The following is a 57671-nucleotide window of genomic DNA, read 5'->3' on the forward strand; positions in this document are numbered from 1 at the left end:
GGCCGCGCTTGAGGCGTGCGCGCGTGGTCTTGTGGGGGGGGTGGGGGGCGGGGGGGGGGAGGGGGGGGGGGGGGGGGGGGGGGGGGCGGGGGGGGGGCCCCCCCCCCCGCTCCTGTGCCGGCCGCCGCGCGCCTCCCCGCGATCAGCCGTCCGTCAGCCTCTCGTCAGTACCCATGACGCATAGTGGTCAAGGAAGTTGACCATGACGAACAGACAGGACGACCGCAGATGAGCAACCCGTTCGACGATCCTGAAGGCACCTTCCACGTGCTGGTCAACGACGAGAACCAGCACAGCCTGTGGCCGTCCTTCGCCGAGGTCCCCGCGGGCTGGCGCACGGTGCTCGGCGACGCCTCGCGCGAGGACGCCGTGCGCTACGTGGAGGAGAACTGGACCGACCTGCGCCCGCTGAGCCTCGTCGAGCACGGGGCCTGATCCCGGTGGCTCACGCACCGGCGGCGATCGAGGCCGAGGGCCTCCGCAAGAACTACAAGGACCAGGAGGTCCTCAAGGGGATCGACCTCCACGTCCCCGCGGGCACCGTGCTCGGGCTCCTCGGCCCGAACGGCGCCGGCAAGACGACGACCGTCCGCATCCTCAGCACGCTGCTGCGGCTCGACGGCGGCCGGGCCACGGTGTGCGGCTTCGACGTCTCGAAGGACCCGAGGGAGGTGCGCCGGAGGATCGGTCTCTCGGGCCAGTACGCCGCCGTGGACGAGGAACTGTCCGGGCGCGAGAACCTGGTCCTGCTCGGCCGGCTGCTCCACCTGGGCACCGCCGCCGCCCGCGCCAGGGCCGAGGAGATGCTCTCCCGCTTCCACCTGAGCGACGCGGGCGACAAGCCGCTGCGGGAGTACTCGGGCGGCATGCGGCGCAGGCTGGACCTGGCGAGCACCCTGGTGGGCAGCCCGGAGGTCATCTTCCTCGACGAGCCGACGACCGGTCTCGACCCGAAGAGCCGGCTGGACCTGTGGGCCGTCGTACGGGAGCTCGTGGCGGAGGGCGTCACGGTCCTGCTGACCACGCAGTACCTGGAGGAGGCCGACGAGCTCGCCGACCGCATCGCGGTGATCGACAAGGGGGCGGTGGTCGCCGAGGGCTCCGCCGACGAACTCAAGCGCAGGGTGGGCGAGGAGCGGCTGGAGATCACCTTCGCCGATCCCGCGGACGTCCCCGCCGCGCTGACGGCGCTGAGCGGCGTACTGGTGGGAGAGCTGACCCGGGACGACCACAAGGGGGTGCTCGGCATCCAGTTGCAGGACGGGCTGGCGGGCATCGCCCGCGCCGCGGACGCGCTGCACCGGGCGGGCATCCCGGTGTCCGACTTCGCCCAGCGGCGGCCGTCACTGGACGAGGTGTTCCTGACGCTGACCGACCACCAGGCGGCTTAGCGGCATGCGGGAGCGGGCGGGAGTCGCGTGCCTGGTGCTGTGGGCGCCCGCGCTCGACCGGGCCGAGTTCCGCGGGCTGATGTCCGCCGAGGAGCGGGCCCGGTACGAGCGGTTCGCGGAGCCCGCCGACCGGGCGCGGTTCGCCTCGGCGCGGGCCCTGGTCCGGACGGCGATGGGCCGCGCCACGGGCGTGGCCCCGGACCTCGTACGGTTCGACCGGCGGTGCCGGCACTGCGCGGGGCCGCACGGGAAGCCGCGGGTCCCCGGCGCGGCCGTGAGGTTCTCGATCTCCCACTCCGGCGGGCGCGTCGCCCTGGCCCTCGCCGCGGACGCCGAGCCGGGGGTCGACGTGGAACGGATCTGCGACCGCCCGGTCGGACGGCTGGCGTCGCGCGTGCTGTCCGCCGGGGAACTGCGCGACCTGGAGGCGGTGCCGCCCGGGGACCGGTCGGCGGCCTACCACACCTATTGGACGCGCAAGGAGGCGATCCTCAAGGCCGTGGGCCTGGGGCTCTCGTCCTCCCTGCGCGGCATCACCGTGTCGGCGCCGGACCGGCCGGCGCGACTGACGCGGTGGGAGGCCGACTTCGTCCCGCCGTCCATCGCCATGTCCGATCTGCGGCCGGGCCCCGGGTACACGGCGGCCCTCGCCGTCGAGACCCGCGGGCCCATCGACCTGACCGAGTGCCACCTCGACGACCCGATGGACGCCCCGTGACGGCTCCGGCGGTCACCGGTCGGCGAAGACCATCCCCGCGTCGATCGCCGGGTCCTGCATGAGGATGGCTTCCTGGATCCGCCGCATCTTCTTGCGCGGTTCCAGGCCCAGTTCGGTGTTCAGCCAGGCACGGACCCGCTGGAAGACGGCCAGCGCGTCGCCCTGGCGGCCCACCCGGTAGAGGGCGAGCATCAGCAGCTCCGACATCCGCTCCCGCTCGGGGTGCTCGCAGGCCAGCTGCTCCAGCGCGCTGACGACGGCCGCCTCCCGGCCGATGCTCAGCCTGGCCTCGTAGAGGTCCTCCAGGGCGCCCAGCCTGCGTCCGGCGAGCCGGTTCGCGTAGGCGACGCACCTGAGTCCGCCCTCGACGTCGGCGAGGGCCTGGCCGCGCCAGAGGCGGAGCGCCTCGTCGAGGAGCCGGGCCGCCTCGTGCGGCGATTCGTGGAGCAGGGCGGAGCCGTGGGTGGCCAGGTCGTCGAAGCGGTGCGCGTCGACGGCGGACGGCGGAAGGTCGAGGAGGTACCCGTTCGCCGAGGTCCGCACCAGGAGGTTCCCCGGTATGCCCGTCATGCCCTCCAGGGAGGTCCGCAGCCGGCGCATGTTGGCCTGGAGCGCGTTCTTCGGGTTCTTGGAGTCCTGATCGGTGGAAAGCTCCTCCATCAGCAGGTCGACCGACACGACCTCGCCGGGAGCGAATGCCAGGACCGCCAGCAGGGTTCGCACGCGATTCGCCCCGAGGCTACGCGGGTGATTCCCCACCGTAACCTGCGTCGCCCCGAGCAGTTCCACCGAAAATCGCACATCTACCGGCTGGTAAGATTTCACTAGTCCCCGTCCCAAAAGCTTCGATCACTAAATGGTCGACCTTCATTCCATTTCCGGAACGTCCGCCTGGGGCGGGCATCGGCTGGAATCCGAGGGAGCCAAGGGAGGGGTGGACACTGTTTGAGGCGCACGAAACCACATGGTCGAGCACAAGAAGTCCCCCCGGACACTTCGTTATTTCGGCGCGGCTGACGGTTTCATCGTGACTGGCCGGTCACGATATGTCCGTTCACGCCGCAAACCTCAATTCCCCCGGCTGCGAACCTAACACGCCCCCCGCGCGCGGGGCTTCCCGTGAATGCGCGAAAGCACGCGATTTTGCTGGATTTTGATGCCCCGTCGGCCGAAAAACGCCGTAGGTGCGGGCGCCCGTCGCCGGGCGGGCCCGACGGGGCCGGGGGGCACCCGGGTCGCGCACCCCCCGGAGCCGTCACAGCAGGTCGAGCCGCTGGCCGACGCCGAGGTCCAGCGCCGTGCGGTGGACCGCGTCGATCAGCCCGACGTCCAGGATCGACATGCCGAAGGGGTTGCTCACCACGTAGCCGCTCGTCGGCCGGATGGCCGGAACCTGGCCGAGCAGAACCTGGCCCAGTGTCCCCTCGACGGACCGGCCGGCCCCGCGCGCGGGCGCGCCCTCCGTGCCCGGCCGGGTCACCTTCCGCTCCTGCAGCAGGCTGCCCAGGATCCGGCGCGGGTTCTCCTCGATCAGGTCGAGGTCGTCCCCGTAGACGGCCTGCGCCCCGAGGAAGACCCCCTCGGTCAGGTCGCCGAGGGAGACGTGCGCGACGAAGCTCCCCGGCTCGAACAGGTCGGCGCGCAGGTACGGTTCGCTGCTCGTGGTCAGCGTCACGGTGACCGGCGTGGCCCTGATGGCCTCGGCGGCCGTGGCCGCGACGGTCACCTTCAGCTGCGGGTGCTTCTCGCCCGCCCAGGCGGCCAGCTCCGCCGCCCGCTGCTCGGACAGGTCGAAGACGACCACCGTGCGCACGTCCGGAAAGGCGCCCACCAGCAGGTCCAGGTGCGCACGGGCCAGGGCGCCCGTACCGATGAGCGTGATGCCGTCCCAGCGCTCCGGACCGAGCACGCGCAGGCTGACCATCGTGTACGCGGCGGTGCGGACGGCGCTCAGGTAACCGGCCTCCGCTATCAGTCGGGGCCGCGCCGTCTCCGGGTCGAAGACGAAGCTGAGCCCGCCGGCGCGCTCGATGCCCTTGGAGGGGTTGTTCACCGCGGCGTTGATGAGCTTCATGCCGTACACCGGGCCGTCCTCCCGGTGCAGGGCGCCCAGCATCGCGATGGCGCGGCTGTAGGCGCCGTCGCCGTTGGTCCAGGGCAGGTAGCCCTCGGCCGGGATCTCGGTGCGCCCGGCGGCCTGGATGCGCAGGACGTCCGCGGCGACCTCGACCGGGTCCAGCTTGTCCAGGCAGGCGAGTACGGCGGGCCGGTTGAGAAAGAGCAGGCTCTCCTGGGACATGAGATTTCCTCACCTCTGGGAATCGGGATGCGCTCCGGCGCCATGACGGGGCTGCGGCGGAGGGCCGGCCGTTCGGCGACCGGCCGACGTGCGCCCGCCTGTGAAGGACCAGCCCCGGAATCGCGGAGTACACACGGACCCGGGCTGCGTCATGCGGTGAGCTGTCGCAGAGTAGCCGACCGACTTCCGTTTCCAGTAGGGGAGTTCGCATGAATTTCACAGGGCGCCGACCGCCGGCTCCCGCGGCGAAACCGTCGGGTCCCGGCCGCTCGAATCACGTCAGCGCTCGGTCAGCAGCATGTCAATTCGGCCCACTAGCTTGATCAGCGTCCCCCGGAGCGTACGGCTCGGGGGATCAGGTGTGCATGGGCCCGGTCGGGACGACGGTGGTACGCAATCGCGCGCTCCGTGCCGACCTGTTCTTCGACGACTGCGCTGAGAGGAGCCGGCCAGCCGTGACCTCACTGACCGAAGTATCCGCCCATTGGCCCACTCAGGTCTCCATCACGAGCCGCCAGGAGGCACTGGGCCTGACGGACACCGAACTCCGCCGCTACGGCAGGGGTTTCGGCCTGTCGGAGATCTGCTGGGACGACACGGAGTCCGAGACGGAGAGCCTGCTGGCCGCGGTCCACAAACTGTCCCTCCTGCGGGGCCAGGAGGACCGGGTCCGCTACGTGCTCCGGCCCCGCACGCAGCGCTTCACGTCCCCCTACCCCCTGAGCCCCCTGCACGAAGTGCGGCGCGAGGCCGGTCTGCGCCACGCCAAGACCTTCGCGCTGACCGAACAGGCCTGTGCCTCGGGGCTGCTCGCCGTCGACGTGGCGGGCATGCTGCTGGCCGAGGAGGAGGACCCCGACGCGCTGGCCCTGGTCCTGGTCGGCGAGAAGGCCCACGGCGAGATCTCGCAGGTCCTCGGGGGCATGGGCATCACCGGCGAGGGCACCGCGGCGGTGCTGGTCTCCGCACGCGGCACCAAGGACCGGGTCCTGGGCTTCGCCACCAGGACCGTATCGGTGGGCGCCCCCGGGCTGGTCATGCCCGACGAGGCCTTCGTCCGCTTCCGGGAGATGTACGCCGACGTCCTCATGGAGGTCGTCGGCAGCGCCCTGGAACAGGCGTCCCTGACGGCCGACGACATCAGCCTGGTGCTCCCCCACAACGTCAACCGGATCGCCTGGGTGAGGCTCAGCGACCGGCTGGGGGTCCCGGTGGAGCGCATGTTCCTGGACAACATCCCGCAGACGGGGCACTGCTTCGGGGCGGACCCCTTCATCAACTACGCGACCGCGACCGCACTCGGGCGGATCAATCCGGGCGACCGCTACCTCATGGTCTCGGTCGGACTCGGGGCGAGCTTCGCCGCGATGGTCGTGGAGCACTGACGTGAACCCACAGCGAGAGAGGCCTGCGGTGACTGGCAGGGAATTCAACCAGCGGCTGAAGACAGCGGTGGCCGGCGGTCCGTCGGGCTCCCTGGTCTTCCTGGGCAACTTCGAGGTCGAGGAGCAGTGGGCGCGCGGCGAGACCGGGCTGCCCCGGGTCTCCTCCGCGGGCAACACGGCCGTGGTCAACCGCATGGACGAGTTCGCGCTGCTGCTCGGCGACGTCGACGACCACGTCGTCCTGAAGACCGAACCCGACCCGGGCTACCTGGCCTACCTCCGGGAGCTGGGCCTCGGCCTCCCCACCGTCCACGTGGTGCGCGGTCAGATCCCCGGCAACACCGTCACCCAGGACGCGCTGGGCGACTCCGGACTGCTGGCCGTCCTCGGCGAGCTCGGCGCGCAGGGCGCCCTGCTGTCCCCGCACGGCGTCTCGGAGTGGGAGGAGGACCTCGCCGGCAAGGCGGGCATCGCCCTGGCCGCGCCCTCCGCCGAACTGTGCAAGGCGGTCAACAGCAAGGTCTACAGCCGTCGCGCCGCCGACGCGCTGGGATTGCGCCAGCCGCGCGGCTGGGCCTGCGAGACCCTCGGCGAACTGCGCACCGCCGTCGCCGCCGCGGCCGGACTGCTCGACGCGGGCGCCACCATCCTCGTCAAGGAGGCCTTCGGCGTCTCCGGCAAGGGCATCGCCGAGATCGAGAGCACCCGGCGCCTGGAGCGGATGGAGCGGATGGTCGCGAACTCCGTGCAGAAATCGGGCGCCGAGGGGATCGCCTTCGTCCTGGAGGAGAAGGTCGCCAAGGTCACCGACCTGAACTACCAGTTCACCATCGCCCGCGACGGTTCCGTCCGCCTGGACTTCGTCAAGGAGGCCATCACGGAGGGCGGCGTCCACAAGGGCCACCGCTTCCCGCCGCGCCTGACGGCCGGGCAGCACGAGGTGATCGAGCGGACCGCGGCGCTCCTCGGCCGCCGGCTCGCGGACGACGGCTTCTTCGGCGTGGTCGGGGTGGACGCCATGCTCGACCCCGACGGCGGGGTGTACCCGGTGATCGAGATCAACGCCCGCAACAACATGTCGACGTACCAGGCCCGCCTCCAGGAGCAGCTGCTCGGCGAGGGCCAGCAGGCCCTGGCGCGTCACTACCCGCTGGTGCTCGACCGGCCGCTGCCCTTCGACACCCTGCGGCAGGTGCTCGGCGACCTCCTGCTGGACCGCCCCGGCGGCAGCGGGCTGGTCGTCAACAACTACGCCACCGTCAACGCCGGCGCGGGATCCGGCAGCCCGTTCAGCGGCCGGCTCTACGGCCTGATCACGGGCGATTCGGCAGAGGAGCTCGCCGCGCTGGACGCGGCCGTTACGGAGCGGCTCGGACCCGGCGGGGCGCTCGACGCCTCCCGCGTCCGGGACACCGCCCGGTCCCAGTGGAAAGGTCAGTCATGACAGTCGAGCCAACCGAGTTCCGGGTCCAGGGACTCGGGATCACCGCACTCGCCGCCGAGTTCGGCACGCCCCTGTACGTCTACGACGGCGCCGCCCTGACCTCACGGATCACCGCCCTGCGGGACCTGATGCACCCCCGCCTGGAGTTCTTCTACTCGCTCAAGGCCAACCCCAACGTCTCGGTGTGCGCCCTGCTCCACGCGCACGGCGCCCGCGCCGAGGTCTCCTCGATGGCCGAGCTGCTCACCGCCCGCAAGGCCGGCGTACAGCCCCGCGACATCATGTTCCTCGGCCCGGGCAAGAGCCGCGCCGAGCTGCGGGAGTGCCTCACACAGGGGATCTACACGATCATCTGCGAGTCGCTCCCCGAGCTGGACCTGATCGAGGAGCTCGCCGCGGAGCTCGGCCTGGTCGCCCCGGTGGCGCTGCGCGTCAACCCCAGCTTCGCGGTCAAGGGTTCCGGCCTCACCATGGGGGGCAAGCCCCGCCAGTTCGGTATCGACGAGGCGCAGCTGCTCGCCGCGGGCCCCCTCGGCAAGGAGTTCGAGCACGTCCGGCTCATGGGCGTCCAGGCGTACATGGGCACGCGCATCCTCAGCGAGGACGCGATCGTGGAGAACACCCGCCGCATCCTCGAACTGGCCGAACGCATCGCGGCCCACCACGCCTTCGACCTCGACATGGTCGACGTCGGCGGGGGCCTGGGCGTCTCCTACTTCGAGGGCGAGCGCGACCTGGAGCTCGGGGTGCTGGCGCAGGCCGTCAACCCCGTGCTGGAGACCTTCGCGCAGAGCCACCCGCAGACCCGGCTGATCATGGAGCTGGGCCGGTACCTGGTGGCCGAGAGCGGCACGTACGTGACGCGCGTGCGCTACACGAAGACCTCGCTCGGCGAGAACTTCGCCGTCGCCGACGGCGGCACCAACCACCACATGGCCGCCGTGGGCATCGGTTCCTTCGTCAAGCGCAACTTCCCGATCCGGGTGCTCAACCGCTACGACGAGCCCGCCACGGAGGTCTGGAACGTCACCGGCCCCCTGTGCACCCCGAACGACACGCTCGCCAAGAAGGCCGCCCTCCCGCCGCTGCGCGCGGGCGACCTGATCGGCGTGGAGCGTTCCGGGGCGTACGGGCCGACCGCCTCGCCCGTGAACTTCCTGAGCCACGGCTACCCGGCCGAGGTGCTCGTCCACGACGGCCGCGCCCATCTGGTGCGCGAGGCCGACAGCGCCGAGGACCTGCTGGCCAAGCAGCGCCTGTTCGATCCGGCGCCGGTCGCCACCGCGGCCGAGCGCTAGGCCGTCTCTTCCGGATCTTGCCGGGGATCCTCTCCGGCCCTCCCCGACCACCGCACCGACGCCGCGAAAGGGCGCTACCCACATGACCGAGACCATCGCGACCACGGCCGACCGACAGGTCGTCGACGCCATCACCGAGGCCCTCGGGGCCGTGCTCCAGCGCGACCTGGGCGATCTGTCCCCCGACACGAAGCTCTTCGACACCCTGGGGCTGGACTCGACGGGCGTGCTCGACCTGCTGCTGCGCCTGGAGGAGCTGCTCGACGGGGAGTTCGACACCGACGAGCTGGAAATGAGCCACTTCGCCACGGTGCAGTCGCTCGCCGACTTCATCACCGCCGAGCTCGGCCGCTGACCATGGCCCTCGCAGCAGCGCCACCGGCCGGCGGTACGCGGCCGGCCCTCCCCGGGGGTCTCGCGGTGACCGGAGCCGTCCACCGGACCTTCGGCACCGGGACCACGCCGCTCGGCCAGGAGGCCGAGCGGCGGTTCTTCCCGAGCCACACCGGGCACGCCGGTGTGGTCCTGCGCGAAGAGCTCCTCGACACCGCGGTCGGCAACACCTTCGAGGACATGGGCGCCGAACTGCTCGCCGCACTGGGCGAGCAGCCCGAGACCGACCTCGTGGTCCTCGCCTACTCCACGCCGGACTTCCTGCCGACGGTGCTGACCGCGCCCACGCTGGCGGAGCGGCTGCCGGGCCGGCCGCTGCTCCTCGCGGTGGCCGACCAGGGTCCGACGGGCCCGTTCAGCGCGCTCGCCCTCGCCCGGAGCTACGCCCGCCGGCACGGGTTCCGGCGGGTGCTGGTCCTGGCCTTCGACCAGCACGTCATGCCGTACGACGTGCCGGGCTCCGGCCCGCGCGGGCTGGCCGGGGACGGCGCGGTCGCCCTGGTCCTGGAGGCCTCCGGGGACAACTGCCGGGTGCGCCAGGTCTGCGGGCTGGACCCGCGGGAGGCTCCCGGGCAGGTGGCCGCGCTGATCCGGGAACTCGACCCGGAGGGCACCGCCGAGGTCGTGGCGGGGCCCGGCGTGGACCCCGCCTGGGAGCTGCCGGTGTCCCCCGGATCGGTGCGGCGGGCGCCGGCGGGCTACCCGTGCACGTCCGTGCTGGGGGCGTTCGCCGAGCGCGTCGCGGCGGCCGGCGGGGGCGCGTCGCTGCTCGTCGAGTACGACCCGGTCCTGGGAGACCTGTCGGTCTGCCGGGTCGACCCGGCGGCAGCCGCGTGACGGCGACGGGCCTGGACACCGCGCCCGTCGCCGTGCGGCCGGAGCGGTCCGTCCGGGACGTGGCGCGCAGGGAGGGCCTCGCGCCGGCCCTGCGCCTGCTCCTCGGGGCGCCCGGCTCCGGCCCGGCTCCGCGCGGGCCGGCCGGGTTCGCCCTGCTTCCGGAGGAGCGGGCGGCGGAGCACACGGTCGTACGCCGCTACGCGCTCGCCGGGGGTGCGGTCGTGGTCGCCCGCGATCCGCGGCCCGCCCCGCCCGGCGGCGGCGCCGTCGACCCGATGGGGCTGCTGCGGCTGCGGCTCGGGGTGGCCGAGGGCCTGCGCGACGCCTGCGTCGCGCACCTGGGCTCCCGGCCGAGCGGCGAGAGCACCGTCCTGATGCAGCAGATGGTCAAGGGGCAGCTGGCCGAGGCGCTCGCGCACCAGCTGGAGCTGTCCGCCCTGCTGGACTCCGGCACCCCGCTGCAGGGCCCGTTCCTGCGGAGCCTGCACGGCCAGATCACCCTCAACGGCCGGTCGCTGCTGCGGCTCCTCGGCGCGTACGGGTATCTCGCGGACGGCCCGGGAGCGACGGCCGAGGCGTCCGAGCTGCTGGCCGACATCCACGACACGGCGAAGGAGGACGGGTGAGCACGCTGGACGCCCGTCTGACCGCCCTGCGCGGTCAGGCCCGCGAATGGGCGGCCGACTTCCGCGCGGCCGCGCTGGACCTCGACCGGGACCCCGGGTCGGTCACGGACCACCTCGATCTGCCCGGCGTGCGCTTCCTGAGCACGTTCGGCGTGCCCGCCGCCTTCGCGGCGGAGCCGCCGGCCGTGGGCCCGTACCGGTTCGACGGGACGAACGGTCTGGAACGGGCCGTGGTGCTGGAGGAGTTCGCCGCCGGCGACATCGGCATGACCCTGGCCGCACCGGGGCCGTCCATGTCGGGCGTGCTGGTCGCGAAGCTCGGGGACCGGGAGCAGCAGGAGTGGTTCTTCGGCGAGATGACCGCCGCCCCGACCTGGACCTGTTTCGCGCTGACCGAGCCCGAACGGGGTTCGGACGCCTCCGCGCTCGGCACCGCCCTGCGCGAGGAGGACGGCGAGCTGCGGCTGACCGGTGCGAAGCGGTACGTCGGCAACGCGGCCCGTGCCCGGTACGCCGCCGTCTTCGCCCGCACCCGGCCCGGCCCGCTCGGGGTGACGGCCGTCCTGGTGGACACCCGTACGGCGGGCTACCGCGCCGAGCCGCTGGACAGCCTGGGGATCCGCGGCGCCCAGATCGGGGCGATCACCCTCGACGGGGCGGCCGTCGAGCGCGACCGCGTCCTGGGCCGCCACCTGTCGCCCGCCCGGCGCGGCATCTGGGCGTCCCTCCAGGTGTTCAACGAGCTGCGGCCCTCGGTCGCGGCCCTGGCCCTGGGCATCGCGGGCGCGGCCCACGCCTACGTACGGGAGCACTACGCCGGGGCCCGCGGCGCGGACCGGGACCGGATCGAGGTGATGGGCCGGCGGATCGACGCCACCAGGGCGCTGGTGCACGAGGCGGCGCGGGCCGTGGACGCGACCGGGGAGGGGTACCTCGCCTCCGCGGCCAAGGCCCGGGCCTGCGCGCTGGCCGAGGAGACGACGCTGGCGGCCTGTGACCTGCTCGCACCGGCGGCCCGGCCGGCCCATCCCCTCCTGGACAAACTGGTCCGGGACGCCCGGGGAGTCGAGTTCATGGAGGGGACCCGGAACATCCAGCACCTGAACCTGTTCCAGGGGCTGAAGTCCGGGAGGGTCGGGGCGTGAACGCCGGGCGGGCGGTCCGCGCGGGCTCAGGCCCGGTTCAGGAACGTCAGCACCGCCATGACCCGCCGGTTGTCGTCCTTCGACGGCGGCAGGTCCAGCTTGGCCAGGATGTTGTTGATGTGCTTGGCGACCGCCTTCTCCGTGATCACCAGCACGGCCGCCACGGCCGCGTTGGACCGGCCCTCGGCCATGTACCCGAGGACCTCGCGCTCCCGGTCGGTGAGACGGGCGACCTGCTGGTCCTGGGAGTTGTGGCTCATCATCCGGGACACCACGTCGGGGTCCATGACCGTGCCCCCCGCGGCCACCCGGTGCAGGGCCTCGATGAACTGGGAGCCGTTGAACACCCTGTCCTTGAGCAGGTAGCCGACGCCGCCCTCACCGTCGGCGAGGAGCTCCTGCGCGTACAGCTGGTCGACGTACTGCGACAGCAGGAGGGAGGGCTGGCCGGGCCGGCGGCGCCGCGCCTCCAGGACGGCCCGCAGCCCCTCGTCGGTGTGCGTGGGCGGCATCCGGATGTCGACGAGGGCGATGTCCGGCTCGTGTTCGGCGAGCGCCCGGGTGAGCTCGGGACCGGTACCGACCGCGGCGACGATCTCGAATTCGTTCAGCTCCAATAGCCGCGTCAGCCCCTCGCGGAGCAGGAACTGGTCTTCTGCGAGCACCAGACGCATGTCATTTCCCCCACTGTTCCCCGACTGTTCCCCGTCAGCCCCGGCGCGGCCGGGACGGGGCTCCCGGGGCCACAAGCTAGCAATGCCCGGTTGCGACGGGCAACCAAGGTGCGACGAGCGGTCAGCGCCTGGTCAACTGATCGTCAGCGGCGTTTGACAAGCTCTCGAAGTCCGACGCCGAAAGGGCATTTGACCACTCATGGCCGATGAAGACATCCCAGTAGCAGGCAAGCCGGCCTGGTTCACCGCCTCCGCCGGACACATCGACGTGGAGAGTGTCCCATTCAAGTCATATCCGCCCCGCATGAATTCAATGCCGACGACCTCTACGTCGACCTTGAATCCGTTGTCGGCGAACGTCTGATCCTGAAGTGCGAGGGATTCAATTTCGCCGGCTCCATCAAGCTCAAGGCAGCCCATGCGATGGTCTCGGCCGCGGAACGCTCCGGTGAACTCCGCGCGGGCTCGACGATCGTGGAGAGTTCCTCGGGGAACCTCGGCGTGGCGCTGAGCATCGTCGCCTGCAGCCGCGGCTACCGCTTCATCTGCGTCACCGATTCCCGCTGCACCCTCGCCGCGCGCCAGCTCATGCAGCTGCTGGGCAGCGAGGTGCAGGTGGTCACCGAGCCGCACCCGGTCGACGGGCTGCTCGGAGCCCGCATCCAGCGGGTCCGTGAACTGTGCGCGGGCATCGACGGTTCGGTGTGGCTCAACCAGTACGCGAACCCGAACAACTGGATGGCCCACTACCGGCTGACCGGTCCCGAGATCCTGAAGGCGTTCCCCGACCTCGGCGTGCTGTTCGTCGGCGCCGGCACCACCGGCACGCTCATGGGCTGTGCGCGCTACATGCGGGAGCACAAGCCCTCCGTACGGATCGTCGCGGTCGACGCCGTCGGGTCCGTCACCTTCGGCGGACCGTCGCAGAGCCGCATGATCCCCGGCCTCGGGACGGGCGTACGACCCCACCTGCTCGACGAGTCCTACGTGGACGACGTGGTCATGGTCCCGGAGATCGACACCATCCGGTCCTGCCGGCAACTGGCCCGGCGCGGCTTCCTCTTCGGGGGGTCCACCGGAACCGTGGTCAGCGGCGCCACCGCCTGGCTCGCCGGGAATGGCCTCGCGGCCGACGTGACGGCCGTGGCCATCGCACCCGACCTGGGCGAGCGCTACCTGGACACCGTCTACCAGGACCAGTGGGTGAGCGACCTCTACGGTCCCGGCGTCCTCCAGGAGGCGGTGGCGGCCGAGAGCCTCTGACCCCCCTCCCCCGTCCCGGGCCCCGGGCCCGTCCGCACCGCACGTCCTGAGCCAACGGGCGGGCGTCCTCACCGGCACACCTCGTCCCAGCACTCATGGAGACCGTCATGACTTCGCGCACCCTTCCGGACCTGCCCCTCACCGGGGCGCAGAAAGGCATCTGGTTCGACGAGCAGCTGTCCAGCGGTCGGCTCGCGTACAACATGGCCGACTACCTGGACGTCAGCGGGCCGCTCGACGAGCAGCTGCTGCGGCGCGCGCTGCGACAGGTCCTGGACGAGGCGCAGTGCACGCGGGCGCGCTTCTTCGACGTGGACGGGCTGCCGGTGCAGCGGATCGCACCGCTGGACGGGCTCCCGCTGGAGGTCCTGGACCTCGGCGGGAGCCCGGACCCGGTCGGCGAGGCGCTGAAGCTGATGGACGAGGACCTGCACCGGCCGTTCGAGCTCGAAGGCGGTCTGCTGTTCCGCACGGTCCTCTTCCGCGTGTCCGCGGACCGTACGCTGCTCTACCTGGCCATGCACCACCTGCTGTCCGACGGCTACAGCCGGCTCGCGGTCTACCGGCGCCTCAGCGAGGTGTACGGGGCTCTGAGCGCCGGCGAGGAGCCGCCGGGGGACCCGCTGCCCCCGCTGGAGCTGCTGCTCCGGGAGGAGGCGGCGTACCTGGAGTCGCCCGCCCTGGAGCGCGACCGGCGCTTCTGGGCGTCCCACCTCGACGGCGCCGCGGAACCGGTCAGCCTCGCCGCCGGCGACCCGGTACCGGGCACCGGCTTCCTGCGCCGCACCCGCGAGGTCGACGCGGTCGCCACCGGCCGCCTGCGCGCCGCGGCGTCCGCGGCCGGCGTCACCTGGCCCACCTTCGCCATCGCCGCGACGGCGGCGTACGTGGGCAAGGCAGCCGGCCGTGACGACGTGCTGCTGACCCTCCCCATGACGGCGCGCCTGACGGCCACGGCGCGCAACGTGCCCGGCATGGTGGCCAACTACCTGCCGCTCCCGGCGCGCGTCGCTCCCGCGACCACGGTGTCCGAGCTGCTGGGCAGCACGTCGAAGGCCGTCGCCCGCTCCCTGCGCCACCAGCGCTACCCGGCCGAGCGCATCCGCCGCTCGCTCGGCATGCAGTCCGACCGGCGGCCCTTCGGCCCCTTCGTCAACGTGCTCCCGCAGACACCGGAGTTCCGACTCGGTCCGTGCGGGGCCCGGTTGCACAACCTCTCCACCGGCATCGTCGACGACCTGATGATCACGGTGCTGGACGGCGCCGAGGGCACCCTCGAACTGCACATGAACGGCAACCCCGAGCGGTATTCCGAGGCCGAGGTCGTGGACCACCTGCGCCGTTTCGGAGCGTTCCTCCAGGTGCTCGCGGCCGCCGACCCGGCGACGCCGCTCGGCCGCCTCGACCTCGCGACCGAGCCGGAGCGCGCCGCCCTCCTGGCGGCCGGCACCGGACCCCGCGGCGAGGCCCTCACGGGGGGAGTGGTGGAGCTCGTACGGGAGTTCGCCGCCACCACTCCCGCCGCCCTGGCGGTCACGGACGGCGCCACGGACGCCTCCTACTCCTCGCTCGCGATCTGGGCGGACGAGCTCTCCGAGACGCTCGTCTCGGCCGGCGTCGGCCCCGGCACCCTGGTCGGCATCCTCGCCGAGCCGAGCGCCGCCTTCGTGGGCGCCGTCCTCGGCGTCCTCGGCGCGGGTGCGGCCTGGGTACCCCTCGACGTGCACGCGCCGACCGCCCGCATCGACGGCCTGGTCACCGACGCGCGGATCGGCCACCTGCTCGTCGGGCCCGGGCTGCAGGGCCTGGCCGCGGAGCTCGGCGACGGCGGCGTACGGACCCACCCGCTGCCCGGCGGCCTGACCCCGCACCCGGTGCCGCTGGACGAGCTGCGCACACCGGCCGGCGGCCCCGCCGACCTGGCGTACGTCATCTTCACCTCGGGCTCCACGGGCAAGCCCAAGGGCGCCATGGTCCACCGCGCCGGCATGCTGAACCACCTCGGCGCCAAGATCGACGACCTGGGTCTGACCGCGGCCGACCGGGTCGTGCAGAACGCCCCCGTCACCTTCGACGTGTCGGTCTGGCAGATGCTGGCCCCGCTCGTCGTCGGCGGAACCGTCCACGTGGTCCCCCGCGAGGTCGCCGCCGATCCCGACGCCCTGTTCGCCACCGCGACCGACGACCACGTCACCGTCCTGGAGGTCGTCCCGACCCTGCTGCGCGCGGCCCTCGACAACTGGGACACCGCGCCCGGCGCTCCGGCCGCCCGGCACCTGCGCTGGCTCATGGTGACCGGCGAGGCCCTGCCGCCCGACCTGTGCACGCGCTGGTGGCAGCGCCACCCCGGGGTCCCGCTGATCAACGCGTACGGACCCACCGAATGCTCGGACGACGTCACGCACGCCGTCCTGCGCGCCGGAGGCGCGGTCGGCGCCCGCGTACCGATCGGCCGGCCCGTCCGCAACACCCTGCTCCACGTCCTCGGCGACGACCTGCGGCCCGCGGCCCCGGGCGCGATCGGCGAGCTGTACGTCGGCGGCGAGGGGGTCGGCCGCGGCTACCTCCTGGACCCGGCGAAGACCGCCGCGGCCTTCGTGCCCGACCCCTTCGCCCCCGTTCCCGGCAGCCGCATGTACCGCACCGGCGACCACGTGGTCTGGCGCCCGGACGGGCAGTTGGAGTTCCTGGAGCGGCGCGACCACCAGGTGAAGATCCGGGGCCACCGGGTCGAGCTCGGCGAGATCGAGGCGGCGCTGCGTTCCCTGCCGCACGTCGTCGACGTCGCCGTCACCGCCCCCGCGCACTCCTCCGGCGCCGCCCGTCTGGTGGCCTACCTGGTCGCGCCGGGCACCGAACCGGCCTCCGTGCGGGACGCGCTGGCCGAGCTGCTCCCCCCGTACATGGTGCCCACCAGCTGGATCCCGCTGCCGGCGCTGCCGCTGACCCCGCACGGCAAGGTCGACCGCCGGGCGCTGCCCGCGCCGGCGGGTGCCGCCACGGCCACCGCCGTCGCCGCGGCCGGCGACACCGCGGCCGGCGCGCCTTCCCCGGCCGCGGCCGGGCGGCGCGGCCGTCTCCCCCGCAACCCCGCCGAGCAGGCGCTGCGCGAGATCTTCGCGCAGGTCCTGGGCCTCGACGCGGTGGGCGCGGACGACGGCTTCTTCACCCTGGGCGGGGACTCCATCAGCTCCATCCAGGTGGTCAGCCGCGCCCGGGGCCGGGGCATCGTCCTCACCCCCCGCGACGTGTTCGCCCTCAAGACCCCCGCCGCCCTCGCCGCCCACGCGGGGACGGCCACCGGGGCGGCCGGGGAGAGCGCCCCCGCCGCGCGGGCCGCCGAGGACGGCGTCGGCGAGGTCGAGCCGACCCCGATCATCTCCCAGCTCGCCGAGGACCTCGGCGAACTGGACGGCCCCGCCGGCCAGTTCAACCAGTACGTCCTGCTCCGGGTGCCCACCGCGATGACGGCCGGCACCCTCGCCCCCGCCCTGCAGTCGCTGCTCGACGCGCACGACGCACTGCGCCTGACGGTGGCGGAGCCCGCCCCCGGCATCTGGTCCCTGCACACCGCCGCGCGCGGCTCCGTGGCCGCGGGCCGGCTGATCCGCACCGTGGACGCCTCCGGCGCCGCCGGTGATCCCGCCGCACTGGACCTGCTGGTCACGGCCGAGGCGGACGCGGCACGCACCCGGCTCTCCCCGTCCGACGGGGTCATGCTCCAGGCCGTGCTGCTGCACGGCGGCAGCGCCCCCACCTCGCACCTGCTGCTGCTCGCCCACCACACCGTCGTCGACGGCGTCTCCTGGCGCATCCTGACCGGCGACCTGGAGGCCGCCTGGACCGCCGTCGCCGCCGGCCGGACACCCGAACCGGAGGCGGCCGCGACCTCCTACCGGCGCTGGGCGGCCACCCTCGCGGCAGAGTCCCGCGCCGCGGGCCGGATCGCCGAACTGCCCTACTGGCAGGCCCAGCGCGAGGACGAGCCGTCCGTCCTCGGCAGCCGCCCGCTCGACCCGTCCCGGGACACGTACGGCACCGCCCGGCGGCTGCGGCTCGAACTGCCCGCCGACCAGACCGCCGCGCTGCTGACCGCGGTGCCCGCCGCCTTCCACGGCGAGATCAACGACGTCCTGCTCGGCGCACTGGCCCTGGCCGCCGCCGACTGGCGGGGCCGCTCCGCGCCGGACTCCGCGCGCCCCCTCCTGATCGAACTCGAAGGCCACGGCCGCGAACAGATCACCGACGACGTCGACCTCTCCCGCACGGTCGGCTGGTTCACCACCGTCTTCCCCGTCCGCCTCGACCTCGGCGCCCTCGACCGCGAGGAGGCCCGGGCCTCGGGCCCCGCGCTCGCCACCGCCGTCAAGCGGGTCAAGGAGCAGCTGCGCGCCGTCCCCGACCGCGGGATCGGCCACGGCCTGCTGCGCCACCTCAACCCGCGCACCGCCCGGGCGCTGGCCCCGGCGCCCGCCCCGAGCCTGGGCTTCAACTACCTCGGCCGGTTCCGCGTCGACGGGACGGCCGGCCCCTGGACCCTCGCCGGAGGCTCCTCCGTCATCGCCACCGGGTTCCACCCGGACACCCCGCTGCGCCACACCCTGTCGGTCACCCCGGTGACCGAGGACCACGCCGACGGTCCGCGCCTGGTCGCCGACTGGCTGTGGGCGGACGGGCTCCTCGACGAGGCGGAGGTCCGTGAACTCGCCACTGCCTGGTTCGCGGCCCTGCGCGCCCTCGTCAGCCACGCGGCCCTGCCCGGAGCCGGCGGGCACACCCCCTCCGACCTGCCCCTGGTGGCGCTGAGCCAGGAGGAGATCGACGAGATCGAGCAGGCACCGGACGCCCCGGCCGACACCGCGGTCACCGACGTGCTGCCGCTGACGGCGATGCAGCGGGGCATGCTGTTCCAGGCCGAGTTCGACCAGCGGGGAACCGACCTCTACACGCTGCAGGTCGCGGCCGACCTGCACGGCGCGGTGGACGCGGACGCCCTGGAGCGCGCCCTGGCCACCCTCGTGGAGCGGCACCCCGGGCTCGGCGGGGCCTTCCGCCACCGGGACTCGGGCGGTCCGGTCTCGGTGCTGCGCTCGGGGATCCGCGTACCGCTGCGCCGCGTCGACCTGTCCGGGCTCGCGCCCGACGGGCAGCGGGCCGAGCTGGACCGGCTCGCCGAGGAGGACCGGCTCCGGCGCTTCGACCTGGCCCGTCCGCCGCTGATGCGCTGGGCCCTCGTACGGCTGGACGACGAGCGCCACCGCCTGGTCTGGACCCTGCACCACATCCTGGTGGACGGCTGGTCCATGCCCGTGCTCGTGCGCGAACTGCTCGCCTGCTACCAGGACGAGGGCGCCGGCGGGACCCTCCCGCCCGCCGTTCCCTTCCGCGCCTACCTCGCCTGGCTGGCCGGTCAGGACCACGACGCGGCCCGGGCGGCCTGGACCGACGCCCTCGCCGGTCTCGACGAGCCGACCCTGCTGTGCGGAGCGGCTCCCGACCGGCTGCCCGTCGAACCGGACTCGCTGCCCCTGCGGCTGAGCGCCGAGGAGACCGCCGCGCTCTCCGGCTTCGCCGCGCGCCAGGGCCTGACCCTCAACACCGTCTTCCAGGGCGGCTGGGCCGTGCTGCTCGGCCGGCTCACGGGCCGCTCCGACGTGGTGTTCGGGTCGACGGTTTCCACCAGGCCGGCGGCGCTGCCGGGCGTGGAGGGCATCGTCGGGCCGTTCCTGAACACCCTGCCGGTCCGGGCCGTCCTCGACCCCGCCGAGACCGTCGGCGCGTTCCTGCTGCGGATCCAGGACGCCCAGTCCGCCCTGCGGGACTTCGACCACCTCGGGCTCGCCGAGATGCTCGCCGGTTCCCCGGGACTGGCCGCGTACGGCGAACCCTTCGACACCGCGCTCGTGTTCGAGAACTTCCCCCTGGCCGAGGCCGCGGGCTCCGTCACCACCGGCCGCGACGGACTGCGCATCACCGGCGTCACGGCCCGCGACGCCCGCCACTACCCGCTCAGCATGGTCGTCCTGCCGGGCCGGGAGTTCGAGGTCCGCTTCGACTACGCGCCCGACCTGTTGTCCCGCGACGAGGTGGCGGCCGTGGCGCAGCGCCTGCGGGGGCTGCTCTTGGACCTCGCCGCCGCCCCCGGCCGCAGCGTCGGCCGGCTCGACGTCCTGACCGAGGACGAGAGCGGCCTGCTGCGGAAGTGGAACGACACCGCGAGCGCCGCCGCCACCGGCATCGCCGGCGGCGTGGTGGAGCGCGTGCGCGCCTTCGCCCGGCTCTCCCCCACGGCCGTCGCCGTGGCGGACGGGGAGCACGAGGTCGGCTACGCGTCCCTCGTCCGCTGGTCGGACGAACTGGCCGGACGGCTGACCGCCGCCGGAGCGGGCCCCGGCTCGCTCGTGGCCGTGCTGGCCGAACCGGGTGCCGCCTTCGTCGGCTCCGTCCTGGCCGTCCTGCAGGCGGGAGCGGCCTGGATCCCCCTGGACGTGGGCGCCCCCGTGGCCCGCACGGCCGCGCTGTTCGCGGACTCCGGGGCGCGGTGCCTGCTGACGGGCCCGGGCTGCGAGGACCTGGCCTCCGAGGTGCTGGAGGCAACCGGTCCGGGCGCGGTCGCGCTGCGGACGGCCGCCGGCTTCGCGGACGTGGCCGAGGCGCCGGACGGTCTGGCGCGGCCCCTCGGCCGCCCGGACGACCTCGCCTACGTGATCTTCACGTCCGGGTCCACGGGCAAGCCCAAGGGCGCCATGGTCCACCGGCTCGGCATGGAGAACCACCTGCTGGCCAAGGTCGAGGACCTCGCCCTGGGCGCCGGCGACCGGGTCGTGCAGAACGCGCCCGTCACCTTCGACGTGTCGGTCTGGCAGATGCTGGCCCCGCTCGTCGTCGGCGGAACCGTCCGCGCGGTGTCCCGCGAGGTCGCCGCCGATCCCGACGCGCTGTTCGGCGTCGTGGCGGCCGAGGACGTCTCGATCCTGGAGGTCGTGCCGTCCCTGCTCCGGGCGTCCCTCGACGCCTGGGACGCGGCGGGCGCCGCCGCCGGAGCCGGCGGCCTGCGGCGGCTCGTGGTCACCGGCGAGGCGCTCCCCGCCGAGCTGTGCGACCGGTGGTGGGGCCGCTTCCCCGCCGTCCCCCTGGTCAACGCGTACGGCCCGACCGAGTGCTCGGACGACGTCACGCACGCGGTGCTCCACGCGGAGGACCGGCCGGGCGCCCGCGTGCCGATCGGCTCCGCCGTCCGCAACACCTTCCTCTACGTGCTGGGCGACGAGCTGCGCCCGGTGCCGGTGGGGACGGTCGGCGAGCTGTACGTCGGCGGGGCCGGAGTCGGCCGCGGCTACCTCGCCGACCCGGCCAGGACCTCCGCCACCTTCGTCGGCGACCCGTACGCCGGGGTCCCCGGCGCCCGGATGTACCGCACGGGTGACCGCGTGGTGCGGCGGCCGGACGGGCAGCTGGAATTCGTCGAACGCCGCGACCACCAGGTCAAGGTGCGGGGCCACCGGATCGAGCTCGGTGAGATCGAGGCCGCCCTGCGCGCCCTGCCGCAGGTGGCCGACGCGGCGGTGGTCACGTTCACGGACCCGTCCGCGGCGACCCGCCTCGCCGCCTACGTGGTGGCGCAGGACGCCGACGACCTCGCGGGGATCCGCGCCGACCTCGCCGGGGTGCTGCCGCAGTACATGGTCCCGTCCGCGTGGGTGGCGCTGCCCGCCCTGCCGCTGACCGCCCACGGGAAGGTGGACCGCAAGGCGCTCCCCGACCCGGCGGGAGCGGCGGACGCGACGTGCGCCGGGACCCGGCGGGAGGGCCGCGACGCGGTCGAGCGTTCGCTGTGCGCGGTGTTCGCCGAGGTGCTCGGAGTCGACGCCGTCGGCATCGACGACAACTTCTTCACCCTCGGCGGGGACTCCATCAGCTCCATCCGGGTCGTGGGCCGGGCCCGCGCCCACGGCATCGTGATCACCCCCCGGGACGTCTTCGGACACCGCACCCCCCTCGCCCTCGCGGCCGCCGTCGCCGCCGCCGGTGCGGGCGTACCGGCGCAGCAGCCGGCCGTCGCCGCGCAGGCACCGCTCCTGGAACTGAGCGACGACGAGATGGACGAACTCGACACTGAGCTGGAGTCACTGGATTCATGAGAGAGCACACGGTGAAATCCGCACGAAAGAGCGAGTTCCTGCCGCTCGCCCCGCTGCAGCAGGGCTTCCTGTTCCACGCGGACTTCGTGGGGCAGGACCTCGACATCCACGTCCTGCAGCTGGTGGCCGACCTCGAGGGCCTCCTGGACGAGGACCGGATGCGGGCCGCGGTGGGCGGGCTGCTGGAGAACCACTCCGGGCTGCGGGCCTGCTTCCGGACCCTGCGCAACGGCAAGCCGGTCCAGGTCGTCCCGCACGACGTCGAGGTGCCCTGGGAGACGGTGGACCTCTCCGCGCTCGCCGGGGACGCGCAGGCGGCCGAGCTGGAACGGACCACCGAGGCCGACCGGGTCCGGCCCTTCCGCCTCGACCGTCCGCCGCTGCTGCGCTGCACCCTCGTCCGGCTGGGCGGGCACCGGTTCCGGCTGCTGCTGACGGTGCACCACATCGTCCTCGACGGCTGGTCGATGCCGATCATGCTGGACGAGCTGTTCACCCGGTACGCGACCGGGGAGGCGGGCTCCGCCGCCCCCGCGCCGCACTACCGCGACTACCTCGCCTGGCTGGGGCGCCAGGACCGCGACGGCGCCCGGGACGCGTGGCGCTCCGCCCTGGCCGCGGTGGAGGAGCCCACCAACGTCGCCCTGCCCGACCCGGCCGGCGTCCCGTCGCTCCCCCGTGCGGTGAGCGCCGTCCTCGGAGCCGCGCAGACCGCGCTGCTGACCGACTGGGCCCGCTCCCGCGAACTGACCCTGGGCACCGTGGTCCAGGGCTGCTGGGGCATGCTCGTCGGCCACCTGACCGGCCGCACCGACGTGCTGTTCGGCATGGTCGACTCGGGACGCCCCGCCGAACTGCCCGGCGTCGAGTCGATGGTCGGCATGTTCGCCAACACGCTGCCCGCCCGCGTCCGCCTGGACTCGGCGCGCACCGTGGCGGAGCTGCTCACCGGCTTCCAGGACCAGCAGAGCGAGCTCCTCCCGCACCGCCACCTCGGCCTCGCCGACGTACAGGAACTCGTCGGCGTGGGAAGCCTGTTCGACACCGCCGTGATGTTCCAGAACTACCCCCGGACCGATGCCGCCGCCTTCACGGAGCTGACCGGTCTGGTGCTGCGGAGCTCCGACATCCGCAACGCCACCGAGTTCCCGCTGAGCCTGGTCGCGCTTCCCGGGGCCGAGCTGGAGCTGACGGTCCAGTACCGCCCGGACCTCTTCGGGGCCGACGCGGCCGGTCTGCTGGTCCGGCGTCTGGCCGGCCTGCTCTCCCGGCTCCCGGCCGCCGCGGACCTGCCGTTCGGCCGGCTCGAACTGATCGAGCCGGACGAACGCGAGCTCGTCCTGGAGACGTACAACCTGACCGCGGCCCCCGCGCCGGCCGCGCTGCTCCCGGAGCTGATCGCCCGGCGGGCCGCCGCGGACCCCGACCGGGTCGCCGTGGAGCACGCGGACGACGCCGTGACGGCGGCCGCCCTGGAGGACCGCGCCGACCGCCTCGCCCGGCTGCTGATCAGCCGCGGCACCCGGGCCGGCGGCCTCGTGGCCCTCGCCCTGCCCCGCTCGGCCGACCTGGTGGTGGCCGCGCTGGCCGTGCTCAAGACCGGCGCCGCCTACCTGGCCGTCGACCCCGGGCATCCCGCCGACCGCATCGGCCTCATGCTCGACGACGCGGACCCGGCCGTGCTCCTGAGCACGGCGGACGCGGCGAAGGCGCTGCGGTGGACCGGCGCCACCGTCCTGCTCGACGACCCCGGCACCGCGGCGGAACTGCTCGGACAGCCCGCCGGTCCGGTCTCCGACGCCGAACGCGGCGGGAGCCTGAGCGCGGACCTCCCCGCGTACGTCATCTACACCTCCGGTTCCACGGGCCGTCCCAAGGGCGTCGTCGTCCCGCACGGCGCCTTCGCCAACCTCGTCGACGACATGGCCCGGCGCGTGGCGGTCACCGAGCGGGACCGGCTCCTCGCCGTGACCACCTTCGGCTTCGACATCGCCATGCTGGAGCTGTTCGTACCGCTCCTCGCCGGCGCCGGCCTCGTCCTCGCGGACCGTGCCACCGTCCAGGACCCGGTGGCGCTCGCCGGGGCGATCGTCTCCAGCGCCGCGACCGTCGTACAGGCCACCCCCAGCCACTGGCAGGCGCTGGTGGCCACGGCCCCCGAATGCCTCGCGGGCCTGCGCCTGCTGACCGGCGGGGAGGCGCTCGGCGAGCCGCTGGCCGCCGCGCTCGTGGAGGCCGCCGCCACGGTCCTCAACGTCTACGGCCCCACCGAGACCACCATCTGGTCCACCGCCTCGGTCCTCGACGGCACCCGCCCGGGCGCCCCGTCCATCGGCCGCCCCATCGCCAACACCCGCGTCTACGTCCTGGACCAGGCACTGCGCCCGGTCTGCGGCGGCGTCGTCGGCGAGCTGTACATCGCCGGCACCGGCCTGGCCCAGGGCTACCTGCGCCGCCCGTCGCTGACCGCCGAGCGGTTCGTCTGCGACCCCTACGGGCCCGCCGGAACCCGGATGTACCGTACGGGCGACCTGGTCCGCTGGGGCGCGGACGGGCAGCTCGACTACATCGGCCGGGTCGACCACCAGGTGAAGGTGCGCGGCTACCGCCTGGAGCTCGGCGAGATCGAGACGGTGCTGACCGAGCTGCCCGACGTGGCCCGCGCCGTGGTCGTCGCCCGCGAGGTGGAACCCGGGGACACCCGGCTCGTCGCCTACCTGGTGCCGGAGGCGGACGCCGGGGAGGGTGCGACGGCCCTGGACACCGCGGGCGTCCGGGAGCGGGTCAGGGACGCGCTGCCCGAGTACATGGTCCCGTCGGTGTTCGTCCTGCTCGACACCTTCCCGCTGACGCCCAGCGGCAAGGTCGACCGCAAGGCGCTGCCCGCGCCCGAGCTGGAGCGGCCCGCCGGCCGCGAGGCCGAGGGCCCCGCCGAGGAGATCCTGCGCGGGCTGTTCGCCGATGTCCTCGGGCTCCCCGACGTGGGCGTGGACGACGACTTCTTCGCGCTGGGCGGGCATTCCCTGCTGGCCACCCGGCTGGTGAGCCGGGTGCGCGGCGCCCTCGGCGTCGAACTGTCCGTACGGGCCCTGTTCGAGCACCCGACCCCGGCCGCGCTCGCGGCCGGCCTGGTCCCGACGCCGACCTCGCGCACCCCGCTGCGGGCCGGGCCCCGGCCCGCCTTCGTCCCGCTGTCGCACATGCAGCGCCGCATGTGGTTCCTCAACCGCCTCGACCCCGGGGCCGGCGGCTACCACATCTCCTTGGCCGCCCGGTTGCGCGGCGCACTCGACCGCGACGCCCTGCGGGAGGCCCTCGGCGACGTGAGCGAGCGCCACGAGGTGCTGCGGACCGTCTTCCCGAGCATCGGGGAGGAGCCGGGCCAGGTCGTGTGCGAGCCGCACGACGCCCGGACGGCCCTGGATCCCGTGCCCGTACCCGGTGGCGAAGGCGCGCTGGGCGCGCTCCTGGACGCGGAGGCCGACCGCCCCTTCGACCTGACCTGCGACCTGCCGGTGCGCGCCCGGCTCTTCGCCCTCGGCGAGCACGACCACGTCCTGCTGCTGGTCGTCCACCACATCGCCTTCGACGGCTGGTCCGTCCCGGTGCTGGCCTCCGACCTCGCCCGCGCCTACCGCGCCCGTACCGGGGACGACCTCCCCGAGCAGGCCGGGCTGCCGGTCCAGTACGCCGACTTCTCCCTCTGGCAGGAGCGCGAGCTGGGCTCCGAGGAGGACCCGGACAGCCTCCTCGCCGGGCAGCTGGCGTACTGGACCGAGACCCTGCGCGGCATCCCGGAGGAACTGGCCCTGCCGAGCGACCACCCGCGGCCCGCGATCGCGAGCTACGCGGGCGACGTGGTGCCGTTCACCGTCCCCGCCGCCCTGCACGAACGGGTCACCCACCTGGCCCGCGCGTCGGGCGTGAGCCCCTTCATGGTCGTCCAGGCCGCCCTCGCCGCGACCCTCGGCAAGCTGGGGGCCGGCACCGACATCCCGTTCGGCTCGCCCATCGCGGGCCGCACCGACGAGGCGCTGCACGACCTGGTCGGCTTCTTCGTCAACACGCTCGTCCTGCGCACCGACACCGGCGGCGACCCGACGTTCCAGGAGCTGCTGCACCGCGTCCGCGAGGCCGACCTGGGTGCCTTCCAGCACCAGGAACTGCCCTTCGAGCGGCTGGTGGACGCGCTGAGCCCGGTCCGCTCGCTGTCGCGGCAGCCGCTGTTCCAGGTGATGCTCGCCTTCCAGAACACCGCCGGGCCGGAGTTCGACCTCCCCGGTCTGGAGTGCTCGTTCGTCGCATCCGGCTCGACGACCGCCAAGTTCGACCTCGTCTTCGAGTTCACCGAGGCCGGCGCCGGCGAAGGGCTGGCCGGGCGGCTGGAGTTCGCGACGGACCTGTACGAACGCGACACCGCGCAGCTGCTCGTCACCTCCTTCCTGCGCCTGCTCGAAGCGGCCGTCACCACGCCCGCCGCACCGCTCAGCCGACTGGACGTCCTCGACGCGCGGGAGCGGAGCCGGCTGCTGGACGACTGGAGCACGGGCTCCCGTACCTCGGTGGAGTCCACCGACACCGTGCACGGCCTCTTCGAGGGCTGGGCCGCCCGTCGCGCCGGTCATCCCGCGTTCGTCTCCGAGGAGGTCACCCTCGGCTACCGGGAGCTGGACGAGCGGGCCAACCGCCTCGCCCGCGAACTCGTGGCCCGCGGGGCCGGTCCGGGCCGTTTCGTGGCCCTGGTGCTGCCCCGCTCGCCCGAGCTGCTGGTCTCCGTGCTCGCGGTGCTCAAGTCCGGCGCCGCGTACCTGCCCGTCGACCCGGCGTACCCCGTCGACCGCATCACCCACCTGCTGACCGACTCCGGGGCGCAGCTGCTGGTCACCTCGACCGCCGTGCTCGGCTCCGGGGCCCTGCTGCCGGAGACCGCGGGGACGCGGCACCTGGTCCTGGACGACCCGGGCACCCGCACCCTGATCGCCGGCCACGGCGCGGCCGGGCTCGACGACGCCGAGCGCGGCCGGCCGGTGACCCCGCGGGATCCGGCGTACCTCATCTACACCTCCGGCTCGACGGGCCTGCCCAAGGGCGTGCTGGTCTCGCACGGCACCGCGACCGCCCTGGCGGCGGATCACCGGGAGCGCTTCGGAGTGGGTCCGGACACGCGGGCCCTGCAGTTCGCCACGTTCAGCTTCGACGCGGCCGTCTGGGAGCTGTGCGTCTCGCTGCTGGTCGGCGGCACCATGGTCCAGGTCCCGGACGACCGGCGGGCCGGGCTGCCGCTGGCGGAGTTCATCAACCGCCACCGGGTCGACATCGCCCTGCTGCCGCCCGTGGTCGTGGACGCCTTCCCCGAGGAGACCCGCCTGCCCGAGGGGCTGGTGATGACGGTCGGCGGGGCGGCGATGACCCCGGAGCTCGTCGAGCGCTGGGCGCCGGTGACCCGGCTCCACAACCTCTACGGCCCGACCGAGAACACCGTGGTCACCACCGCGAGCGACCGGATCACCGGCGGCCACCCGCCGATCGGCCGGCCCATCGCCGGCCACCGCGCCTACGTCCTCGACGGGAGCCTGGCGCCCGTTCCCGCCGGGGTCGTCGGTGAGCTCTACGTGGGCGGCACGGGCCTCGCCATCGGCTACGTCAACCGGCCCGGTGTGAGCGCCGAGCGGTTCGTGGCCGACCCGTACGGACCGGCCGGGTCCCGCATGTACCGGACCGGCGACCTCGTGCGCTGGCGCTCCGACGGCAACCTCGACTACCTCGGCCGCTCCGACCAGCAGGTCAAGGTCCGCGGCTTCCGCATCGAACTCGGCGAGATCGAGAGCGTGCTGCTGGAGCACCCGGGGATCGCCCAGGCGGTGGTGACCGCCCGGGAGGACCGGCCGGGCGTCCAGACGCTCGTCGGCTACCTCGTGCCCCTCCCGGGCACCACCGTCGAGGACGGTGACGTACGCGGCCTGCTCGCCCGGCGGCTGCCCGACTACATGGTGCCCTCCGCGCTGGTCACCCTGCCCGAGCTGCCGGTGACCGTGAACGGCAAGGTCGACCGGGAGGCGCTGCCCGCGCCGGAGCTGCGCCCGGCGGCCGGCCGTGAAGCCGTCACCGAGACCGAGAAGGTCCTGGTCCGGGCGTTCGCCGACGTGCTCGGCCTCGACGCGGTCGGCGTCGACGACGACTTCTTCGCCCTCGGCGGCAACAGCATCGGGACCGTCCAGGTGGTGGCCCGGGCGGCGAAGAGCATGCTGGAGCTGACCGTGGCCGAGGTGTTCACCTGGCGTACGGCCGCCTCGCTCGCCGCCCTGGTGGACGGCCGCACGGCGGGCGCGGAGCACCTGGCCCGGCAGCTGCGGGCCGGCCCGCTCGGCACGGACCCGCAGGACCCGTTCGCCCCCGTGCTCCCGATCCGGCCGACCGGCTCGCTGCCCCCGCTGTTCTGCGTGCACGGCGGACTGGGGACCAGCCTCCCCTACCTGGGCCTGGCCTCCTACCTCGACGAGGAGCGGCCGATCATCGGGCTCCAGGCCCCCCAGGTGAGCGGATCCGAGCCGGCGTCGAGCATCGAGGCGCAGGCCGCGTCGTACCTGGAGCGCATCCGGGAGGTACAGCCCCAGGGCCCGTACCACCTGCTGGGCTGGTCCTTCGGCGGTCTGCTGGCCCACGAACTGGCCGTCCGGCTGCGCGCGGGCGGCGAGGACGTCGCCTTCCTCGGCAACCTGGACGCCTTCCCGTACGACAGCGCCCTCGACGGACCGCTGCCCGACCGCGAGGTGCTGCTCGGCCGCTTCCTGGAGTACCTCGGGGAGGAACAGGCAGCGGCGGCCGGAGAGGTTCCGGACGCGGCGGCGGTCGCCGCGGTGCTGCGGCGCCACGGCGGCGCCTTCGGTTCGCTGACCGAGCAGGACGTCGACCGGCTGGTGACGGTGATGCGCCACCACGTCGTCCTCGCCGAGCAGTTCCGGCCGGGCCGCTTCGACGGCGACATGACGCTGCTCGTGGCGACGTCCGGGCGCACCGCGGCCGATACGGAGACCGCGGCCCGGCGCTGGGACGGCCACGTCGCCGGAACCGTCCGGGTCCACGAACTCCCCTACGCCCACGAATACCTGATGCATCCGCAACCGCAGGCACAGGTCGGCGCGATCGTCGACGCGGAGCTGCGACGGACCGACCGGCCCACCCGAGGGAACGCACCCATGAGCACACTCGTCAACAGCCAGGCCGCGGACACCGTCCCCGACCCCGTCCCTGATCCCGGCCCCCCTTCCCCTTCCCCTTCCCCTTCCTCTCCCGCTCCCTCTCCCGCTCCTGCCCCGGCGCCCGCTCCCGTGGCCCGGGTCACCGGCGGCCATCCCCTGACGGAGACGTTCGCCCTCGCGGGCCGGCGGCTTCGCCACCTGCGCCGCACACCGGGCCGGCTCGTCGGGATCGTGCTCAACCCGCTGGTGATGCTGCTGGCGGTGGGATACCTCTTCAAAGAGGCCATCGTGGCGCCCCAGGGGGGCGACTACCAGGAGTACCTGATGGCCGGCATCGCGGTGCAGGTCGCCCTGGCCGGCATCGGACCGACCGCGATCAGCATCGCCATGGACCTCCGGGCCGGGCTGATGGACCGCTTCCGGTCCCTGCCCATCTCCCGGTCCGCCGTCCTGGTGGCGCACGCGCTGGCCGACCTGCTGGTCGGCCTCGGCGTCCTCGTGGTGATCACGCTCGTCGGCCTCGCCATCGGCTGGCGGCCGCACGGCGACCCGCTGTCCGTCGCGGCCGGTTTCGCCGTGGCCGGCGGCTTCATCTTCCTGATGGTCTGGGTCGGCATCACGCTCGGGATGATGGTCAAGAACGTCGAGTCCATCGACTCGATCGGCGCCCTGATCCTGGTCGTCTGCACCTTCCTGTCGAACGCGGTCTTCCCGGCCGCGTCCATGCCGGGCTGGCTGCGCCCGTTCGTCGAGTGGAACCCGATCAGTGCGGTGGCCGACTCCTGCCGCCGCCTGTGGGGCAACCCCACGGCGCAGAGCACGAGCTTCCCTGGCGAGCACCCGCACCTGGTCGTGGCCATGTGGTTCGCCGTGCTGCTGGTCGGCACCGTCTGGGCCAGCCTGAGCCGCTTCCGCCGGGCGGCCGTGTAACCCCGACGCCCCGGAGCCGCCCGCCAGCACGGGCGGCTCCACCACGGCCGTGAACCTGCGTCATCCTGCCCCGCGACCCCGGCGCATCCGTACCGGCTCAGCTTCCAGTGAGCCCCTCCCGGCCGGACGGCCGACGTCGTGACGGCGGCTACCGGGCGTCGCGCTGCCGACGCGCGCGCTCGAACTCGGCGACATCCGACATCCAGGGGCCGTGGTGCCCGAGAGCGGCGCAGCCGCCGCGGACGAAGTCGCCCACCAGGGTCCGGTAGCCGCCGATCCCGTCGACCAGGCCGTACTCGACCCGGTACTCCGGTTCCGCCCCGCCTTCGCCCTTGCGCAGCGTGGTGACCCGGGCGGCGGAGTCCGCGTAGAAGTGGAGCTGGATCCCTTCGCCCATCTCCTCGTCCTCGATGGTGAACACCTCGTTGTCCCCGGCGGAGCGATCGGCGACGAACTCCCAGAACTCCGCGGTGGCGGAGCGGGGACCGTCCCGTCGCCACTTCTGCTCGGCGCCCTTGTCGTCGGTGAACAACAGGGCCGTCTTCCTCGCACTCCCGCCGACATCGGCGCGGTGGTCGGCCGCCTCGTCGTCGTCCATTGGTGCGTTCCTGGAGCGGTCCGCGGCCTCCGAGCACATCAGGAAGCTCACGGTGCGCACCGCGTCATCGGCGAGCCCGGGGTGTGCACGGCGCACGGCCGCTCCGACCGTCGTCTCCATCCGGCTCCAGTCGCGCTTGTCCGTGGCGCGCTTTCCCCGTCGCGGATCGCGGCTGATCAGCATCCCGGAACACGCCTGCTCCGCGGTGGAGATCACCCGCACGACCTCGGGCAGCAGCGCGGGGTCGACGGCGTCGGGCAACCGCCTCGGAACCGTCGAGCCGTGCACGTACTGGCCCGTGTACCTCAGAATCGCGGCGTCGAGCGGACCGAGCACTGCTCCGCGCTCGGCGCGACGGCGGTCCGCGTGGTACTCCTGAGCGCGTTGCCCGTTCGACGTCTCCGTCGCCGCACGCATCGCCGCGCACACCTGACCGCGCTCGAGCAGTCCGATGTCGGCCCCGTGGGCGACGAGCCGGCTCCTGTCCCACCGGACGCGCCGGAAGAGCGCGTCGACGTCCGCCGGTGCGCCAAGGAGGATCGGGTCCAGGAGCGCGACGGCGGCGTCCTCGTCGAGCCGGCCCCGGGTTCCGGCGGCGTCGCACAGCGGAAGGACCGCACTCCACAGCAGCAGGTGCCTGGCCAGGTCGTCCCGGATCACCGCAAGATGGGCTTCGCCGATCGAGAACGTGAAGGTGCGGGGGTCGTGGTTGGCGTCGGCCCCGGCACCGAGCATCAGCTTCAGCTCGCCGTCCTCCCGGACCACGTTCGGTATCCAGCCGCTGCTGCGCGTGAAAACGATGTCATGCATGGGACTCACCACCGCGCGCATTCGGCGTCGAGGCGTGCGTCGGTGCGCACCCAGACTTCGCCCCCGGCGGCTCCGGCCGGGGCGTCGACCCGTTCGATCCCGAGGAAGTCGATCAACTTGAGCAGTACGGCCCGGTCGGCCCGGTCATCGTCGACGCCGTGCGAGTCGAAGAAGACGTAGTACTGGTCGCTCGGGTCCACGATGCCCGAATCCGCCCAGATCCGGCCGACTTCTTCGATGGCCGCTGCGTGCGTCGTGAACGTGGCGGCGCGGGCGGCACCGCGAGTCTCCGGTGACGCGTCGAGGTCGGCGAGGTCGGAGAACCACTGGCCGAAACGGTCGAGACCGGCATGTCCGTTCTCGAAGAAGAGCATCGCGCTCGGAAGGAAGCGGTTTCCCCTGTCGACCCGGAGGTATTGCGACCGGGGGCGGTCCACACCTTCGATCCGGGAGATCACGCCTTGCCCGGGCATGAGGACCAGGCTCTGCCCCGACCCTTCCTCACGGATGGTGTAGGTGTCGGAATCCAGGCCACGGAAGAACGTGGAGAACGCCACGTAGGCTTCCTGAGCGTCGCCCACGGAGACCTGCTGGTCGTTGCCGTCACCGACAGCGAAGACGAACTGTTTCGGTCCGGGGCTGTAGGGGCGAGCCATGTGCGTCCTTACGTTCACGTGTGCGAGCCCCAGCAGCGTAGTCGAACCGTGGTCGCGCTGAAGCCGCTCGGAACGCCGGAGTCGAGGCCGCCATCGCGGGAATGCCGCTGCGGGATCCGGTCGCACACCGCGACCACGTACTCACGGAGCCGAAGGGGCGCTCTCCTTGCGGAGGGGGCCGGGGACCGGGTCGCCGGAGAGGCGGACCGTGCTGAGGATGCGCATGACCAGGTCGTCGCGGACGGCTCCCTGGACGCCCGACCGGCCGTAGAAGTCCCAGGCGACGAAGTCGCCCTTGGAGTTCTTGAAGCCGAAGGCGATCGCCCAGCCGTCCCCCGCGCACTTGTGGGCCTTCTTGGCGCCCTCGGTGCGGGCCTTCACGTAACTCCCCTTGATCCCAGCCCTGGTCGTGTAGGCCACCGGCTTGTCCCACGTGACGACCTCCTTGTCCGGGGCGGCGAACGCGGAGTACGCCCAGGCCGTCGCCGTCTTCTCGGCGACCTCGTCGGCGGTCTTCGCGCCGTCGGCACCCTTGGTGCCGGTGGACGCGAGCGCGATGTCGTCGACGTAGCCGTCGCCGTTGGCATCCAGGCTGCACCACTCCTTCTTGAAGAAGGCGGGCGCGGTGTGCCCGATGACCGGCTTGTCGGGGTCCTTGTCGTCCGTGAAGCCGCTGAAGATCTGCGGCTCCAGGACTTCCCAGTCCGGCGGTACGTCGAAGGCGGTGCCGTGCGCCGGATTCACCACGACCTTCCAGCCCTTGACCGTCGGCTTCACGGTGCCCGGGGCGCCCGGGGACACGGAGCCGGACGGGGAACCGGAGGCGGGTGCCGGGGAAGCCGGCCCCCCGGCACCGTCCGCCCTGTCGCCGTCCCGGAAGAGGACCGCGGCGGTCACCGCGACGGCCACCCCCGCGGCCACCGTCACCGATATCGCCACGACGGCCTTGCGCCGGGTCGCGGAACGCGGCGCCGGCCCTGGAGGCGGCGTTGGCGCGCCGGACGGGTACTGCGGGTGCGCACCGGGCGCGGCGCCCTGCCCAGGTTGGCCGAATGTGCCAGGTCCGTAGGGGCCGGTCTCGACGCCCTGCTGTCCGGGAACCGGCTGCCGGTAAGGGTTGTGCCCCGGTGCCTGCCTGCTCTGGTCCCCGTCGGGCGTCTGCTGTCCTGGCCACATGGCGCGCACGATAGGTCGGCGGCTGCCGCTCGTCACGCTTCGGTCCCGGCGAGGGTGCGGATCCGGCCACCCTCCCCGCCCGGGTCCCGCGGCCTACTTCCCGAAGGACAGCAGGGAGTGGTCCACCTTCTTCGGCTCCGGGCTGCGTACGGACGCGTTGAGCAGGAACACGCGTCCCTCGGCCCAGACCAGCCGGACGCTGGAGGTGTAGAAGGCGGATTCGGGCCCCTCGGCGGCCTTCGGGCTCTGCAGGAATATCTCGGGCCGGCCTCCGCCCGTCGGGATGGCTGCCATCGCCGCGGACAGGCCCTTGTCCGTGTCGACGTAGACGACGACCTTCCCCTCCTCGATGGCCAGCGGGAACATGACGCGGCCGTCGGGGCCCGTCGTGCGCCACTTCACCTGACCGGTGTTGAGGTCGACCGCGATCACCTCGTCGGGCTTGTCGACGTTCAGCGGGTACGCGGCGTCGGGTGTGCCGCCCGCGATGTAGAGGGTGTCCGCGTCGGCGACCGCCGCGTTGCAGTCGTGCAGGTCGCCGCTGCCGCTGCCCCAGCCGTTGCACCGCTTGCCGACCCCGAAGGCGGCATTGGTCTGCGAGCGGACCGTGCCGTCGCCGGCGAAGGCCGTGATGTTCCAGACCTTCACCTGCGTGTCGTAGGTGCTGACGACGAGCGGGTCCACGGACAGGATCTGGCCCAGGTTCGAGCCCTTCTGGTACACGTGGCTCCACTTGGCAGCGCCGGTCGCCGGGTCGATCTCCTCGATCACCGACTGCCGGTCGGCCGAGGTCTGGCCGAAGCAGTCGCGTACGAGCATCAGCCTGGCGGCGCCGCCGCCGACCGTCGAGGGGGCGCAGCCGCTGCTCGGCGTACCGAAGAGTTTGTGCCCGTCGGTGACCGAGAAACCGCTCACGACCGCGGCCCGCGCCACCGCGACGGTGTCCCCGGAGATGGCCAGCTGCAACTCCAGGGCCTGGTCGAAGGCCTTCTCCTTCGGTATCTCCAGCTTCCAGCCCGCCTGACCCGTGGCGAGGTCGACCTGCTGGAGGTGGGTGCACTGGGAGGTCGCGCTGTCCTCCTCGCGGACCCCGACGACGATCTTCCCGTTCGGGCCGGGACTCTCCGGGACCCCGCACAGCGGCGTGGCGAGGGGAAGCTTCCACTTCTCCTTGCCGTCGGTCGCGGTGTAGGCGGTGACCTCCTTGTACATGGCCTTGATCACGGCGTCCCCCACCCGCCAGGGACCGTGCTGCGAGGCACCGGAGCCGGCCAGTTCGGTCCGGTTCGACACCAGCCAGACCCTGCCCTCACCCGGCTGGATCCCGGCGTTGGGGTCGAAGACGAACGGGGGCCCGCCGGGGCCCCGGCCGTCTCCCCGGTCCACGGACGCGGACGCGGCGGGGGCGGCGGTGTCGCCGTCCCCGGCGTCGCCGGAGCCGTCGCGCAGGAGGACGTACGAGCCGCCGGCCAGGACGAGCAGGGCCGCGACCAGGGCCGCCACCAGCACGCCGGTCCTGCCCCGCAGGCCGCGGCGGGTCGGGGGTACGAAGTCCGCTGCCTGCACCGGCGGTTGCGCGTACGGGTTGCCCGGAGCGGGCCCCGATCCGGGCTCGGGCGTCCGGTAGGCCGAGCCATAGCCCGGCTGGACTGCCCGCGGTTGCCGGTCAGGGCCCGGCTGTTCGTCGAAGTCGCGACGGGTCATGGGGTCAGTGTGGCGGGCGAGACGGCCGAACCGGGATGCTTTTTCAGGCTGCTTCCCGTCACCGTGCCCGGTTCCGGCCCTGGTTCCCGGCGCACGCACCCGCCAGGTGCCGGCGGCGTGCGACCCGAGTCGACGGCGTCCACCCTCGCGCCCGCCGTATTCGGGCCCGCCCGCTCAGGCGTGGTTGACCGGGAGGACGTCCGGGGAGAGGGCGCCCGCCTGCGCCGCGGACGAGGTCGTGCGGCGGCGGTGGTGGCGGCGGCAGAGGACCTCGTAACCGATCTCCCCCGCCGGGCGGTTCACGTCGCCGACGACGACCTGGGCGCCCTCGACGACCATCTCGCCGTCGATCGTCCGGGCGTTGTGCGTGGCGCGGGCGCCGCACCAGCACAGGGCCTCCACCTGGAGCTGTTCCAGGCGGTCCGCCAGCTCGATCAGCCGCTGCGAGCCCGGGAAGAGCTTCGTGCGGAAGTCCGTCGTGATGCCGAACGCGAACACGTCCATGCCGAGGTCGTCCACGATCCGGGCCAGCTGGTCAATCTGGTCGGGCGCGAGGAACTGCGCCTCGTCCACGATCACGTAGTCCGCCTTGCCGCCCTTGGTGAGCCGGGCGACCACGTACGCGTACAGGTCCATGCCCTCCGGCGCCTCCACCGCCTCCGTCACCAGGCCCAGGCGGGACGACAGCTTGCCCTCCCCCGCGCGGTCGTCGCGGGTGAAGATCACGCCCTGCAGGCCGCGCGCGTCGCGGTTGTGCGCAATCTGGAGCGCCAGTGTGCTCTTTCCGCAGTCCATCGTTCCGGAGAAGAACACCAGCTCGGGCATGGGGAGTACGGGGCCTTTCAGGTCGTGGTGAGTGGTGGTGCGGGCCCGGAGACGACGGGGCCTCCGGGCGGCGTCAGGAGCGGATTTCGAGCAGCGGGACCAGCTGCTCGGCCGCCGTCATGGAGCCGTGCATGCCCACGAGGGCGGACTCGTTGGGCTCGTTCCGCGAGGCGGTGATCGCCACGTCCGCCTGGGCGGCGGCGACCACGTCCCCGATCCGGCCGAGGACCCGCTCGTCGCACTCCCCCGGCGGGCCGAACCAGCCCAGTTCCAGGGCCTCTTCGCGGCTCGCGACCCAGAACCGGTCGCCGAGCACCTCGCGCCACACGGTCAGTACGTCGGCTGCGGCGCCCGGCACCGCGTAGACGTGCCGGGCCCGGCCCTCGCCGCCCAGCAGGGCCACGCCCGCGCCCAGCTCCCAGTCGTCGTCGTAGTCGATCCGGGCGTCCTCGTCGAACGGGACGTCCACCATGCCGTGGTCCGCCGTCACGTACAGGGCGGTCCGCGGCGGAAGTTGCTCGGCCAGGCGCTGCACCAGGCGGTCGACGTACATCAGCTGGCCGCGCCAGGCGTCGGAGTCCACGCCGTGCCGGTGGCCGGCGCCGTCGAGCTCGCTGTAGTACGTGTACACGAGCGAGCGGTCGCCCGCCGCGAGGCGCTCGGCCGCCAGGTCCATGCGGTCCTCGCCCGTCATACGGCCGAGGAACGTCCCGCCGCTCAGCGCGACCTTGGTCAGCGGAGTGGTCTGGAACGCGGGCGAGGACACCTGCGCGGTCGCGACCCCGGCCTTGTCGGCCAGCTGGAAGACGGTCGGGTACGGCTGCCAGGGCTTCGGCGCCGTCCACGGCTGCCAGCGGAGCTGGTTCATCAGTTCGCCGGTGGCCGGATTGCGCACGGCGTACCCGGGCAGGCCGTGGCGGGCCGGCGGCAGGCCGGTGCCAACGGAGGCCAGCGAGGTCGCGGTCGTCGCCGGGAACCCCGCGGTGATCGGGCGGCCGGTGCCGCCGCGCGAGCCGGCGAGGAGGGAGGTGAGGTACGGGGCCTCGTCCGGGTGGGCCTTGATCTGCTCCCACCCCATGCCGTCGACCAGGAACACGCAGTTCCGGTCGGCCGGGGTCAGCTCCGCGATGGCGGCGGTGAAGCCGGGCACGCCCTGGCCTGCGACGAGGGTCGGCAGCAGGTCGGCGAGCGAGCCGGTGCCGTACTCCGGCACCGGGGCGCCGGCCGGGTCCAGCGGTTCCGGCTCGTCCGCCCACTGGTGCGCCGCGGGCTGCGCCATCAGCGGGCGGCGGGGGCGGAGGTGGCCGCCGTCGCTTCGCTGAGCGCCTGCGCGAAGACCAGGGTCTGGCGCACGGCCTCCGGGCCGTCGCCCGCCTCGCTGACCCGCAGGCTGAGGTCGTCCGCGGTGGAGTTGCCGGTGTAGCCGTGGTCGGCGTCGCAGTTGGAGTCGCCGCAGGCGGCCGGCTCCAGGTCGATCCGGGAGACGGCGCCCCAGCCGATGGTCAGGACGACCTCGCGGGGCAGGGTGCCCGGGGTGTAGGACTCCGGGTTGGCGACGACGCGGCTGAGCACGACGGAGGAGATGCTGGAGAGCTTGACCGACTCGGTGGACGTGGTCGCGTACGGGGACGGGGAGCCCGCGTCGGCCGCCTGCTCGTCGGTGTGGCTGACGATGAAGCGGTTGCCGGTGAGGACCAGCACGGTGACGTGGCGGCGCACCTCGTTGGAGTCGAAGGTCGTCTCCTGGTGGACCAGGTACGACGAGATCGGCTCGCCGCCGACCGCGGCCTCCACGGCCTCGGCCACGAGGGCCGGGTAGTAGCCGCTGCGCTCGATCGCCGTGCGCAGCCCCTGGGTCGTCGTACCGGATTTCGCCATGAGGTCCATCCTAAGGCCCGCACGGGGCGCCCCGGCCGCGCCGTACCCGCTCGCTACCCTCAGTAGCTGGGCAGGGTCCGCGGGCCGAGGTCGCCGCGGGCCGGCGGGTGGGCGACCCGGACGGTCGCACTGAGCACGGAGAGGCCCTCGGCGGCCACCACGACCGGCTCCAGCGAGACCCCGACCACCTCGGGGTGGTCGTCGACGAGCCGGGACAGCCTCAGGAGCAGCTCCTCCAGGGCCGGGGTGTCCACGGGCGCGCTGCCGCGCCAGCCGAAGAGGAGCGGCGCCGCCCGGATGGAGCGGATCAGCGCGGCCACGTCACGGTCGGTGGCGGGGACCAGGCGGTGGGCGGTGTCGCCGAGCAGCTCGGAGGGGACGCCCGCGAGCCCGAAGGAGAGGACGGCGCCGGCCCCCGGGTCGATGACGGACCGTACGACGGTGTCGACGCCGCGCGGGACCATCGCCTGCACCACGGGCTGGAGCTCCGCCGGCTTGCCGAGCGCCTGGGTGAGTTCCTCGTACGACCGCCTCAGCTCGGCCTCGCCGGTGAGGTCGAGCCGTACGCCGCCCAGGTCCGCCCGGTGGCGCAGGTGGGGGGCGGTCGTCTTCAGGGCCACCGGGTAGCCCAGGATCGCGGCGGCCCGGACCGCCGCGTCGGCGCTCGGCGCGGGCAGGGTGGTCAGGACGCGGATGCCGTAGCGGCCGAGCAGCTCGCGGGCCTCCCACTCGCCGAGGGTCAGCACGGTCCCCTCGGCGGTGCCGGCCAGCAGCCCGGTCAGCTGGTCGGCGGCCCCGGCCTCGTCGATGTCCTCGTACCCCGGGACCGCACCGGAGTCGGCGAGGCCCCGGCGCCACTGGCCGTAGCGGACGGCCTCCGCGACGGCCTTGACGGCCCGCTCGCCGGCGGGATAGGCGGGGATCCGGGTCCCGGCGGCCGGCTCCCCGGCGCGGGGGTGCCCGGCCGGGGGCCCGGACGGGGCGGTGGCGGGCTCCTCCCGGGGCGGCGCCGGGACGGAGGGGCGCGGGGCGGTCCCCCGTACGGCGGACAGTGCCTCGACGAGCTCGCCGAGCTCCACGTGGACCACGGCCACGGGCTTGCCCGGCACCTCGGCGACGGCGGCGCGCAGGGCGCCCGCCAGGTCGTCGGCCGGGGCCTGCTCGTTCACCCAGGGGATCGCGGTGACGATCACGGCGTCGCAGTCGTCGGAGGCCAGCGCGGCGGCCAGGGCGGTCCGGAAGTCCGCCGGGGAGGCGGCCGTGGTCAGGTCGAGCGGCGGCAGCGGGCGCAGGCCCTGCGCGAGGCAGGCGTCGTAGGTGAGGACGCCGAGGGACTCGGAGTTGCCGAGGATCGCGATGCGGGGGCCGGCGGGCAGCGGCTGGGCCGCCAGCAGCAGGCCGACGTCGACGAGCTCGGTGACGGTGTCGACCCGGATCACGCCGGCCTGCCGCAGCAGGGCGGAGACGGTGGCGTCCGGCAGCCGGGTGCCCGGCACGACGTGCCCGGCCGGGGTGTGGCGGCCGCCCCGGACGACGACCACGGGCTTCTCGGCCGCGGTGCGGCGGGCGAGGCGGGTGAACTTGCGCGGGTTGCCCAGGGTTTCGAGGTAGAGCAGGGCGACGTCGGTGGTGTCGTCCTCGTACCAGTACTGGAGGATGTCGTTGCCCGAGACGTCGGCCCGGTTGCCCGCGGAGACGAACGACGACAGCCCCTCGCCGCGCCGCAGCAGGGCGGAGAGCAGGGCGATGCCGATGGCTCCGGACTGCGTGAACAGGCCGATCCGGCCGCGCATCGGCATCGGCGCGGGGGTGAGGGAGGCGTTGAGCTCCACCTCCGGCGCCGTGTTGATCACCCCGAAGGCGTTCGGCCCGATGAGGCGCATGCCGTACGAGCGGACCTGGCGGACGAGTTCGCGCTGGCGGGCGAGGCCGGCCGGGCCGCTCTCCCCGTATCCGGCGGACAGGACGACGAGCCCCTGCACCCCGTGGTCGCCGCAGGCGGCCACGGCCTCGGGGACGCGGTCGGCGGGGACGGCGATGACGGCGAGGTCGACGGGGGCTCCGATGGCGCCGACCGAGCGGTAGGCCCGTACGCCGTCGACGAGGTCGCGCGTGACGGCCTCGTTCACCGCGTAGAGGTGGCCGCGGAAGCCGCTGTCGCGCAGGTTGCGCAGGGCCGCGGCGCCCACGCCGGCGCCGGAGCGGCTGACGCCGACCACCACGACCGAGCCGGGGGCGAGCAGCCGCTGCACGGAGCGGGCCTCGGCGCGCTGTTCGCGGGCGCGCTGGACGGCCAGGGACTCGGCGGTGGGTTCGAGGCCGAGGGTGAGGTGGACGGAGCCGTCCTCGAAGCTGCGCTTCTGCTCGTATCCGGCGTCCTTGAACACCTTGATCATCTTGGTGTTGGCGGGCAGCACCTCGGCGGCGAACCGCCGGATGCCGCGCTCGCGGGCGACCGCGCCGATGTGTTCGAGCAGGGCGGAGGCGACCCCGCGGCCCTGGTGGGCGTCCTGGACGAGGAAGGCGACCTCGGCCTCGTCGGAGGGGCCGGTGGCGGACCGGCCGTCGGCGCCGATCCGGTCGTAGCGGACGGTGCCGATGAACTCCCCGCCGATGGTCGCGGCGAGGCCGACCCGGTCCACGTAGTCGTGGTGCGTGAAGCGGTGCACGTCCCGGTCGGAGAGCCGGGGGTAGGGGGCGAAGAAGCGGTAGTACTTCGACTCGTCCGAGACCTGCTCGTAGAAGCTGACCAGACGCGCCGCGTCCTCGGTGGTGATGGGCCTGATCCGGGCGGTGCCGCCGTCGCGCAGGACGACATCGGCCTCCCAGTGGGCCGGGTACGCGGGGTCCGACTCGGTGGTCATGGGGCCACCTTACGGCCGGTACCGGCGCGGCAGCGCTCGCGCGGCGCGTTAGGCAAGCCAGGGCAATTCGGTGCAAGCTGGGGAAGGCCGAACGCCGGAACATCAGGGCCGAAGGTCGGTCGGAGCATTCGGGGCGTCGTGAGAGACTGGTCTAGACAACCGTAAGAACCTGAAGGGCATCACCATGGCAGAGCGCCGCGTCAACGTCGGCTGGGCCGAGGGCCTGCACGCTCGTCCCGCCTCGATCTTCGTCCGGGCGACGACCGCTTCCGGCGTCCCGGTGACCATCGCGAAGGCGGGCGGCGACCCCGTCAACGCCGCTTCCATGCTGGCGGTCCTGGGCCTGGGCGCCCAGGGCGGCGAGGAGATCGTCCTCGCCTCCGAGGCGGAGGGTGCGGACGCCGCGCTGGACCGCCTCGCGAAGCTGGTGGCCGAGGGCCTCGACGAGCTCCCCGAGACCGTCTGACCCTTCGGGTTCGACCACACCCGTACCCGGAAGCCGCGGCCCCCACCCCTGGGGGACCGCGGCTTCCGCGTTCCCCGCGCTCCGGCGGGCGGCGCGCCCCACCGCACCGAAATACGGGCGGAGGAATTCAGCGCGGCCGGGAATTCGACTGCACCACATGAATTCGGCAGCACGTCGAAAGGGCACCGCCCCGGAATTCCGGCAGCGGCGCGCGGATACCCGTCCTTTGTATACGGCGCCTGTTAATGACGGCCGCTCGACATGTTTACGGCAGGTTGCGAAGTCCTCACGGCGGCCCGCGGCCGCGGCCGGTGCGCCGCCGCGGCGCGGTCCGCGTGCATCGCGGTCAGGGCGCGCGCCCGCTCCGCGTCCCCCCGGGCCACCGCGTCCACGATCGCGCCGTGCTCCGCCCAGGACTCCGCGGGCCGGGCCGGGGGCTCGACCACGTACATCCACGCGACCTTGTGCCGCATCTGCGTGAGCAGCGCGATCAGGCCCGGGCTGCCCGACGCCTGGGCCAGCGTCTCGTGGAACCAGCCGCCCAGGGACCGCAGGTCCTCTCCCTGGCCCCGCCTGGCCCGTTCCTGGCCCAGTCTGACCAGCCCGCGGAGCACCTTCAGGTGGGCTTCGGTGCGCCGTCGCGCGGCCCGGGCGGCGGCGAGGGGCTCCAGCAGCATCCGCAGTTCCAGGAGGTCGGCCGCCTCCTGCGCCGTCGGCTCGGCCACCCAGGCGCCGGCGTGCCGCCGCGTGGTCACGAACCCTTCGGACTCCAGGGTCCGCAGCGCCTCGCGGACCGGAACCCGCGAGACGCCGTACCGGCGGGCGAGGACCTCTTCGGTGAGTCTGCTGCCCGGCTCGAAGACCCCGGAGACGATGTCGTCGCGAATTGCCGTGCATACCGCGTGCGCAGGAATACGCAAGACCGAACCTCCGCCTATTTCCGACTGCCGTGCCAGAGTGTGCTGCGACTCTATTGCAACACACGATAATTTCCGAGAGCGGCCGGAAAAGCGAAACATTCGCAAAAGACCCCGGCTCGCGGTGCGAGTCGGGGTCTTCGGCGAAGCGTGGGTCGTGCGCGGGGTCGTACGGGTCAGAGGCTGACGCCGTGCGAGCGCAGGTACGAGACCGGGTCGATGTCCGAGCCGTAGTCGGCGCCGGTGCGGGCCTCGAAGTGCAGGTGCGGGCCGCTGGAGTTGCCGGTGGAGCCCGACAGGCCGATCTGCTGGCCCGGGGTGACCTGCTGGCCGACGGAGACGCTCAGCGAGGACATGTGCCCGTACTGGGTGAACGTGCCGTCGTTGTGCTTGATGACGACGTTGTTGCCGTACGCGCCGCCCCAGCCGGCCTCGACGACGGTGCCCGCGCCCACGGCGTGGACCGAGGTGCCGGAGGAGGCGCGGAAGTCGATGCCGGTGTGGCTGCCGGAGGACCACATGCCGCCACCCGCGTGGTAGTGGGTGCTGATGCCGCCGCCGACGGGCGCGACGAAGGTGTTGAGGCGCTTGCGCTCCTCCTCGCGGGCCGCACGCTCGGCGGCGTCCCGCTCGGCCTTCGCCTTGGCCTCGGCGAGGCGCTTGGCCTCGGCGGCGCGCTGCTTGGCCTCGGCCTCGGCCTGGGCCTTGGCGGCCGCGTGCTCGGCGGCGCGCTGCTGCGACTCGGCCTGGTCCTGGATGTCACCCGCGAGCTCGCCGCCGACGACGACCGCGTCGTATCCGGCGTCGGGGACGGAGTGCTCGGTGTTGCCGTCCGCGGCGAAGGCCGGGCCGGCGAGGGAACCGACGACGCCCGTGGTGGCGAGGGCGGCTATACCGGCGTAGCCGGCGGTCTTGCGGCTCAGACGGCTGGAACCGCGGTGCTTGCCGGAGCCGGCGGTACGACTGCCAAACGCCATGAAGAGGTTGATCCTTTCCTTCCCTCTCGCCTACCGGGTTAGCTGACGGGTTCGGAGCAGGAAGGTCTCCTACGGGCTTCCTCTTGCGAGGCGGCCCGATTCACCCCAGGGACTGATGTGGGTCCCCGGCTCCCCAGGCTCGCGCCTGACGGGGACTCGGCGATCGCTGTCCGGTGCCGCGGGTGCGGCGGGCACAACTGACGAACAGCACGGCTGACGCTAGGCGGATCATCAGTCGATCGCCAAACAGACGAGCCCTTTTGTTGCGTACGCCACACCGCATACAAGCAACCTCACCACTAAATGGACAAAAGGGGCCCTGGTCGACAAGTCGCCAGAGCCCCTTGTTGCGCACGTCAGTTGGTGAGGTGACGGACGTCAGTTGGTGACGACGCTGACGTCACCGATCCCGAGCGCCCGCACCGGCGCCTCGATCTGCGACGCGTCGCCCACCAGCACCGTGACCAGCCGGTTCGCCGGGAAGGCGTTCACCACCGCCGAAGTGGCCTCCACCGTGCCGGTCTCGGCCAGCCGGGCGTACAACTGCGCCTGGTAGTCGTCCGGCAGCTCCTGCTCCACCTGGTCCGCGAGGGTGCCGGCCACCGAGGCGGCCGTCTCGAACTTCAGCGGCGCCACGCCCACCAAGTTCTGCACCGCGACGTCCCGTTCGGCGTCGGTCAGCCCGCCCTCCGCGAGGGTGCGCAGCACCTTCCAGAGGTCCTCCAGCGCCGGGCCGGTGTTCGGGGTGTCCACCGAGCCGCTGATGGCCAGCATCGAGGCGCCCTTGCCGTCCGCGGTCGACCGCAGCACCTGGCCGAAGGCGCGCACGCCGTAGGTGTACCCCTTCTCCTCGCGCAGCACCTTGTCCAGGCGGGAGGTCAGGGTGCCGCCCAGGCAGTACGTGCCGAGCACCTGGGGCGCCCAGACGCGGTCGTGCCGGTCCGGCCCGATGCGGCCGATCAGCAGCTGCGTCTGGACCGCGCCCGGCCGGTCCACGATGACGACGCGGCCGGTGTCGTCGGCGGTCACCGGCGGCACGGGCCGCGGCGCGGCGGAGTTGCCGGTCCAGATGCCCAGGGTGTCGGCCAGGACGGCGTCCAGGTCGATCCCGGTCAGGTCGCCGACGACGACCGCGGTGGCCGTGGCGGGGCGCACGTGGGCCTCGTAGAAGGCGCGTACGGCCGCGGAGTCGATCCGGGCCACCGTCTCCTCGGAGCCCTGGCGCGGGCGGGACATCCGCAGGGAGGCCGGGAAGAGCTCCTTGGAGAGCTGCTTGGCGGCGCGGCGCTGCGGGTTGGCCAGCTCGTGGGGGATCTCGTCGAGCCGGTTGCGCACCAGGCGGTCCACCTCGGCGTCGGCGAACGCGGGCGCGCGCAGCGCCTCGGCGAGCAGGCCGAGCGCCTTGTGCAGGCGCGAGGCGGGGACCTCCAGGGAGACCCGCAGGCCCGGGTGGTCCGCGTGGGCGTCGAGGGTGGCCCCGCAGCGCTCCAGCTCGGCCGAGAACTCCTCGGCGGAGTGCTTGTCGGTGCCTTCGGACAGCGCCCGCGCCATGATCGTCGCCACGCCGTCCAGGCCCTCGGGCTCCGCGTCGAGCGGGGCGGCGAGGTTGACCTCGACCGCGATCACCTGCTGGCCCGGGCGGTGGCAGCGCAGCAGCGTCAGCCCGTTGGCCAGCTCACCGCGCTCGGGGGCCGGGAAGGCCCACGGCTGCGGCTCGCCGGCCTCGGGGCGCGGGTGGAAGGTCATCGTGACGGCCACGGCGTCGGCCGCGGTGTCGGCTGCGGTGTCGCTCACTGCTCCGCCCCCTCGTTCTCGTCGGACTGGTCGTTCCCGTCGGCCCCGTCGGCGTCGGCCGCCAGCGGCTCGTAGACGAGCACCGCGCGGTTGTCCGGGCGCAGCCGGGCCGCGGCCACGGCCTGGACCTCCTCGGCGGTGACGTCGAGGACGCGCCCCACGGCGGTCAGCGCCAGCTGCGGGTCGCCGAACAGCACCGCGAAGCGGCACAGTTCGTCGGCGCGGCCGGACACCGTGCTCAGCCGGTCCAGCCATTCGCGCTCCAGCTGGGCCTGGGCGCGCTCCATCTCCTCGGCCGTCGGGCCCTCGGCGGCGAACCGCGCGAGCTCCTCGTCCACGGCCGCCTCGATGGCGGGCACCTCGACCCCGCCGGACGTCTTCACGTCCAGCCAGCCCAGCGAGGGGGCGCCGGCCAGGCGCAGCAGGCCGAAGCCGGCCGCGACGGCCGTCTGGTCGCGGCGTACCAGGCGGTTGTGCAGCCGCGAGGACTCGCCGCCGCCCAGCACCGTCAGCGCCACGTCGGCGGCGTCGCACTCGCGGGTGCCGTCGTGCGGGAGCCGGTAGGCGGCCATCAGGGCGCGCGCCGGCACCTCCTCGACGATCTCCTCGCGGAGCTCCTGCCCCATGACGTCCGGCAGCGTGCCGTCGCGCGGCGGCTGCTTGCCGTCGTGGCTCGGGATGGTGCCGAAGTACTTCTCGACCCAGGCGAGCGTGCGCTCGGGGTCGATGTCGCCGACGACCGAGAGCACAGCGTTGTTGGGCGCGTAGTACGTGCGGAAGAAGTGGCGCGCGTCCTCCAGGGAGGCGGCGTCGAGGTCGGCCATCGAGCCGATCGGGGTGTGGTGGTACGGGTGGCCCTCGGGGTACGCGAGGGCGGTCAGCCGCTCGAACGCCGTGCCGTACGGGACGTTGTCGTACCGCTGGCGGCGCTCGTTCTTGACGACGTCGCGCTGGTTCTCCATGGACTCGTCGTCCAGGGCCGCCAGCAGCGAGCCCATCCGGTCCGCCTCCAGCCAGAGCGCGAGCTCCAGCTGGTGGGTCGGCATCGTCTCGAAGTAGTTGGTGCGCTCGAAGCTGGTGGTGCCGTTGAGGGAGCCGCCGGCTCCCTGGACGAGCTCGAAGTGGCCGTTGCCGGGTACGCTCGCCGAACCCTGGAACATCAGGTGCTCGAAGAGGTGAGCCAGACCGGTACGCCCCTTGACTTCGTGGCGCGAGCCCACGTCGTACCAGAGGCAGACCGCGGCGACCGGGGTCAGGTGGTCCTCGGAGAGCACCACGCGCAGGCCGTTGGCCAGCCGGTGCTCGGTCGCTGTCAGGCCGCCGGAGCCGGCCTGAGCTGTGGCCGTGTGACCCATGGGCATGTGGTCCCTTCGATCGCGATGTAGAGATTTCTGTCAGACCTGCCACTGTATGCAAGCGCGTCGGCCGCCGGAGAAGTTCCCGGGTCACACCTGGGTCGGAGTCGGCGTTGTCGGTGCCTCGGGCCACAATGGTCCGCGTCAGACCCCCCAGCACACCTCTTTCTTGGTTAAGGAGCCGCGCAGCGATGGCCCGCCGCAGCACGAAGACCCCGCCGCCGGAGGATTTCGAGGAGAAGATCCTCGACATCGACGTCGTCGACGAAATGCAGGGCTCCTTCCTCGAGTACGCGTACTCGGTGATCTACTCCCGCGCCCTGCCCGACGCCCGGGACGGCATGAAGCCGGTCCACCGGCGCATCGTCTACCAGATGAACGAGATGGGCCTGCGCCCCGACCGGGGGTACGTCAAGTGCGCCCGCGTCGTGGGCGAGGTCATGGGCAAGCTCCACCCGCACGGGGACGCGTCGATCTACGACGCCCTCGTGCGCATGGCCCAGCCCTTCTCGATGCGGCTGCCGCTGGTCGACGGCCACGGCAACTTCGGATCCCTCGGCAACGACGACCCGCCGGCCGCGATGCGTTACACCGAGTGCAAGATGGCCGACGCCACGTCGCTGATGACGGAGTCGATCGACGAGGACACCGTCGACTTCACCGCCAACTACGACGGCCAGGAGCGGGAGCCGGTGGCACTGCCCGCCGCGTACCCCAACCTGCTGGTCAACGGCGCGTCCGGGATCGCGGTCGGCATGGCCACCAACATGCCCCCGCACAACCTGGGCGAGGTCATCGCCGCCGCCCGCCACCTGATCCGCCACCCGGGGGCGGACCTGGAGGCGCTGATGCGCTTCGTACCGGGTCCCGACCTGCCCACGGGCGGCAGGATCGTCGGCCTGGCGGGCATCAAGGACGCCTACGAGAACGGCCGCGGCACCTTCAAGATCCGCGCGACGGTGGCCGTGGAGAACGTGACGGCGCGCCGCAAGGGCCTGGTCGTCACGGAACTGCCCTTCGCGGTGGGCCCCGAGAAGGTCATCGCGAAGATCAAGGACCTGGTCGGCTCGAAGAAGCTCCAGGGCATCGCCGACGTCAAGGACCTCACCGACCGCTCGCACGGCCTGCGCCTGGTCATCGAGATCAAGAACGGCTTCCACCCGGAGGCCGTGCTGGAGCAGCTGTACAAGCTGACGCCGATGGAGGAGTCCTTCGGCATCAACAACGTGGCGCTGGTGGACGGTCAGCCGCTGACGCTGGGCCTCAAGGAGCTGCTGGAGGTCTACCTCGACCACCGCTTCGAGGTCGTCCGGCGGCGCAGCGAGTTCCGCCGCACCAAGCGCCGCGACCGGCTGCACCTGGTCGAGGGCCTGCTGGTGGCGCTCATCGACATCGACGAGGTCATCCGGCTCATCCGGGACAGCGAGAACTCCGCGCAGGCCAAGGCGCGGCTGATGGAGCGGTTCTCGCTGAGCGAGATCCAGACCCAGTACATCCTGGACACGCCGCTGCGCCGGCTCACCAAGTTCGACCGGCTGGAGCTGGAGTCCGAGCGGGACCGGCTGACCGGTGAGATCGACGAGCTGACCGGGATCCTGGACTCCGACAGCGAGCTGCGCAAGCTGGTCTCCACGGAGCTGGCGGCGGTCGCCAAGAAGTTCGGCACCGAGCGGCGCACGGTCCTGCTGGAGTCGGCGGGCACCACGGTGGCCGCGGTTCCGCTGGAGGTCGCGGACGACCCGTGCCGCGTGCTGCTGTCCTCGACGGGCCTGCTCGCCCGGACGGCGAACGGCGACGCCCTGCCGGAGGAGGAGGGCGGCGCCCGCGCCAAGCACGACCTGGTCGTCTCGCAGGTCGCGGCGACCGCCCGGGCGGACGTCGGGGCGGTCACCTCGTACGGGCGGCTGCTGCGGCTCGCGGTGATCGACCTGCCGCAGCTGCCGGACACCCACGCCGCGCCGAACCTGGCGGGCGGCGCCCCCGTCTCGGAGTTCCTCTCCGGGCTGGAGGCGGACGAGAAGGTGATCTGCCTGCTCTCGCTGGACGAGTCCTCGCAGGGCCTGGCGCTGGGCACCGAGCAGGGCGTGGTCAAGCGCGTCGTGCCGGACTACCCGGCCAACAAGGACGAGCTGGAGGTCATCACCCTCAAGGACGGCGACCGGATCGTCGGCGCGGTCGAACTGCGCACGGGCGAGGAGGACCTGGTCTTCATCACCGACGACGCCCAGCTGCTCCGCTACCCGGCGGCCCAGGTGCGCCCGCAGGGCCGCCCGGCGGGCGGCATGGCGGGCATCAAGCTCACCGACGGCGCCAAGGTGATCCACTTCTCGGCCGTCGACCCGGCGCGGGACGGCGTCGTCTTCACGGTGGCGGGCTCGCACGGGACGCTGGACGACTCGGTCACGTCCGGCAAGCTGACCCCCTTCGACCAGTACCCGCGCAAGGGCCGCGCGACCGGTGGCGTGCGCTGCCAGCGGTTCCTGAAGGGCGAGGACGTCCTGGTGCTGGCCTGGGCGGGCGGCTCGCCGGTCCGCGCGGCCGGCGCCAACGGCACTCCGGCCGCGCTGCCGCCGGTGGACCCGCGCCGGGACGGTTCGGGGGCGCCGCTGCCCGCGGTGGTCACCGCGCTGGCGGGGTCCGCGCTGTAGGGCGTGCGTCGTCGGCGTGCGGTGGTCACCGCGCTGGCGGGGTCCGCGCCGTAGGGCGTGCGTCGTGGGGGGGGGGGGGGGGGGGGGGGGGGGGGGGGGGGGGGGGGGCGCCGCGGCCCCCCCCCCCCCCCCCCCCCCCCCCCCGACTAGTGTTTTCCCCGATGCACGCGGTGGGGGGAGACACAGCTGATGAGCCGTCGATCGAGCAGCGGACCGATCGGGGACTGGGCGCAGGCGCAGCGCCGCCGGCAGCAGACGCTGCAGGTCCAGCAGCGGGAGGCCGAGCGCCGTCAGCGGACCTACGAGCGGGAGACGGCGCGCAACCAGCGCCAGCACCGCGAGGCCGAGGCGCAGCGGCGGACCGCGCTGCTCGACGCCGAGGTGGAGGCCCTGCAGGGGGTGTTGGTCGCGGGGTGCCGGGCGCCCGGCTTCCGGATGGCCGACCTCGTCCGGCCCGACCGGCTGGAGCCCTTCGACCCCGGGTCCCTCGCGCACCCCGTGCCGATGCCGCGCATCGAGCAGTTCCAGCAGCAGAGCAGCGGCTGGACCCTCGGCTCGGGCCACCGGGCCCAGGCCGAGCGCGAGGCGCACGCCCGCTACTCCGAGGCCTGGCAGGCCGCCCGCGCCGCGGAGGGCCGGCGGCAGCAGGAGCTGGCCGCGTACCGGCAGCAGTACGACCGGTGGGCGGCGGACCAGCTCGCCGGCGTCCGGGCGCACAACAGCGGGCTCGCCGAGCTGGCCGGGGCGCTGCGCGGCGGTGATCCGGAGGCGGTGGTCGAGTACTTCTCGGCCGCCCTGTACGCCTCGGCGGCCTGGCCCGAGGCGCTGCCGCGGCAGGTGGCGGCGGCGTACGACGCCGGCGCGCGCGAGCTGGTCCTGGACTGGGAGCTCCCCGCGTACGCGGTGGTACCGGAGGCCAGGTCGGTGCAGTACCTGCCCAGCACGGGCCAGGACAAGGTCAGGCCCCGTCCGGTGACGGAGCGGCGGGCGCTGTACCGGGACCTGCTGGCGCAGTGCATGCTGCTGGTCGTGCGCGAGCTGTACGCGGCGGACGAGTTCGGCGTGCTGGACTCGGTCGCGGTCAACGGCTTCGTGGACTGCCCCGATCCGGTGACGGGCCACGAGGCACAGTTCGTACTCGCGACCGCGCAGGCACCGCGGAGCGCCTTCTCGGGGCTGCGGCTGGAGCAGGTCAGCGCGGTGGACTGCCTCGTCGGGGGGTTGCGGGGGCAGCTGTCGGCGCGGCCCGACCAGCTGACGGCCGTACGGCCGGGCCGCAGGCCGGAGGAGGTCGGCGGAGGGGTGGTCAGCCACGGCGGGGCCGCCGCCGGTGACGACGAGCCGGACCTGTTCGCGATGGACCCGATCGCCTTCGAGAACCTGGTCGCCGAGCTGTTCCGGGCGATGGGCATGGAGGCGGTGACCACGCAGCGGTCCGGCGACGGCGGCGTGGACGTCGAGGCGCTGGACCCGGCCCCGATCCGGGGCGGGCGGATCGTGGTTCAGGTCAAGCGCTACCGCAACACCGTGCCGCCCACGGCGGTGCGGGACCTGTACGGCACCGTCCAGGACAAGGGGGCGAACAAGGGCGTCCTCGTCACCACCGCGACCTTCGGGCCGGGGTCGTACGCCTTCGCCAACGGCAAGCCGCTGGAGTTGGTTCCCGGCGACGCGCTGGTGGAGCTGCTGCACCAGTACGGGCTGCGGGGGCGGTTGGGGGGCGCGGCCGGGAGCGTCCCGGCGCAGCGCGCGCCCGAACCCGAGCCGCCGGCCGACCACAACGTGCTCGGCATGTCCTGGTCGGGTTCGGTGGCGCTGGACGTGTGCGCGCTCGTGTGCACGGGCGGCCGGGTCCTGAGCGAGGACCACTTCGTCTTCTTCAACAACCCGCGGACCCCGGACGGTTCGGTCCGGTCCCGCGCGCACGCGGCGCCCGACAAGGCGGCCGTCGAGGTGACCTTCGACGCCCTGCCGCCGGAGGCCGACCGGCTGGTCCTGGTGGCCGCCGTGGACCCGGAGGCCGATCCGCACGGCGACCTGGCGGGCTTCACCGACGCCCGGATCCGGCTCCTCGACGCGGCGGGCGCGGAAGCCGGCCGGCTGGAGGTCTCCGACGGCCGGGCGGGCGAAACGGCCCTGGTCCTCGGCTCGTTCCGGCGCCGGGCGAACGGCGACTGGGACTTCGTGATCGGCGGCAAGGGCTACCGGGGCGGCCTGGAGGACCTCCTGCGGGAGTACGGCATCGAGGTCGCCTGACGCCCTCGTGCACGGTCGGCGGCGCCCGGGGAGCCCGCGGCGGCGGCGAGGCGCCGCGGGCGGCCCGCGCCGGGTCCGGAACCGGGCCGGGCCAGGCCAGATCGGATCGAGGCCTTGCCGGGACCTTGCCCGGGCCGGGGCCCGGGCCGGGGCCCGGGCCGGTGTCAGTGCGGGCCGCGGCGGGACCGCTTCACGGCGCGGGCGACGGCCCAGGCGTCGGCGACCGGCCCGATGTGGCCGATCTTCTCGGGGTTGCTCACCGTACGGACCGCCCCGATCCGCCCATCCAGCACCTCCAGGACCAGGACCTGGAGCACCTTGCCGTCCCGGTCGCGCAGGATCGCCCCGGACTGCCCGTTGACCTCGTGCGGCTCGATCGATACCTCAACCCGGGTCAGCTGCGGGAAGACCGCCGCCAGCACCCGGGCCACCCTCCCCGCGCCCACGACGGTGTTGGCCAGCTGCGGGGCGTTGCCGCCGGCGTCGCCGACCAGCTGTACGTCGGCGGCCAGCAGGTCCTGCAGCCCGCCCACGTCCCCGTCCCGCAGCGCGTCGAAGAACCGCGACGCCAGCTCCTGCCGCTCCCGGCGGTCGGCCGCGAACCGCGGGCGCCCGTCCCGCATGTGCCGTCGTGCCCGTACCAGCAGTTGCCGGCACGCCGCCTCCGAGCGGCCCACCGACCCGGCGACCTCGTCGAATCCGAAGCCGAACACCTCCCGCAGCACGAACACGGCCCGTTCCAGCGGGCTGAGCCGCTCCAGCAGCAGCAGCGCCGCCATCGACAGCGAGTCGGCCAGCTCCACCGCCCGCGCCGGGTCCTGGTACGGATCGCTCAGCAGCGGCTCGGGGAACCACGGCCCGACGTACTCCTCCCGCCGCACCCGCGCCGAGCGCAGCACGTCGATGGAGAGCCGGGTCACCGCGGCCGACAGGTACGCCCTGGTCGAATCGGGCCGGGTCGCCGAGCGGTCGTAGCGCAGCCACGTCTCCTGCACCGCGTCCTCGGCTTCGCCCACGCTGCCGAGGATCCGGTAGGCGATCGAGAACAGCAGCGGCCGCAGCTCCTCGAACTCCTCGACCTTGCTCATGCCGTGCCCCCCTTCCGCTTCCGCTGCTCCCGCCGGGCCGGCCGCGTTCAGTGGAACCGGCCCGGCTCGTGGTCGCCGGCGGGCTGCCGGGCGATGACGTTCAGCCGGTTCGCCGCGTTCATGAACGAGATCAGGACCGCCAGCGCGGTGAGCTGCTCCTGGTCGTAGTGCCGGGCGGCGCGCGCCCACACGTCGTCGCCGACCCCGCCGGCCGCGTCCGCGACCCGGGTCCCCTCCTCGGCCAGCTCCAGCGCGGCGCGTTCGGCCTCGGTGAAGACCGCGGCCTCCCGCCAGGCCGCGACCAGGTGCAGCCGTACCGGGGTCTCGCCCGCGGCGGCGGCTTCCTTCGTGTGCATGTCGATGCACACCGCGCAGCCGTTGATCTGGCTGACGCGGAGCGCCACCAGCTCCTGGGTGGTGGCCGGCAGCGGCGCGCCCTTGAGCGCCTTGCCCGCCGCCATGAAGTGCTTGAGGACCGTGGCGGCGGTCGGGTCGGCGAAGTAGTTCAGTCGCGTGTCCATGGCGTGTGCTCCTCCGTGGTCGTCCGTGGCTCCACCCCTTGGGACGGGGTGGCCCGACGCCCTGTGACACGGACGGGTGTGACCTGGGTCTCCCGGCCGCCGGCGACCGCCCGCCGGCTGCGCGCCGTCGCGCCATCAGTCCTCGGTACGGCCGGCTTCCTGCTCCTGAGACCGCTCCTGCTCCTGCTCCGGACGGGCCACGTACCGCAGTACGCCCCACATGCTCTCGGGGCCCAGTTCGTGCGGGGCCGGTTCGCGGCAGGCCTCCAGGTCGCGGAGCAGCCCGGCCGCGTCGATGCCGGAGCCGATCAGGACCAGCCGGCTCAGGCGCTCTTCGCCCCGCCCCCACGGCTGGGGGGCGAAGCGGAGGAAGCGGCCGACCGCGTGGACCTCGTACCGCTCCCCGTGCCCGGGGACCCCGAAGTACACGAAGCCCTTGATCCGGTAGAGGCCCGGCGGGCGGAGGTCGAGGAAGTCGATGAAGCGGCGCGGGGAGAGGGCCTCGCCGGAGGTGAACTCCACGCTCTCGTACGCCGCGTGCGGGTGGGCCCCGCGGCCGTGGCCACAACCGGGGCCGTGTGCGTGACCGGGATCCCGCGCGTGACACGCCTCGTGGCCCTGCCCGTGGCCCTGCCCGTGGTGCGCGCCGGGGCCGGGGCCGTCCGTCTCCGCGAGCAGGTCCTCGAAGGAGAGCTGTCCGCGGGTCTCGGTCCAGGGCCGGCGGTCGAAGAGGAGCTCCGGATCGATCCGGCCGTGGTCGGCGCCGATCCGCGGGGTACCGGCGGCGCAGAGGGTGTCGAGGACCCCCTCGATCCGGGCCCGCTCGGCGGGGTCCACCCGGTCGGTCTTGTTGAGCACCACCAGGTCGGCGACCGCCAGGTGCCGGTCGGTCTCCGGGTGCTTGTCCCGGGTCGCGTCGAACTCCGCCGCGTCCACGACCTGCACCAGGCCGCCGTAGCGGACGTCCGGGTTCTCGCTGGCCATCAGCATCCGGATCATCTCCTGGGGTTCGGCCAGCCCGCTCGCCTCGATGACGATGACGTCGATGCGGTGGGCGGGCGCCGCCAGCTTCTCCAGGTACGCGTCGAGCTCGCTGCCGTCGACGGCGCAGCACAGGCATCCGCCGCCGAGGGAGACCATCGAGTCGCCGAGCCGGCCGGCCACGGACATGGCGTCGACCTCGATCGAGCCGAAGTCGTTGACGACGACTCCGATGCGGGTGCCTCCGCGATGGGTGAGGAGGTGGTTGAGCACGGTGGTCTTGCCCGAGCCGAGGAAACCGGCGAGGACGACGACGGGGACGGGCTGCCTGCTGTTCACCCGGTCGATCGTAGTCAGCCCGCGGCCGGGACCGGCTGCGGAGCGGGGAGTCCGGTGTAGCGGGCGGCGGGACGGATGATCTTCGAGTCTGCTGCCTGTTCGAGCACGTTCGCGCTCCAGCCGACGACGCGGGCCGCGCAGAACGTCGGCGTGAACATGGCGCGCGGCAGACCGCACAGCTCCATGACCACGCCCGCGTAGAACTCCACGTTGGTGTGCAGTTCGCGGCCGGGCTTGAGCTCGGCGAGGATCCGCTCGACCTGGCGCTCGACCTCGACCGCGAAGTCGACGAGCGGGCCGCCGAAGCCCAGCGCGATGTCGCGGAGCATGCGCGAGCGCGGGTCCTCGGTGCGGTAGACGGGATGCCCGAAGCCCATGATCCGGTCGCCGGCGAGCACCCGCTCGCGGATCCACGGCTCGATGCGCTCGACGGTGCCGATGGCGTCGAGGGTGTCCAGGGCCCGGCTCGGGGCGCCGCCGTGCAGCGGTCCGGAGAGGGCGCCGACGGCGCCCGTCAGGCAGGCCGCGACGTCGGCGCCGGTGGAGGCGATGACGCGGGCGGTGAAGGTCGAGGCGTTGAACCCGTGGTCGACGGTGGAGATGAGGTACTGCTCGACCGCGCGGGCCCTGACCGGGTCGGGTTCGCCGCCGGTCAGCATGTAGAGGTAGTTGGCGGCGTAGGGGAGGTCGTCGCGCGGCTCGACCGGCTCCTGCCCCTGACCCAGCCGGTGCAGCGCGGTGAGCAGGGTCGGTACGGCGGCGCAGGCGGCCAGCGCGTCGGCGGCCCGGCGGTCGGGATCGAGGTCGTAGACCGGGCGGAAGCCCGCGGAGGCGCCCAGCAGCGAGAGGGCCGTCCGCAGTCCGGCGAGGGGACCGGAGAGGGCGGTGGCCCGGGCGATTCCCGGCAGGGCGTCCCGGACCGCGGCGGGCAGTCGGCGCAGCGGGGCGATCTCGGCGGCGAAGGCGGCCCGCCCGGCGTCCGACGGGAGCGTGCCGCGGAACATCAGGTGCCAGACGTCCTCGAAGCTCCGGCTGCCGGCGAGCTCGACGGCCGAGTACTGGCGGTAGTGGTAGAAGCCTTCGCGGCCCCGGACGTCCCCGATGTCGGTCTCGGTGACCACGACTCCCGCGAGACCGCGGGGTACTTCGACGGTGGTGTTCATGGATCGACCATCGATGATGGATACAATCATTGTCAATATTGATTGAATCAATCTGTATAGAGTGCCGTGCATGGACGAAGAGCAACGCCTCACCACCCGGCAGGCCGCGGAGCTGCTCGGGGTGAAGCCCGCGACCGTGTACGCGTACGTCAGCCGCGGCCAGCTCACGAGCCGGCGGGACCCGGTGGGGCGCGGCAGCACCTTCGCCGCGCACGAGGTGGAGGCGCTCGCCGTGCGCAGCAGGCGCGAGGCGGCAGCGGTCCCGGCGGGGGACCTCTCCGTACGGACCTCGCTGACCCTCATCGAGGACGACCGGTACTACTACCGGGGCGTCGACGCGGTGGAGCTGGCCACGGCGCACCCCTGCGAAGAGGTCGCCGAGTGGCTCTGGACCGGCGCCCTCCCCCGCGGCGCCCGGTTCACCGCTCCGCCCGACACCCTGGCGGCCGCCCGGCGGGCGGTGGCCGCGCTGCCCGGACACAGCGGGCCGGTCGACCGGCTGCGGGTGGCGACGGCCGCCGCCGCCGTCTCGGACCCGCTGCGCTTCGACCTCGCCCCCGAGGCCGTACTGGGCTCTGCGCGCTGCCTGATCCCGACGCTGGTCGGAGCCCTGCCGGTGCTCGGCCGGGCGCAGTGGGCCGGGGACGGCCGCACCGCCCGGCAGCTGTGGCCGCGGCTGACGGAGCGGGAGCCCGATCCGGACGCGCTGGCCGTGCTCGACCTGGCGCTCGGGCTGCTGATCGACCACGACCTGGCCGCGTCGACCCTGGCCGTACGGGTGGCCGCGTCGGCGCGGGCCCATCCGTACGCGGTGGTGTCGGCCGGACTCGGCGCCCTGGAAGGGCCGCTGCACGGTGCGGCGGGGCGGCTCGCGCACGGAATGCTGGCCGAGGCGCTGGAGCGGGGCGGCGCCGCGTCCGTCGTCGCCGACCACCTGCGGGCGGGACGGCCCGTTCCGGGCCTCGGGCACCGGCTGTACCGGGGCGAGGACCCTCGGGCCGGCGCCCTGTTCGCCCGCCTGGAGGCACTGCCGCAGGCGGGGCCCGCGCTGGCGGCCGCCCGGGAGGTGGTGGCCACGGCCGCGGCCCGCAGGCCCGGGCTGCACGCCAACGTGGACCTGGCGCTCGCCGTGCTGACGCTGTCGTACGGAATGCGTGCGGAGGCCGGGGAGACCGTGTTCGCGGTGGCGCGCACGGCGGGCTGGATCGCCCACGCGCTGGAGGAGTACGAGGAGCGGCCGCTGCGCATGCGGCCCAGCGGCCGGTACCAGGGTCCGCGCCCGCCGCAGCCGATGCCGTGACGGGCACGGGCCCCCCGGCCCGCGCCCGCCGGCCCCGGGGGTCCGCCGGAAGCCCGCGGGACCCCGCGGCTCAGGGCCCCCGCGGTTCCTCCGGCGCCCGGTGCGCCCGGTGCGCCCGGCCGCGCGGGCGGTGGTGCCGGCGGTCCGGCTGCGGCGTCAGGTCCGCAGCCAGACCGCCGTGTCCTGCGGGAGCAGCCCCGTGTCGTCAAGGGCGGAGCTGCCCAGCAGGAGGCTCGTGCCGGCCGGCAGCGGAACCGGTTCCCGGGACAGGTTGACCACGCAGACCAGCCCGTCGGGCCGGGCGAACGCCAGCACCCCGGGCGGCGCGTGCAGCCACTCCAACCCGCCCCCGCCGAAGCCGGCCGCCGCGCGGCGCAGCCCGAGGGCGGTGCGGTAGAGGGTGAGCATGGAGTCCGGGTCGCCGTCCTGCCGGTCGGCCGCGTACGCCGGCCAGTCCGCGGGCTGCGGCAGCCACGGGTCGCTCCAGGGCTCGGCCGTCCAGGGCAGCGGCACCCGGCAGCCGTCCCGCCCGGGGTCGGTGCCGCCGGAGCGGAAGTGCATCGGGTCCTGGATGCGGCCGGTCGGCACGTCGGCTTCGGGGAGCCCCAGTTCCTCGCCCTGGTAGACGTACACGGCGCCGGGCAGGGCCAGCGTCAGCAGGGCCGCGGCGCGCGCCCGCCGGGTGCCGAGCTCCAGGTCCGTGGGGGTGCCGAAGGCCTTGGCCGCGAAGTCGAAGCCGGTGTCGGCGCGGCCGTAGCGGGTGACCGTGCGGGTCACGTCGTGGTTGCAGAGGACCCAGGTGGCCGGGGCCCCGACCGGGGCGTGTTCGGAGAGGGTCTCCGTGATGGAGGTGCGCAGCCGCTCCGCGTCCCACGGGCAGCTGAGGAACGAGAAGTTGAACGCGGTGTGCAGCTCGTCGGGGCGCAGGTAGCGGGCGAACCGCTCGGAGTCCGGCAGCCAGACCTCCCCGACGAAGATCGCACCGTACTCGTCGGCGATCGCCCGCCACGAGCGGTAGACGGGGTGCAGTTCGTCGCGGTCGATGTACGGGTGGATCTCGCCCGGCCAGGGCTCCGGCGAGCGGCCGGCCAGGTCGGGCAGGGCGGGGTCCTTGGCGAGCAGCGCGGCGGAGTCGATCCGTACGCCGGCCACCCCGCGCTCGAACCAGAAGCGCAGCACCTCCTCGTGCTCCCGGCGCACGGCCGGGTGGTCCCAGTTGAGGTCGGGCTGCTGCGGCGTGAAGAGGTGCAGGTACCACTCCCCGTCCGGCACCCGCGTCCAGGTGTCGGCGCCGTTGAACTGCGAGGGCCAGTCCCCGGGCGGCAGTTCGCCGTGCTCGCCGCGGCCGGGTCGGAAGTGGAACAGCTCCCGCTCCGGGCTGCCGGGGCCGGCGGCGAGGGCCGCCCGGAACCAGGCGTGCTGGTCGGACACGTGGTTCGGGACGATGTCGACGAGGGTGCGGATGCCCAGCTCGCGGGCCTCGGCGATGAGCTTCTCCGCCTCGGCCAGGGTGCCGAAGGCGGGGTCGATGGTGCGGTAGTCGGCGACGTCGTAGCCGCCGTCCGCGAGCGGGGAGAGGTACCAGGGGGTGAACCAGAGGGCGTCCACGCCC

The 57671-nt window shown here is 73.6% G+C and carries 37 protein-coding genes and 1 riboswitch (1 of these 38 running past the window's edge); of the genes, 17 read left to right on the plus strand and 20 right to left on the minus strand.

Annotation, left to right across the window (positions count from 1 at the left end; translation table 11 throughout):
• The first annotated feature begins 228 nt into the window (after window positions 1-228).
• Genes ACZ6S8_RS27135 through ACZ6S8_RS27145 form a run of 3 tightly spaced genes read left to right on the plus strand, consistent with a single transcriptional unit; the run spans window position 229 to window position 2109 of the window.
• A complete protein-coding gene (locus tag ACZ6S8_RS27135; RefSeq protein WP_469460013.1) occupies window positions 229-435 on the plus strand; it encodes an MbtH family protein in 207 nt (68 codons plus the stop codon).
• Window positions 436-440: 5 nt separating this feature from the next.
• Window positions 441-1391 (plus strand): ATP-binding cassette domain-containing protein, encoded by a 951-nt coding sequence (locus ACZ6S8_RS27140; protein ID WP_469460014.1) that lies wholly within the window; start codon window positions 441-443, stop codon window positions 1389-1391.
• A 4-nt stretch (window positions 1392-1395) separates the two neighbouring features.
• On the plus strand, window positions 1396-2109 hold the full coding sequence (locus ACZ6S8_RS27145) for a 4'-phosphopantetheinyl transferase family protein (protein WP_469460015.1): 714 nt from the start codon (window positions 1396-1398) through the stop codon (window positions 2107-2109).
• Between the two features lie 12 nt (window positions 2110-2121).
• On the opposite strand, the gene ACZ6S8_RS27150 is transcribed toward ACZ6S8_RS27145, so the two are convergent.
• Both ACZ6S8_RS27150 and ACZ6S8_RS27155 read right to left on the minus strand, forming a co-directional pair.
• Complete coding sequence (locus ACZ6S8_RS27150; protein ID WP_469460016.1) at window positions 2122-2832, minus strand: AfsR/SARP family transcriptional regulator; 711 nt, start codon at window positions 2830-2832, stop codon at window positions 2122-2124.
• A gap of 532 nt (window positions 2833-3364) precedes the next feature.
• Entirely contained in the window at window positions 3365-4408 is a 1044-nt protein-coding gene (locus ACZ6S8_RS27155) for a hypothetical protein (protein ID WP_469460017.1), read from the minus strand.
• Window positions 4409-4863: 455 nt separating this feature from the next.
• Here ACZ6S8_RS27155 and ACZ6S8_RS27160 point away from each other — a divergent pair, with 455 nt between their 5' ends.
• From ACZ6S8_RS27160 to ACZ6S8_RS27190, 7 genes are all read left to right on the plus strand, one after another.
• Complete coding sequence (locus tag ACZ6S8_RS27160) at window positions 4864-5793, plus strand: 3-oxoacyl-[acyl-carrier-protein] synthase III C-terminal domain-containing protein (RefSeq protein WP_469460018.1); 930 nt, start codon at window positions 4864-4866, stop codon at window positions 5791-5793.
• Between the two features lie 28 nt (window positions 5794-5821).
• Entirely contained in the window at window positions 5822-7237 is a 1416-nt protein-coding gene (locus ACZ6S8_RS27165) for a preATP grasp domain-containing protein (protein ID WP_469460019.1), read from the plus strand.
• Window positions 7234-8535 (plus strand): diaminopimelate decarboxylase, encoded by a 1302-nt coding sequence (gene lysA / locus ACZ6S8_RS27170; RefSeq protein WP_469460020.1) that lies wholly within the window; start codon window positions 7234-7236, stop codon window positions 8533-8535. The genes ACZ6S8_RS27165 and lysA overlap by 4 nt, the downstream gene beginning before the upstream one ends.
• A gap of 82 nt (window positions 8536-8617) precedes the next feature.
• Window positions 8618-8890: a phosphopantetheine-binding protein gene (locus tag ACZ6S8_RS27175; protein ID WP_469460021.1), complete on the plus strand. Its 273-nt coding sequence runs from the start codon at window positions 8618-8620 to the stop codon at window positions 8888-8890.
• Window positions 8891-8892: 2 nt separating this feature from the next.
• A complete protein-coding gene (locus ACZ6S8_RS27180; RefSeq protein ID WP_469460022.1) occupies window positions 8893-9765 on the plus strand; it encodes a hypothetical protein in 873 nt (290 codons plus the stop codon).
• On the plus strand, window positions 9762-10391 hold the full coding sequence (locus ACZ6S8_RS27185) for a hypothetical protein (protein WP_469460023.1): 630 nt from the start codon (window positions 9762-9764) through the stop codon (window positions 10389-10391). The genes ACZ6S8_RS27180 and ACZ6S8_RS27185 overlap by 4 nt, the downstream gene beginning before the upstream one ends.
• Entirely contained in the window at window positions 10388-11536 is a 1149-nt protein-coding gene (locus tag ACZ6S8_RS27190; protein WP_469460024.1) for an acyl-CoA dehydrogenase family protein, read from the plus strand. Before ACZ6S8_RS27185 ends, ACZ6S8_RS27190 begins: the two co-directional genes overlap by 4 nt.
• Window positions 11537-11562: 26 nt before the next feature.
• Here ACZ6S8_RS27190 and ACZ6S8_RS27195 read toward each other — a convergent pair whose 3' ends face one another.
• The gene (locus ACZ6S8_RS27195) at window positions 11563-12210 is read right to left on the minus strand and encodes a LuxR C-terminal-related transcriptional regulator (RefSeq protein ID WP_469460025.1); all 648 of its coding nucleotides are present in this window, start codon (window positions 12208-12210) and stop codon (window positions 11563-11565) included.
• A gap of 282 nt (window positions 12211-12492) precedes the next feature.
• Here ACZ6S8_RS27195 and sbnA point away from each other — a divergent pair, with 282 nt between their 5' ends.
• From sbnA to ACZ6S8_RS27210, 3 genes are all read left to right on the plus strand, one after another.
• Window positions 12493-13473 carry a 2,3-diaminopropionate biosynthesis protein SbnA gene (sbnA, locus tag ACZ6S8_RS27200; protein ID WP_469460120.1) on the plus strand — a complete coding sequence of 327 codons (981 nt, stop codon included), beginning with the start codon at window positions 12493-12495 and terminating at the stop codon, window positions 13471-13473.
• Window positions 13474-13580: 107 nt separating this feature from the next.
• A complete protein-coding gene (locus ACZ6S8_RS27205; RefSeq protein WP_469460026.1) occupies window positions 13581-21614 on the plus strand; it encodes an amino acid adenylation domain-containing protein in 8034 nt (2677 codons plus the stop codon).
• 11 nt (window positions 21615-21625) lie between these two features.
• Entirely contained in the window at window positions 21626-29743 is an 8118-nt protein-coding gene (locus ACZ6S8_RS27210) for an amino acid adenylation domain-containing protein (RefSeq protein WP_469460027.1), read from the plus strand.
• Between the two features lie 148 nt (window positions 29744-29891).
• Here ACZ6S8_RS27210 and ACZ6S8_RS27215 read toward each other — a convergent pair whose 3' ends face one another.
• From ACZ6S8_RS27215 to ACZ6S8_RS27250, 8 genes are all read right to left on the minus strand, one after another.
• Entirely contained in the window at window positions 29892-31151 is a 1260-nt protein-coding gene (locus ACZ6S8_RS27215; protein ID WP_469460028.1) for a DUF6357 family protein, read from the minus strand.
• 5 nt (window positions 31152-31156) lie between these two features.
• On the minus strand, window positions 31157-31807 hold the full coding sequence (locus tag ACZ6S8_RS27220; protein ID WP_469460029.1) for a hypothetical protein: 651 nt from the start codon (window positions 31805-31807) through the stop codon (window positions 31157-31159).
• Window positions 31808-31948: 141 nt separating this feature from the next.
• Complete coding sequence (locus ACZ6S8_RS27225; protein WP_469460030.1) at window positions 31949-32746, minus strand: DUF8017 domain-containing protein; 798 nt, start codon at window positions 32744-32746, stop codon at window positions 31949-31951.
• A 330-nt stretch (window positions 32747-33076) separates the two neighbouring features.
• On the minus strand, window positions 33077-34687 hold the full coding sequence (locus tag ACZ6S8_RS27230; protein WP_469460031.1) for an outer membrane protein assembly factor BamB family protein: 1611 nt from the start codon (window positions 34685-34687) through the stop codon (window positions 33077-33079).
• Between the two features lie 174 nt (window positions 34688-34861).
• Window positions 34862-35512, minus strand: coding sequence for a thymidine kinase (locus ACZ6S8_RS27235; protein ID WP_469460032.1), 651 nt, complete (start codon window positions 35510-35512; stop codon window positions 34862-34864).
• A 73-nt stretch (window positions 35513-35585) separates the two neighbouring features.
• A complete protein-coding gene (locus tag ACZ6S8_RS27240) occupies window positions 35586-36791 on the minus strand; it encodes an alkaline phosphatase family protein (protein WP_469460033.1) in 1206 nt (401 codons plus the stop codon).
• On the minus strand, window positions 36791-37390 hold the full coding sequence (locus ACZ6S8_RS27245) for a DUF5998 family protein (protein WP_383929913.1): 600 nt from the start codon (window positions 37388-37390) through the stop codon (window positions 36791-36793). The genes ACZ6S8_RS27240 and ACZ6S8_RS27245 overlap by 1 nt, the downstream gene beginning before the upstream one ends.
• A gap of 59 nt (window positions 37391-37449) precedes the next feature.
• A complete protein-coding gene (locus ACZ6S8_RS27250) occupies window positions 37450-40254 on the minus strand; it encodes a bifunctional acetate--CoA ligase family protein/GNAT family N-acetyltransferase (RefSeq protein ID WP_469460034.1) in 2805 nt (934 codons plus the stop codon).
• 184 nt (window positions 40255-40438) lie between these two features.
• Between ACZ6S8_RS27250 and ACZ6S8_RS27255 the strand changes: the two genes are divergently transcribed.
• On the plus strand, window positions 40439-40720 hold the full coding sequence (locus tag ACZ6S8_RS27255; RefSeq protein WP_361773359.1) for an HPr family phosphocarrier protein: 282 nt from the start codon (window positions 40439-40441) through the stop codon (window positions 40718-40720).
• 242 nt (window positions 40721-40962) lie between these two features.
• Here ACZ6S8_RS27255 and ACZ6S8_RS27260 read toward each other — a convergent pair whose 3' ends face one another.
• The 4 genes from ACZ6S8_RS27260 to ACZ6S8_RS27275 all read right to left on the minus strand — a co-directional run bounded on the left by ACZ6S8_RS27260 (window position 40963) and on the right by ACZ6S8_RS27275 (window position 45769).
• Window positions 40963-41640: a GntR family transcriptional regulator gene (locus ACZ6S8_RS27260; RefSeq protein ID WP_469460035.1), complete on the minus strand. Its 678-nt coding sequence runs from the start codon at window positions 41638-41640 to the stop codon at window positions 40963-40965.
• A gap of 173 nt (window positions 41641-41813) precedes the next feature.
• A complete protein-coding gene (locus tag ACZ6S8_RS27265) occupies window positions 41814-42614 on the minus strand; it encodes a M23 family metallopeptidase (protein ID WP_469460036.1) in 801 nt (266 codons plus the stop codon).
• Window positions 42615-42626: 12 nt separating this feature from the next.
• Window positions 42627-42786, minus strand: a riboswitch (cyclic di-AMP (ydaO/yuaA leader).
• 206 nt (window positions 42787-42992) lie between these two features.
• Window positions 42993-44360, minus strand: coding sequence for a M16 family metallopeptidase (locus ACZ6S8_RS27270; RefSeq protein ID WP_469460121.1), 1368 nt, complete (start codon window positions 44358-44360; stop codon window positions 42993-42995).
• A 44-nt stretch (window positions 44361-44404) separates the two neighbouring features.
• Window positions 44405-45769 carry a M16 family metallopeptidase gene (locus ACZ6S8_RS27275; RefSeq protein WP_469460037.1) on the minus strand — a complete coding sequence of 455 codons (1365 nt, stop codon included), beginning with the start codon at window positions 45767-45769 and terminating at the stop codon, window positions 44405-44407.
• Between the two features lie 185 nt (window positions 45770-45954).
• On the opposite strand from ACZ6S8_RS27275, the gene ACZ6S8_RS27280 reads away from it, so the two are divergent.
• Both ACZ6S8_RS27280 and ACZ6S8_RS27285 read left to right on the plus strand, forming a co-directional pair.
• Window positions 45955-48411, plus strand: coding sequence for a DNA gyrase/topoisomerase IV subunit A (locus ACZ6S8_RS27280; protein ID WP_469460038.1), 2457 nt, complete (start codon window positions 45955-45957; stop codon window positions 48409-48411).
• Between the two features lie 189 nt (window positions 48412-48600).
• The gene (locus tag ACZ6S8_RS27285) at window positions 48601-50667 is read left to right on the plus strand and encodes a restriction endonuclease (protein ID WP_469460039.1); all 2067 of its coding nucleotides are present in this window, start codon (window positions 48601-48603) and stop codon (window positions 50665-50667) included.
• Between the two features lie 164 nt (window positions 50668-50831).
• On the opposite strand, the gene ACZ6S8_RS27290 is transcribed toward ACZ6S8_RS27285, so the two are convergent.
• The 4 genes from ACZ6S8_RS27290 to ACZ6S8_RS27305 form a co-directional block, all read right to left on the minus strand.
• On the minus strand, window positions 50832-51755 hold the full coding sequence (locus ACZ6S8_RS27290; RefSeq protein ID WP_469460040.1) for an RNA polymerase sigma-70 factor: 924 nt from the start codon (window positions 51753-51755) through the stop codon (window positions 50832-50834).
• A gap of 47 nt (window positions 51756-51802) precedes the next feature.
• Window positions 51803-52276 carry a carboxymuconolactone decarboxylase family protein gene (locus ACZ6S8_RS27295; protein WP_469460041.1) on the minus strand — a complete coding sequence of 158 codons (474 nt, stop codon included), beginning with the start codon at window positions 52274-52276 and terminating at the stop codon, window positions 51803-51805.
• 135 nt (window positions 52277-52411) lie between these two features.
• The gene (locus ACZ6S8_RS27300; RefSeq protein ID WP_469460042.1) at window positions 52412-53596 is read right to left on the minus strand and encodes a CobW family GTP-binding protein; all 1185 of its coding nucleotides are present in this window, start codon (window positions 53594-53596) and stop codon (window positions 52412-52414) included.
• Between the two features lie 14 nt (window positions 53597-53610).
• The gene (locus ACZ6S8_RS27305) at window positions 53611-54759 is read right to left on the minus strand and encodes a citrate synthase/methylcitrate synthase (protein WP_469460043.1); all 1149 of its coding nucleotides are present in this window, start codon (window positions 54757-54759) and stop codon (window positions 53611-53613) included.
• A gap of 70 nt (window positions 54760-54829) precedes the next feature.
• Between ACZ6S8_RS27305 and ACZ6S8_RS27310 the strand changes: the two genes are divergently transcribed.
• A complete protein-coding gene (locus ACZ6S8_RS27310; RefSeq protein ID WP_469460044.1) occupies window positions 54830-56059 on the plus strand; it encodes a citrate synthase in 1230 nt (409 codons plus the stop codon).
• Between the two features lie 156 nt (window positions 56060-56215).
• Here ACZ6S8_RS27310 and ACZ6S8_RS27315 read toward each other — a convergent pair whose 3' ends face one another.
• A protein-coding gene (locus tag ACZ6S8_RS27315) for a glycoside hydrolase family 13 protein (protein WP_469460045.1) crosses the window boundary here: on the minus strand, window positions 56216-57671 show its 3' portion. It continues 152 nt past the right edge of the window; 1456 of the gene's 1608 nt are visible here — the last part of the coding sequence; the start codon falls outside the window, past its right edge — the gene reads right to left on this strand; it ends in the stop codon at window positions 56216-56218.

This window comes from Streptomyces sp. NPDC048461, assembly GCF_055587105.1.

Coding starts and splice junctions, on each gene's coding strand:
- ACZ6S8_RS27135 (WP_469460013.1), top strand. CDS start 229: ATGAGCAACCCGTTCGACGATCCTGAAGGCACCTTCCACGTGCTGGTC.
- ACZ6S8_RS27145 (WP_469460015.1), top strand. CDS start 1,396: ATGCGGGAGCGGGCGGGAGTCGCGTGCCTGGTGCTGTGGGCGCCCGCG.
- ACZ6S8_RS27155 (WP_469460017.1), bottom strand. CDS start 4,408: ATGTCCCAGGAGAGCCTGCTCTTTCTCAACCGGCCCGCCGTACTCGCC.
- lysA (WP_469460020.1), top strand. CDS start 7,234: ATGACAGTCGAGCCAACCGAGTTCCGGGTCCAGGGACTCGGGATCACC.
- ACZ6S8_RS27175 (WP_469460021.1), top strand. CDS start 8,618: ATGACCGAGACCATCGCGACCACGGCCGACCGACAGGTCGTCGACGCC.
- ACZ6S8_RS27180 (WP_469460022.1), top strand. CDS start 8,893: ATGGCCCTCGCAGCAGCGCCACCGGCCGGCGGTACGCGGCCGGCCCTC.
- ACZ6S8_RS27195 (WP_469460025.1), bottom strand. CDS start 12,210: ATGCGTCTGGTGCTCGCAGAAGACCAGTTCCTGCTCCGCGAGGGGCTG.
- ACZ6S8_RS27205 (WP_469460026.1), top strand. CDS start 13,581: ATGACTTCGCGCACCCTTCCGGACCTGCCCCTCACCGGGGCGCAGAAA.
- ACZ6S8_RS27215 (WP_469460028.1), bottom strand. CDS start 31,151: ATGCATGACATCGTTTTCACGCGCAGCAGCGGCTGGATACCGAACGTG.
- ACZ6S8_RS27220 (WP_469460029.1), bottom strand. CDS start 31,807: ATGGCTCGCCCCTACAGCCCCGGACCGAAACAGTTCGTCTTCGCTGTC.
- ACZ6S8_RS27230 (WP_469460031.1), bottom strand. CDS start 34,687: ATGACCCGTCGCGACTTCGACGAACAGCCGGGCCCTGACCGGCAACCG.
- ACZ6S8_RS27235 (WP_469460032.1), bottom strand. CDS start 35,512: ATGCCCGAGCTGGTGTTCTTCTCCGGAACGATGGACTGCGGAAAGAGC.
- ACZ6S8_RS27240 (WP_469460033.1), bottom strand. CDS start 36,791: ATGGCGCAGCCCGCGGCGCACCAGTGGGCGGACGAGCCGGAACCGCTG.
- ACZ6S8_RS27245 (WP_383929913.1), bottom strand. CDS start 37,390: ATGGCGAAATCCGGTACGACGACCCAGGGGCTGCGCACGGCGATCGAG.
- ACZ6S8_RS27250 (WP_469460034.1), bottom strand. CDS start 40,254: ATGACCACCGAGTCGGACCCCGCGTACCCGGCCCACTGGGAGGCCGAT.
- ACZ6S8_RS27255 (WP_361773359.1), top strand. CDS start 40,439: ATGGCAGAGCGCCGCGTCAACGTCGGCTGGGCCGAGGGCCTGCACGCT.
- ACZ6S8_RS27265 (WP_469460036.1), bottom strand. CDS start 42,614: ATGGCGTTTGGCAGTCGTACCGCCGGCTCCGGCAAGCACCGCGGTTCC.
- ACZ6S8_RS27270 (WP_469460121.1), bottom strand. CDS start 44,360: ATGACCTTCCACCCGCGCCCCGAGGCCGGCGAGCCGCAGCCGTGGGCC.
- ACZ6S8_RS27275 (WP_469460037.1), bottom strand. CDS start 45,769: ATGCCCATGGGTCACACGGCCACAGCTCAGGCCGGCTCCGGCGGCCTG.
- ACZ6S8_RS27280 (WP_469460038.1), top strand. CDS start 45,955: ATGGCCCGCCGCAGCACGAAGACCCCGCCGCCGGAGGATTTCGAGGAG.
- ACZ6S8_RS27285 (WP_469460039.1), top strand. CDS start 48,601: ATGAGCCGTCGATCGAGCAGCGGACCGATCGGGGACTGGGCGCAGGCG.
- ACZ6S8_RS27290 (WP_469460040.1), bottom strand. CDS start 51,755: ATGAGCAAGGTCGAGGAGTTCGAGGAGCTGCGGCCGCTGCTGTTCTCG.
- ACZ6S8_RS27295 (WP_469460041.1), bottom strand. CDS start 52,276: ATGGACACGCGACTGAACTACTTCGCCGACCCGACCGCCGCCACGGTC.
- ACZ6S8_RS27305 (WP_469460043.1), bottom strand. CDS start 54,759: ATGAACACCACCGTCGAAGTACCCCGCGGTCTCGCGGGAGTCGTGGTC.
- ACZ6S8_RS27310 (WP_469460044.1), top strand. CDS start 54,830: ATGGACGAAGAGCAACGCCTCACCACCCGGCAGGCCGCGGAGCTGCTC.